Annotated in this window: 51 protein-coding genes, 1 pseudogene and 1 CRISPR repeat array (1 of these 53 running past the window's edge); of the genes and pseudogenes, 27 read left to right on the top strand and 25 right to left on the bottom strand. The window is 36.5% G+C overall.

Translation table 11 applies throughout. The annotated features are described in order from the left end of the window. Positions 1-994: 994 nt before the first annotated feature. Complete coding sequence (gene guaA, locus GYY69_RS03155; protein ID WP_174796377.1) at positions 995-2,578, bottom strand: glutamine-hydrolyzing GMP synthase; 1,584 nt, start codon at positions 2,576-2,578, stop codon at positions 995-997. A 271-nt stretch (positions 2,579-2,849) separates the two neighbouring features. Here guaA and GYY69_RS03150 point away from each other — a divergent pair, with 271 nt between their 5' ends. Together GYY69_RS03150 and GYY69_RS03145 are read left to right on the top strand one after the other, a co-directional pair. Beyond that, a complete protein-coding gene (locus GYY69_RS03150; RefSeq protein ID WP_174796376.1) occupies positions 2,850-3,281 on the top strand; it encodes a hypothetical protein in 432 nt (143 codons plus the stop codon). Between the two features lie 3 nt (positions 3,282-3,284). After that, positions 3,285-3,752, top strand: a complete 468-nt coding sequence (locus GYY69_RS03145) for a MarR family winged helix-turn-helix transcriptional regulator (RefSeq protein ID WP_065567571.1) — start codon at positions 3,285-3,287, stop codon at positions 3,750-3,752. A 224-nt stretch (positions 3,753-3,976) separates the two neighbouring features. Here the strand turns inward: GYY69_RS03145 and pta are convergent, their stop codons facing one another. Together pta and GYY69_RS03135 are read right to left on the bottom strand one after the other, a co-directional pair. Continuing rightward, positions 3,977-6,127: a phosphate acetyltransferase gene (pta, locus tag GYY69_RS03140; protein ID WP_085246562.1), complete on the bottom strand. Its 2,151-nt coding sequence runs from the start codon at positions 6,125-6,127 to the stop codon at positions 3,977-3,979. Between the two features lie 66 nt (positions 6,128-6,193). After that, a complete protein-coding gene (locus GYY69_RS03135; RefSeq protein WP_174796375.1) occupies positions 6,194-7,399 on the bottom strand; it encodes an acetate kinase in 1,206 nt (401 codons plus the stop codon). Between the two features lie 194 nt (positions 7,400-7,593). Between GYY69_RS03135 and yfbV the strand changes: the two genes are divergently transcribed. Next, a complete protein-coding gene (yfbV, locus tag GYY69_RS03130) occupies positions 7,594-8,055 on the top strand; it encodes a terminus macrodomain insulation protein YfbV (RefSeq protein ID WP_174796374.1) in 462 nt (153 codons plus the stop codon). A 5-nt stretch (positions 8,056-8,060) separates the two neighbouring features. Then, on the top strand, positions 8,061-8,567 hold the full coding sequence (gene priC / locus GYY69_RS03125) for a primosomal replication protein PriC (protein ID WP_174796373.1): 507 nt from the start codon (positions 8,061-8,063) through the stop codon (positions 8,565-8,567). A gap of 309 nt (positions 8,568-8,876) precedes the next feature. On the opposite strand, the gene GYY69_RS03120 is transcribed toward priC, so the two are convergent. Beyond that, positions 8,877-9,263: a hypothetical protein gene (locus GYY69_RS03120; RefSeq protein WP_174796372.1), complete on the bottom strand. Its 387-nt coding sequence runs from the start codon at positions 9,261-9,263 to the stop codon at positions 8,877-8,879. 107 nt (positions 9,264-9,370) lie between these two features. Next, entirely contained in the window at positions 9,371-9,589 is a 219-nt protein-coding gene (locus tag GYY69_RS03115; RefSeq protein ID WP_174796371.1) for a DUF7710 domain-containing protein, read from the bottom strand. A 594-nt stretch (positions 9,590-10,183) separates the two neighbouring features. Between GYY69_RS03115 and cysK the strand changes: the two genes are divergently transcribed. Continuing rightward, positions 10,184-11,149: a cysteine synthase A gene (gene cysK, locus GYY69_RS03110; protein ID WP_174796370.1), complete on the top strand. Its 966-nt coding sequence runs from the start codon at positions 10,184-10,186 to the stop codon at positions 11,147-11,149. 94 nt (positions 11,150-11,243) lie between these two features. Here cysK and ruvB read toward each other — a convergent pair whose 3' ends face one another. Together ruvB and ruvA are read right to left on the bottom strand one after the other, a co-directional pair. Further along, positions 11,244-12,248, bottom strand: a complete 1,005-nt coding sequence (gene ruvB, locus GYY69_RS03105; RefSeq protein ID WP_174796369.1) for a Holliday junction branch migration DNA helicase RuvB — start codon at positions 12,246-12,248, stop codon at positions 11,244-11,246. A gap of 13 nt (positions 12,249-12,261) precedes the next feature. Continuing rightward, a complete protein-coding gene (gene ruvA, locus GYY69_RS03100) occupies positions 12,262-12,870 on the bottom strand; it encodes a Holliday junction branch migration protein RuvA (protein ID WP_174796368.1) in 609 nt (202 codons plus the stop codon). A gap of 270 nt (positions 12,871-13,140) precedes the next feature. On the opposite strand from ruvA, the gene GYY69_RS03095 reads away from it, so the two are divergent. Next, on the top strand, positions 13,141-13,947 hold the full coding sequence (locus GYY69_RS03095) for a cold-shock protein (protein ID WP_174796367.1): 807 nt from the start codon (positions 13,141-13,143) through the stop codon (positions 13,945-13,947). 65 nt (positions 13,948-14,012) lie between these two features. Here GYY69_RS03095 and GYY69_RS03090 read toward each other — a convergent pair whose 3' ends face one another. The 8 genes from GYY69_RS03090 to nlpD form a co-directional block, all read right to left on the bottom strand. Continuing rightward, positions 14,013-14,351, bottom strand: coding sequence for a YbaB/EbfC family nucleoid-associated protein (locus GYY69_RS03090; RefSeq protein ID WP_160431306.1), 339 nt, complete (start codon positions 14,349-14,351; stop codon positions 14,013-14,015). A 32-nt stretch (positions 14,352-14,383) separates the two neighbouring features. Further along, positions 14,384-16,606, bottom strand: a complete 2,223-nt coding sequence (dnaX, locus tag GYY69_RS03085; RefSeq protein WP_174796366.1) for a DNA polymerase III subunit gamma/tau — start codon at positions 16,604-16,606, stop codon at positions 14,384-14,386. Between the two features lie 430 nt (positions 16,607-17,036). Beyond that, positions 17,037-17,304: a CRISPR direct-repeat array (repeat unit 28 nt; unit sequence TTTCTAAACCGCCTATACGGCGGTGAAC). Positions 17,305-17,594: 290 nt separating this feature from the next. Continuing rightward, complete coding sequence (locus tag GYY69_RS03080; RefSeq protein WP_174796365.1) at positions 17,595-18,059, bottom strand: hypothetical protein; 465 nt, start codon at positions 18,057-18,059, stop codon at positions 17,595-17,597. After that, complete coding sequence (locus tag GYY69_RS03075) at positions 18,043-18,651, bottom strand: UbiX family flavin prenyltransferase (RefSeq protein ID WP_174796364.1); 609 nt, start codon at positions 18,649-18,651, stop codon at positions 18,043-18,045. Before GYY69_RS03075 ends, GYY69_RS03080 begins: the two co-directional genes overlap by 17 nt. Before the next feature lie 261 nt (positions 18,652-18,912). Then, a complete protein-coding gene (locus GYY69_RS03070; RefSeq protein ID WP_174796363.1) occupies positions 18,913-20,121 on the bottom strand; it encodes an aldose 1-epimerase family protein in 1,209 nt (402 codons plus the stop codon). 180 nt (positions 20,122-20,301) lie between these two features. Further along, entirely contained in the window at positions 20,302-20,880 is a 579-nt protein-coding gene (locus tag GYY69_RS03065) for a thymidine kinase (protein WP_065637863.1), read from the bottom strand. 115 nt (positions 20,881-20,995) lie between these two features. Beyond that, positions 20,996-21,748 (bottom strand): 2,3-diphosphoglycerate-dependent phosphoglycerate mutase, encoded by a 753-nt coding sequence (gpmA, locus tag GYY69_RS03060; protein ID WP_065637836.1) that lies wholly within the window; start codon positions 21,746-21,748, stop codon positions 20,996-20,998. A gap of 121 nt (positions 21,749-21,869) precedes the next feature. Continuing rightward, positions 21,870-22,940, bottom strand: a complete 1,071-nt coding sequence (gene nlpD, locus GYY69_RS03055; protein WP_202984934.1) for a murein hydrolase activator NlpD — start codon at positions 22,938-22,940, stop codon at positions 21,870-21,872. Between the two features lie 425 nt (positions 22,941-23,365). Between nlpD and rsmI the strand changes: the two genes are divergently transcribed. From rsmI to moeA, 3 genes are all read left to right on the top strand, one after another. Continuing rightward, positions 23,366-24,193: a 16S rRNA (cytidine(1402)-2'-O)-methyltransferase gene (gene rsmI / locus GYY69_RS03050; protein ID WP_174796361.1), complete on the top strand. Its 828-nt coding sequence runs from the start codon at positions 23,366-23,368 to the stop codon at positions 24,191-24,193. An 822-nt stretch (positions 24,194-25,015) separates the two neighbouring features. Then, positions 25,016-26,107 (top strand): redox-regulated ATPase YchF, encoded by a 1,092-nt coding sequence (ychF, locus tag GYY69_RS03045; RefSeq protein WP_160431299.1) that lies wholly within the window; start codon positions 25,016-25,018, stop codon positions 26,105-26,107. A gap of 164 nt (positions 26,108-26,271) precedes the next feature. Then, the gene (gene moeA / locus GYY69_RS03040; protein WP_174796360.1) at positions 26,272-27,498 is read left to right on the top strand and encodes a molybdopterin molybdotransferase MoeA; all 1,227 of its coding nucleotides are present in this window, start codon (positions 26,272-26,274) and stop codon (positions 27,496-27,498) included. Positions 27,499-27,626: 128 nt separating this feature from the next. Here moeA and GYY69_RS03035 read toward each other — a convergent pair whose 3' ends face one another. Beyond that, on the bottom strand, positions 27,627-28,589 hold the full coding sequence (locus tag GYY69_RS03035; RefSeq protein WP_174796359.1) for a hypothetical protein: 963 nt from the start codon (positions 28,587-28,589) through the stop codon (positions 27,627-27,629). 568 nt (positions 28,590-29,157) lie between these two features. Here GYY69_RS03035 and GYY69_RS03030 point away from each other — a divergent pair. Further along, a pseudogene (locus tag GYY69_RS03030) lies at positions 29,158-29,346 on the top strand (IS3 family transposase); the annotation flags it as partial. A 718-nt stretch (positions 29,347-30,064) separates the two neighbouring features. Continuing rightward, on the top strand, positions 30,065-30,217 hold the full coding sequence (locus tag GYY69_RS03020) for an integrase core domain-containing protein (protein WP_194240589.1): 153 nt from the start codon (positions 30,065-30,067) through the stop codon (positions 30,215-30,217). 51 nt (positions 30,218-30,268) lie between these two features. Here GYY69_RS03020 and GYY69_RS03015 read toward each other — a convergent pair whose 3' ends face one another. The 4 genes from GYY69_RS03015 to folB form a co-directional block, all read right to left on the bottom strand. Continuing rightward, the gene (locus GYY69_RS03015; RefSeq protein WP_174796358.1) at positions 30,269-30,697 is read right to left on the bottom strand and encodes an EamA family transporter; all 429 of its coding nucleotides are present in this window, start codon (positions 30,695-30,697) and stop codon (positions 30,269-30,271) included. 1 nt (position 30,698) lies between these two features. Continuing rightward, positions 30,699-30,905: a hypothetical protein gene (locus GYY69_RS03010; RefSeq protein ID WP_174796357.1), complete on the bottom strand. Its 207-nt coding sequence runs from the start codon at positions 30,903-30,905 to the stop codon at positions 30,699-30,701. A gap of 63 nt (positions 30,906-30,968) precedes the next feature. Further along, positions 30,969-31,970 (bottom strand): MBL fold metallo-hydrolase, encoded by a 1,002-nt coding sequence (locus tag GYY69_RS03005; RefSeq protein WP_174796356.1) that lies wholly within the window; start codon positions 31,968-31,970, stop codon positions 30,969-30,971. A 28-nt stretch (positions 31,971-31,998) separates the two neighbouring features. After that, positions 31,999-32,370: a dihydroneopterin aldolase gene (folB, locus tag GYY69_RS03000; protein WP_174796355.1), complete on the bottom strand. Its 372-nt coding sequence runs from the start codon at positions 32,368-32,370 to the stop codon at positions 31,999-32,001. Positions 32,371-32,467: 97 nt separating this feature from the next. Here folB and rsmE point away from each other — a divergent pair, with 97 nt between their 5' ends. From rsmE to GYY69_RS02960, 8 genes are all read left to right on the top strand, one after another. Further along, on the top strand, positions 32,468-33,193 hold the full coding sequence (gene rsmE, locus GYY69_RS02995) for a 16S rRNA (uracil(1498)-N(3))-methyltransferase (RefSeq protein WP_174796354.1): 726 nt from the start codon (positions 32,468-32,470) through the stop codon (positions 33,191-33,193). A gap of 178 nt (positions 33,194-33,371) precedes the next feature. Then, positions 33,372-34,328, top strand: a complete 957-nt coding sequence (gene gshB / locus GYY69_RS02990) for a glutathione synthase (protein ID WP_174796353.1) — start codon at positions 33,372-33,374, stop codon at positions 34,326-34,328. A 3-nt stretch (positions 34,329-34,331) separates the two neighbouring features. Beyond that, positions 34,332-34,784 carry a GNAT family N-acetyltransferase gene (locus tag GYY69_RS02985; protein ID WP_065637849.1) on the top strand — a complete coding sequence of 151 codons (453 nt, stop codon included), beginning with the start codon at positions 34,332-34,334 and terminating at the stop codon, positions 34,782-34,784. Positions 34,785-34,805: 21 nt separating this feature from the next. Then, complete coding sequence (locus tag GYY69_RS02980) at positions 34,806-35,363, top strand: YqgE/AlgH family protein (protein ID WP_174796352.1); 558 nt, start codon at positions 34,806-34,808, stop codon at positions 35,361-35,363. 3 nt (positions 35,364-35,366) lie between these two features. Beyond that, on the top strand, positions 35,367-35,777 hold the full coding sequence (gene ruvX, locus GYY69_RS02975) for a Holliday junction resolvase RuvX (protein ID WP_174796351.1): 411 nt from the start codon (positions 35,367-35,369) through the stop codon (positions 35,775-35,777). Positions 35,778-35,877: 100 nt separating this feature from the next. Beyond that, complete coding sequence (purM, locus tag GYY69_RS02970; protein WP_174796350.1) at positions 35,878-36,915, top strand: phosphoribosylformylglycinamidine cyclo-ligase; 1,038 nt, start codon at positions 35,878-35,880, stop codon at positions 36,913-36,915. A gap of 289 nt (positions 36,916-37,204) precedes the next feature. Continuing rightward, positions 37,205-40,747: a pyruvate:ferredoxin (flavodoxin) oxidoreductase gene (gene nifJ / locus GYY69_RS02965; protein ID WP_174796349.1), complete on the top strand. Its 3,543-nt coding sequence runs from the start codon at positions 37,205-37,207 to the stop codon at positions 40,745-40,747. Between the two features lie 251 nt (positions 40,748-40,998). Then, positions 40,999-42,183 carry a pyridoxal phosphate-dependent aminotransferase gene (locus GYY69_RS02960; protein WP_174796348.1) on the top strand — a complete coding sequence of 395 codons (1,185 nt, stop codon included), beginning with the start codon at positions 40,999-41,001 and terminating at the stop codon, positions 42,181-42,183. A gap of 79 nt (positions 42,184-42,262) precedes the next feature. On the opposite strand, the gene GYY69_RS02955 is transcribed toward GYY69_RS02960, so the two are convergent. The 4 genes from GYY69_RS02955 to zapB form a co-directional block, all read right to left on the bottom strand. Next, on the bottom strand, positions 42,263-42,796 hold the full coding sequence (locus tag GYY69_RS02955) for a C40 family peptidase (protein ID WP_174796347.1): 534 nt from the start codon (positions 42,794-42,796) through the stop codon (positions 42,263-42,265). Then, on the bottom strand, positions 42,744-44,102 hold the full coding sequence (locus GYY69_RS02950) for a DUF3482 domain-containing protein (protein ID WP_174796346.1): 1,359 nt from the start codon (positions 44,100-44,102) through the stop codon (positions 42,744-42,746). Before GYY69_RS02950 ends, GYY69_RS02955 begins: the two co-directional genes overlap by 53 nt. Before the next feature lies 1 nt (position 44,103). Next, a complete protein-coding gene (locus GYY69_RS02945; protein ID WP_174796345.1) occupies positions 44,104-45,411 on the bottom strand; it encodes a DUF2868 domain-containing protein in 1,308 nt (435 codons plus the stop codon). A 77-nt stretch (positions 45,412-45,488) separates the two neighbouring features. Next, complete coding sequence (gene zapB, locus GYY69_RS02940; RefSeq protein WP_160431283.1) at positions 45,489-45,734, bottom strand: cell division protein ZapB; 246 nt, start codon at positions 45,732-45,734, stop codon at positions 45,489-45,491. A 100-nt stretch (positions 45,735-45,834) separates the two neighbouring features. Between zapB and tpiA the strand changes: the two genes are divergently transcribed. Further along, positions 45,835-46,599 carry a triose-phosphate isomerase gene (tpiA, locus tag GYY69_RS02935; protein WP_174796344.1) on the top strand — a complete coding sequence of 255 codons (765 nt, stop codon included), beginning with the start codon at positions 45,835-45,837 and terminating at the stop codon, positions 46,597-46,599. 53 nt (positions 46,600-46,652) lie between these two features. On the opposite strand, the gene GYY69_RS02930 is transcribed toward tpiA, so the two are convergent. Beyond that, positions 46,653-46,889, bottom strand: coding sequence for a helix-turn-helix domain-containing protein (locus GYY69_RS02930; protein WP_065637466.1), 237 nt, complete (start codon positions 46,887-46,889; stop codon positions 46,653-46,655). A 151-nt stretch (positions 46,890-47,040) separates the two neighbouring features. Here GYY69_RS02930 and GYY69_RS02925 point away from each other — a divergent pair, with 151 nt between their 5' ends. The 7 genes from GYY69_RS02925 to GYY69_RS02895 all read left to right on the top strand — a co-directional run. Further along, positions 47,041-47,730, top strand: a complete 690-nt coding sequence (locus GYY69_RS02925) for a LexA family transcriptional regulator (RefSeq protein ID WP_174796343.1) — start codon at positions 47,041-47,043, stop codon at positions 47,728-47,730. 276 nt (positions 47,731-48,006) lie between these two features. After that, a complete protein-coding gene (gene mnmA, locus GYY69_RS02920) occupies positions 48,007-49,125 on the top strand; it encodes a tRNA 2-thiouridine(34) synthase MnmA (protein WP_174796342.1) in 1,119 nt (372 codons plus the stop codon). Position 49,126: 1 nt separating this feature from the next. Then, entirely contained in the window at positions 49,127-49,774 is a 648-nt protein-coding gene (gene hflD, locus GYY69_RS02915) for a high frequency lysogenization protein HflD (RefSeq protein ID WP_174796341.1), read from the top strand. Positions 49,775-49,821: 47 nt separating this feature from the next. Then, the gene (purB, locus tag GYY69_RS02910; RefSeq protein WP_174796340.1) at positions 49,822-51,189 is read left to right on the top strand and encodes an adenylosuccinate lyase; all 1,368 of its coding nucleotides are present in this window, start codon (positions 49,822-49,824) and stop codon (positions 51,187-51,189) included. A gap of 122 nt (positions 51,190-51,311) precedes the next feature. Further along, positions 51,312-52,232, top strand: coding sequence for a hydroxymethylbilane synthase (gene hemC / locus GYY69_RS02905; RefSeq protein WP_174796339.1), 921 nt, complete (start codon positions 51,312-51,314; stop codon positions 52,230-52,232). Next, entirely contained in the window at positions 52,229-52,957 is a 729-nt protein-coding gene (locus GYY69_RS02900) for a uroporphyrinogen-III synthase (RefSeq protein ID WP_174796338.1), read from the top strand. Before hemC ends, GYY69_RS02900 begins: the two co-directional genes overlap by 4 nt. Positions 52,958-53,199: 242 nt before the next feature. Continuing rightward, positions 53,200-53,825 carry the 5' portion of a uroporphyrinogen-III C-methyltransferase gene (locus tag GYY69_RS02895; RefSeq protein ID WP_174796337.1) on the top strand. 844 nt of this gene lie beyond the right edge of the window, so 626 of the gene's 1,470 nt are visible here — the first part of the coding sequence; the start codon lies at positions 53,200-53,202; its stop codon lies beyond the right edge, outside the window.

Below are 53,825 nucleotides of genomic sequence, written 5' to 3'. Positions count from 1 at the left end.
ATTTTAACGCAAAGTTTAACTTTTTTAATCAATATCTTTGTTTAATATGAATAATTTTAGTTAGTTAAAACGGTAAGTGATAGCGGCTTAACGCCTTTGTTGAACAAGGGATTTAAGCAATCTTATTCTTTATCAAAAATAATTTATTAAATGCTTGCATTTAAAATAGTTGCACACTGAAACGGTATAGGATCCTGAATATTTTTAACAAAAATTACGCCTTTTTAATAAAGAAACACCCTGTTTTATTGCTAACTATGTTATAACTATAAGAAATTTAAAGATTAATTGGTAGAATAAAAAAAGCTTAATATTTCCTATTTCATTTTTAATATTAATTTAATAAAAACAATGTGTTATAAAATAATTGTTGTTTTAAGAATAATCAAAAAAGTTGGTAGAAATTTAAACTAAAATATTTTAATTATAAAACAAAATGTTATAATTGGTCTGTTCCCTATACACATAGGGATAAACCGAGATGTTTTTAGGTTATAAAGAGGCTGAACATCTGTTCCCTATACACATAGGGATAAACCGTCATTACGCGTGTCATCGCCAGTTTTTTCTTTCTGTTCCCTATGCACATAGGGATAAACTGCCCGATTTTGAGCTTTTTTAAAAAACACCCCACTGTCCCCTATAAAAATAGTTTTTTGCTTGTCATTACTGAATATGCTTGAATATGCTCAAGAGAATATAAAGGTTGCATGTTTTTTCATTAGGTTAAGTATGCAGTCTTTACTATAACATGGGTATTTCTTGAAACTTTTGACAAAAATCAGTCACTTTTATTGATACAATTTGCATACTTTCTGATTTATTTATATTTAAATACTTTTGATCGTGGCAAATACTCTATTTTTAGTGGTTCTATTTTATAGAAATGGCTCCAACCAACTAGCTTCTCATTTTTGGTATTTATAAAATAAAAAAACAGCCTGTTTTTAGACTGTTTTTTTAAAATTTTTAAACCAGTTTTAGGAACGGTTAGCTATTCCCATTCTATAGTAGCTGGCGGTTTTCCGCTTATATCATATACGACACGAGAAATACCATTGACTTCGTTGATGATTCGATTGGATACTCTCCCTAAAAAGTCATAAGGTAAATGAGCCCAGTGTGCGGTCATAAAATCGATGGTTTCAACAGCACGCAGTGAAACGACCCAGTCGTATTTGCGACCGTCACCCATTACGCCAACCGAACGTACTGGTAAAAATACGGTAAAGGCTTGGCTGACTTTGTGGTATAGATCAGCTTTATAAAGTTCTTCAATAAAAATAGCATCAGCTTGACGTAACAAGTCGCAATATTCTTTTTTAACCTCACCAAGTACTCGCACGCCTAAGCCTGGTCCTGGAAATGGGTGGCGGTAAAGCATGTCATAAGGTAAACCAAGTTCTAAACCCACTTTGCGGACTTCGTCTTTAAATAGTTCTCGCAAAGGTTCGACCAAGCCCATTTTCATATCTTCCGGTAAGCCACCAACATTATGATGTGATTTGATTACATGGGCTTTACCAGTATCAGCAGCGGCCGATTCAATAACATCAGGATAGATAGTGCCTTGAGCCAGCCATTTTACATCTTTTAATTTTGCTGCTTCTTCATCAAATACAGCAACAAATTCACGTCCAATAATTTTGCGTTTAGCTTCGGGATCAGCTTCACCTTTTAGTGCAGCTAAAAAGCGATCTTCGGCATTTACGGCAATAATGTTTAAGCCAAATTTATTACCAAACATGTCCATAACCTGTTGCGCTTCGTTCAAGCGTAATAAGCCATGATCAACAAATACACAAGTTAATTGATCGCCAATCGCTTGGTGCAATAACAATGCTGTAACAGAAGAATCCACTCCACCCGATAAACCGAGTAAGACTTTGTCATTGCCAACCTGTTCTTTAATTCGAGCAATAGCATCGGTAATAATTGAAGATGGCGTCCAAAGTTTTTCGCAGTGACAGATATCAATCACAAAACGTTGCAATAACTCGAAACCTTTAACAGTGTGAGTCACTTCTGGGTGGAATTGGACACCATAAAATTGTTTTTCGTCATTAGCCATAATAGCAAATGGACAAGTTTCAGTACGACCAATTAGTGTAAAACAATCAGGCAAGGTTGTTACTTTGTCACCGTGGCTCATCCAGACATCAAGTTGATTAATGCCTTGTTCGCTTGTACTATCCAAAATACCATCAGTTAATTTTGACGATCCAATAAGATCCACTTTAGCATAACCAAATTCACGTTGGTTAGAGCCAGTGACTTGACCGCCCTTACCAACTTGAATTGCCATAGTCTGCATGCCATAACAGATCCCAAGCACGGGTACGCCAGCATTAAAGACATATTCTGGAGCTCGTGGGCTATTAGCTTCTGTGGTACTTTCTGGACCACCTGATAGAATAATACCTTTAGGATTAAATTGTTTAATTTTTTCTTCTGATACATCCCACGGCCAAAGTTCACAATACACACCAATTTCACGAATTCTGCGAGCAATTAATTGGGTAACTTGCGAACCAAAATCAAGAATTAAAATACGCTGCTGGTGGATGTCTTTTTTCATCAATTTTATTCCTAAACTATGAACTAATACAAAATTAGGCTGATATTGTACCATTTACCAATTAAATTGAGAGCATTAATTAAAAACAATTATAAATATTTTATATTATTAATAATTTTGAAATCATCTTATTACAAAGTCCAATATCTAGTCATCAAATTAACCTTGTAATAAGTCAACAAATCAAAAACTTGAATTTTCTTTACTTAATTAATAAGTAAACTTATAATAAGCAAACTTATAACAAGTTAATTTATCAAAAGGAGACACTATGAATACCATTTCAATTTCTTTCATATTACCAACCAAAGCTAAACCAACTCAAATTTGGCAATACTATACTGATCTTAATTTAAGAAAATTATGGGAAACTGATCTTGAAGACTTTCGTATATTTGGTGACTTAAAAACAGGGTCTAAAGGTATTTTCAAATTACAAAATATACCGGAAATGGAAGTGACTTTATCAAAGATTATTGATGAGCAAGAATTTACAGAACAATTTGATATGCCTGAAATAGGTTTACTGTTTTTCTCACATCAAATTATTGAAATATCGCATAATCAATATGCATTAAAATCAGAAATTTCTCTAAAACCGGATCCAAAAATGGAGACTAAAGCATCCTATGATTTTATAAAACAGATTTCAGATGATATTATAGATAAAACTTACAAATTAAATGGCTTAGTTGAAGGGTAAATTATGACAAAGGACAATAAGTTTTTGACTCAATTCCAAACTGATTCTGAATCTATTGGTTTTATTTTTATGAAAACTTATTCGTCCTGGCATACGAATATCAAAAATTGCTTGAAAAAACAGTCTATCACTCATCCTCAATTTATAGTGCTTGCAACGCTTGCTTATCTATCACAGCAACCAGACGAAATAACACAAGTTATTTTATCAAATAAAACAAATATCGATGTGATGACAATTTCCCAAATATTAGAGAATTTAGAAAAAAAGGATTATATAAAACGCTCTTGCTCAATTAAAGATAGTCGAGCAAAATCCATTCAATTAACACAAAAAGGATTGAATAAAGCAAATGAAACTGTACCTTTGGTTGAACAAATAGATAAAGATTTTTTTTCAACATTACAAGGTGATAAAGAACAATTTATGGAAATGTTATTAACACTATTAAAAACCAACATGAAGGGATAACATCATTTATAAATTTTTATTATTTATTGTTTTTATCAACTTTGAATGCTTGGACTTGACTTAAAATAAGTTTTTGAAGACCTTGTCTCAAATTTCTAGAACAAAATACTCTAAAACTGAATCGTTATAACTCAACCTTTTAAAGCTCATTACTTGACTAAATTTAATTAAAAAAAGGTGATATTACATCACCTTTTATCTATAGTTAGAACGTTTTGCTAAACTTATTTTGCAGCGTTTTGTTCCTGTGCTGATTGAATTGCGGTTAATGCAATGGTGTAGACAATATCGTCAACTAATGCACCACGAGACAAATCATTAACAGGTTTACGCATACCTTGTAGCATTGGACCAATCGAAACAAGATCTGCTGAACGTTGTACTGCTTTATAAGTAGTATTACCTGTATTAAGGTCAGGGAAGATAAATACTGTTGCTTTACCTGCTACTTGTGAATTTGGCGCTTTCGATTTTGCTACATCTGGCATTACCGCGGCATCATATTGCAATGGACCATCGATCATAAGATCTGGACGTTTTTCTTGAGCAATGCGAGTTGCTTCTTTCACTTTTTCAACATCAGCACCTTGACCCGAGCTACCTGTTGAGTAAGAGATCATCGCAACGCGTGGTTCAATACCAAAGGCAATTGCTGTATCAGCTGATTGAATCGCAATTTCGGCTAACTCTTGTGCATTTGGATCTGGATTAATTGCGCAGTCACCATAAATATACACTTGATCAGGCATTAACATAAAGAATACTGATGAAACAAGTGAACTACCCGGGGCAGTTTTAATTAATTGTAATGGTGGACGGATAGTATTAGCAGTTGTATGCACAGCACCTGACACTAAACCATCAACTTCATTTGCTTCAAGCATCATTGTACCAAGTACTACATTATCAGCTAATTGCTCACGAGCAATTACTTCTGTCATACCTTTATTTTTACGTAATTCAACTAAACGAGGTACATACTTTTCACGAATTAATTCAGGATCAACAATTTCAACACCTTGACCTAAACTCACACCTTGAGAAGCGGCAACTTTACGCACTTCGTCCGGATTACCAATTAATACGCATTTAGCGATATTTCGCTCAGCACAAATTGCGGCTGCTTTAACTGTTCTTGGTTCATCACCTTCTGGTAATACCACTACTTTTTTCGCATTACGCGCAAGTTCAGTTAATTGGTAACGGAATGCAGGAGGAGACAGACGACGTGCAGAATTTACCACTTCATTTAATGATTTAACCCATTTAGCATCGATATGGTCAGCCACATAATTTTGGGTGTTTTCCATACGTTCTTTATCATCAACAGGGATTTCTAAATTGAATTGTTGTAAATTAATCGACGTTTGGAAAGTGTTAGTTTTAACTGTAAATACAGGTAACCCCGTATCAAAAGCAGGTTGGCATAATTTTGCGATTTTTTCGTCGATTTCATAACCACCAGTTAAAAGTACACCACCAATAGCCACACCATTCATAGCAGCTAGACTAATCGTCACTAATACATCAGCACGATCGGCAGAAGTCACTAACAGTGCATTTGGTTGTAGATGACTGATAATGTTAGGCACACTACGTGAGCAGAAAGATATATGTTTAATGCGACGGTTTTTGATATCACCTTCATTAATAATTTTTGCGTCAAAATGTTTAGCGATATCAATAGAACGACAAGCACTTAAATCCATATTCCAAGGAATACATCCAAGTACTGGCAATGGGCTATGTGCATTTAAATCATCGATAGTGATTTTTTTATCATCAAATTTAGGAGTGTGATAAATTTCAGCAACATCAGGACGAGCAAGGCTTTGTTCTTCAACTGGCGCATTAACTTTATTAACAATCACACCAACGATTTTTTCGTTTTTAATGCCACCAAAGTTAGATCGAGCAATTTCAATGCGATCTCTAAGTTGCTCTGGCGTATCTTTGCCCATATTGACCACAAAAATAATTTCGGCACCAAGCGTTTTAGCGATATTATTATTGAGTTCATTAGCAAAAGGATAATCAGACGTGGGTACAATACCTTCAACCAAAACAACATCAGCACCTTTCGTATTTTCGGCATAAAGGGCTACGATTTCTTCCATTAACACATCTTGTTGATTTAAACCTAATAGGTTTTCAACATGGCTCATTTTAAGCGGTTTTAGTGTTGGGATTGAAGTGTTATGACTAACTAACGTTGTGGTATTGTCTGGCGCATCGCCCCCCGCTCTAGGTTGTGCTACTGGTTTGAACACGTTTAAGTTAATACCTTGACGCTCCATAGCTCGAATAACACCAAGACTCACGCCCGTTAATCCAACATTGGTACCAGTAGGAATGAGCATAATAGTACGAGACATAATTGTTACCTCTTAATTCTTTTTATATAAAAAACAAACCGCCATTTAGGCGGTTTTAAATATTTATTACGCAGTTAGGCGCGCAGCATCTTGAGCAATAACAAGCTCTTCATTAGTTGGGATTACCATCGCAATAGCTGAACCATCTTTGGTGATTTTGCCACCTTTACCAAAACGTGCAGCTAAGTTACGCTCTTGATCAAGTTCAAAACCAAGAATAGTTAATTTTTGTAATGCCATACGACGCACTTCTTCAGCGTTTTCACCGATACCACCAGTAAAGATGATAGCATCTAAACGACCGTCTAAAAGCATTGCATAACCACCAATATATTTAACTAAACGGTGAACAAACACATCTAAAGCGTTTTTAGCGTTTTCATCTGTTTCGTAATTATCGGTAACATAACGACAGTCGCTACTTACACCAGTCAAACCTAATAAACCTGATTTTTTGTTTAAAAGATTATTAATATCAGCAACCGACATTTTTAAATTGTCGTGTAAGAAGAACATAATAGCTGGATCGATGTCACCACTTCGTGTCCCCATGACTAAACCTTCAAGTGGCGTTAAGCCCATTGAAGTTTCGACACATTTACCGTTTTTAACAGCAGTGATTGATGCACCATTGCCTAAGTGACAAGTGATCACATTTGTTTCTTCAACTGGTTTATTTAATAATTTGGCTGCTTGTTGGCTTACATAATAGTGACTTGTACCATGTGCGCCATAACGACGGATACCGTGTTCTGTGTATAATTCGTTCGGAATCGCGTATAAATAAGCTTCTTTTGGCATTGTAGTATGGAAAGCTGTATCAAAAACAGCCACATTTTTATTTTTTAAATGTGGAAAAGCAGCAAATGCTTCACGAATACCAATTAAATGCGCAGGGTTATGTAATGGAGCAAAAGCAGCGGCATCTTCAATACCTTTTAAGACTGAATCATCAATCACAACTGACTTTGTATATTTTTCACCACCATGAACAATTCGATGACCAATAGACTTAATGCTGTCTAATAATTCTGGTTTTTGTGGGAAAATACTATTAACAATAAATTTAATGGCTTCACTATGTGCAGCGCCTGCACCTAAAGATGCTTCACCTTTAACGCCATCAAGTTTCCACTTAATACGTGCATCAGGCAGGTTAAAACATTCGGCTAATCCAGAAAGAAATTCATCACCGTTTTCAGGGTTTATAATAGCAAATTTTAATGATGAACTTCCGCAATTAAGAACAAGAGCGTTATTACTTGATGACATAGTAATTCCTATAGATTGAATAAAAAGATATATACCAATCAAAATTGGTAACTAAGCACATGATTTAAAATCAATGTGACTACGCTAAGGTGACTTCTGATATCTTACTTTTTGAGATAGAATAGAGAGAGTCCCCAATTTGAATGGTACTATTTTAAGATAATAAGAAGTGAATGTCGAGGAGTCACAAAAATATGAATCTAATAAACACATTTAAAGCTGGGCAAAGGTATATGAAGCTTTGCCCAACTGACAAACAACTAGCGCATTCATTTCCTGAATTAAAAATCATTAACCTCATAAAAATCGCAACTCAATACGTACCCCCTATCGTTATTGGTTTGCTGGTTTGGCAATATTACATGCCAGCACAAATTGCGGTCACGGCAATAACAATACTATTTACCTTAAGCCTGCCACTACAGGGGATTTTTTGGTTAGGAAAACGTGCGTTATCGCCCCTACCCCTTAACTTAATTGACTGTTATAACCAGTTAAAAACAAAATTAATAGCTAAAAAAATCATCACTGAAAACAGTATACAAAATAACAAATTGACATTTGAAGCATTTATGAAACTTATCAATCTAGCCAAATTGTATTTAGGCGATTATTTTGGCCAAGATGATGATACTCCACCTTATAACGAAGACTAACTGCAATGGCAAATTTACTCACTACACTACAAAAACAAATTGACCAATTAGAACAACAAGTTCATTTGGCTAACGAACAGAAATTTAAAGAGCCTTATTTTGACGAACAACTTTTTCATACCAATAAAATTGTCACAGATAAAACGTTTTACCTTGAAAAAATCAAACAAACGTATCAAGCATTAGTCGCAAATATCGAATCAGAAAAAATCGAGCAAATTACTTTTTTATCAGAAACATTAGTCAACCAAATGGCTGCCCTAACGCGCGAACTTGCCACCCATAACTTGCGCCAAAAAGAACCCAAAGCCATTATTGAAGAAACCCTAGCCCAAAAACACGTGCGCCATTTAGATTATTTGCGCCGATTACAAGAAATGAAATACGAGCTAGAACTATCACAAGACGTCATCAACCAAAGCAAAATAGCCGCACTTGATAACCGAATTTACCGTTGTGAACAGGCGATTAAGAAGATTGAATTAGAAATTGAAAATGATATTGATGGATAAATTTAAGATAAATTTATATTAAACTTGATGATAAAATACAGCTAAGCACCACCTATAAGCGTATATTAGTATATAGCCAAATCAGATCGACAAAAACCTGTTACAAAATCCATTAACTCTAAAATCACCTCTTCATTATTCGTATATCTTAATTTTTGCAAACATGCATACATGCAATCTTTTGATATACCTTTATTTTTGAAATAGACCAGTGTTTTTCTAATGTCTAATAGGTTGTGATTTTCAGATATTTGTTGTGCGATACAATCCATAAATATTTGTTGATAAAGCATGTTATCATTCAGGTTTTTATCCACTAATGATTACCTTTACCGAACTGTTTAAAAAAATGTTGTTAATATATGTTATTAACAACGTTTTATCAATTTCACTAAATTCAATAATCATTTTTTTAGCCCGTACTTGTTCGGTGTTATGCTTATTTATCTCTATGGTAAGTATGTTTGCTTTCAAAACAATACGTTTAATTGCTTTAGCCACTTCCATCCCAGTTAGATGCGTTTGAATACCGATTGATTCATCTACATCATCCTCATCATATCGAGATAAGATTAAGTAATGGTTGGGGGATATTGGATCGTCACTGATGCCAATAATAAACACTCCATTTTCGGTATAACAGTTGGTGGTATTTGCTAAAAATTTTATTTCACTATTCGTTATATTTTCTTTCATATCGTGTTTCTTGATAACATTTACATCAATGCTTGTAATTATATGCTCTTAACATTATCCAAAATAAAATGATTTAAACAACCTTAGCCTAGTTATTTATTATAATTTTATCTAATACCTTTTTGGTAATGATAGTGTTCAAGCATTTGCTCATTATTTTGTATACACCAATCATAACCACCAATATCTATTGGCATTTTAGTTAAAACGCCAGTTAACTTATTAAGCTTTACCCAGTTATCTGCATTTTCAAGAGACGAAAATACCGCAGACACCATTGAAATGTCATCTCGCTTAAAAACCCACACCCAACGATATTCTTTCATACTATTTCACCTAATAACTCATCTATTCATTTTCCAACTTAGTAAAGATAACCTTCCAAATAGTCGCACATAATTTTATATACAAATTTGTCTTTATGCTAATAAACCGTCTTGGGTTGAATCTTTTTCAATAATCTACTTATATATACTCTTTTATTTAAAAGCATCTTGATTGATACTCCCCATAAAGAAAATTTTTAATAAAATCGCTGCTAGTTTTCATTCACTGTAAATATTCGAACTAAATACCGTCTTATTCCTAATGCAATCTCGTATAAATAGATTGCATTGCTTTATTCTACAACATGTAAACGGTATGTTTTTTATATTCAAAGTAACAATTGATTTTATTTAAAAGCAAGTTAATTGTTTAAGCTAAAAACGATCATTCTCACTCATCACTTCTACTTATATTATAACCAATAGCAACTTTACTTAACTATTGATATTCAAAAATAGACATTATTCTTATACCCAAAATGAATATTGTTATAATGATTAATTAGTACCATCTTTTTTCGTTCTATTTATAATAAGTGTTATTAGCAAAACAACGCCATGCTATTTCCTATAGCAATTAACAAGGATTCTAATATGAGTAAAATATTTGATGATAATTCACAAACCATTGGTCATACTCCGCTGGTTCGTTTAAAACACTTTGGTCATGGCAATATATTAGCTAAAGTTGAATCGCGCAACCCCAGCTTTAGTGTTAAATGTCGCATTGCATCTAACATGATTTGGGATGCCGAAAAACGTGGTTTATTAACCTCTGATGTTGAATTAATCGAACCAACAAGCGGTAATACAGGTATTGCGCTAGCGGCAGTTGCTGCTGCTCGTGGCTATAAATTAACTTTAACCATGCCTGAAAGCATGAGCATTGAACGTCGAAAACTGCTAAAAGCCTTAGGTGCGAATTTAATTTTAACTGAAGCAGCTAAAGGGATGAAAGGCGCAATCGAAAAAGCCGAAGAAATCGTGGCAAGTGATCCTAAAAAGAACCTCATGCTACAACAATTTAGTAATCCTGCTAACCCAGAAATCCACGAAAAAACAACAGGACCGGAAATATGGCAAGATACCAATGGTCAAATCGATATTTTTATTGCTGGTGTCGGAACGGGCGGCACATTCACTGGCGTAACGCGTTACATCAAAAAAACACAAGGCAAAAATATTACTGCGGTTGCCGTTGAACCCACCAATTCACCCGTCATTAGCCAAGCACTAGCAGGCGAAACTATTAAGCCTGGACCGCATAAAATTCAGGGCATTGGAGCTGGTTTTATTCCTACAAATCTTGATTTAAGTTTAATTGATATAGTTGAAAAAGTATCAAACGAAGACGCTATCGAAACAGCTCGCGAATTGATGGAAAAAGAAGGTATATTAGCTGGGATATCATCGGGTGCTGCCGTTTTTGCTGCGGATCGCTTAGCAAAATTACCTGAATATGCCAACAAAACCATTGTGGTGATTTTGCCATCTTCTGGAGAGCGTTATTTAAGTACCGATTTATTTAGTGGTATTTTTACTGAAAAAGAACTCGGTTAAGTAAAAATTAGTAATATAAAATTAGTAATAAAAAAAACGTGATTTATCCAATAATCACGTTTTTTATTAACATTAAATCGCTCTCAACCTTAACCTAATTATCCTGAATAATGCCAAAATGGCGATACGCATGTGGTGTTGCGATTCTGCCACGCGGTGTTCGTTGTATATAACCTTGTTGAATTAAAAACGGTTCGAGCACATCTTCTATCGTTTCGCGCTCTTCACCAATTGCAGCGGCAATATTATCTAATCCAACTGGACCGCCCATGAATTTTTCGATAATAGCTAGCAACAATTTGCGATCCATATAATCAAAACCCTCATTATCAACATCAAGCATATCTAGCGCTTGAGTTGCGATTTTTTTGTCGATAATCCCTTTTGATTTTACATCAGCATAATCGCGTACACGGCGCAAAAGACGATTGGCAATTCGCGGGGTACCACGAGAACGTTTAGCAATTAAATGTGCACCTTCATCTGACAAATCCATACCTAAAAATTTAGCGCTACGGCTAACAATATATTCTAAATCCTCAACTCGATAAAACTCAAGGCGCTGCACAATACCAAAGCGATCTCGCAGTGGCGAAGTTAACGAACCGGCGCGAGTTGTTGCACCAATTAATGTAAAAGGAGGAAGATCGATTTTGATTGAACGCGCTGCAGGTCCTTCGCCAATCATAATATCTAATTGGTAGTCTTCCATTGCGGGGTATAAAATTTCTTCAACTACAGGGGAAAGTCGGTGGATTTCGTCAATAAACAGCACATCATTAGGTTCTAAATTGGTCAGCATGGCGGCTAAATCGCCGGCCTTTTCTAATACAGGGCCTGATGTAGTGCGTAAATTAACATTCATTTCGTTGGCCACTATATTGGCTAACGTTGTTTTACCAAGTCCTGGAGGGCCAAATATAAGCACATGGTCGAGCGCATCATGACGCTGTTTAGCGGCTTGAATAAAGATTTTCATCTGCTCGCGAACTTGCGGTTGACCTATGTATTCGTCCAAATATTTAGGACGAATTGCACGATCTAATGATTCTTCTTCTTTTTGCACTTGTGGGGCAATTAAACGATCCGCTTCAATCATAATCAATCCCTATTTATAATGCTGATTTTAAGGCTTCACGAATCAGCGTTTCGCAATCCATGTCAGGAATAATCACTTTATTAATAATACGGCTAGCTTCTTGTGGTTTGTAACCTAATGCAATTAAAGCCGAAACCGCCTCACTTTCAATTTGATTAGCCGTTTTTTGAATGCTACCTATTTCAACAGTCGAGCTAGGACTTGACGATTGTTCACCAAAATGTTTAATGCGATCTTTCATTTCAACAATTAACCGCTGTGCAGTTTTATTGCCCACGCCCGGCAGTTTAACTAAGGTTTTAATTTCACCTTGTTCAACAGCACTAATAAATTGCGACGCTGACATGCCTGATAAAATGGCTAATGCCAATTTAGGCCCCACGCCATTAACTTTAATGAGTTCACGAAACAATTCACGCTCTTGTTCTTGATTAAAACCATACAACACTTGCGCATCCTCACGCACGGCAAAATGGGTTAACACAATGACTTCTTGCCCGTTTTCGGGCAATTCATAAAAACAGGTCATCGGCATAAACACGTCATAACCAACGCCAGCGACTTCAATCAGCACTTTAGGGGGTTGCTTTTCAATAATGGTGCCACGTAAACGACCAATCACAATATATCCTTAATAATAAAGCGTAACAAATAAGCAAATAATAAGGTGTAGTTTACCTGATAGCAAAAAAATAATAAAGAAAAACTGTATAAATAGACAGTTAAATCAAATATTAATTACAGCAAATATCATTTAACTAAATGATATATGGAACAAATTTATATATAATACTGGTAAAAATGGCCGATTTGTTTATAGCGTTGTAATTATTCAATAATCAAAAATGATGTTTTAAAGTCATAATTTATTCCATTAAGGAGCGTTAGATATATGATTAGTCAGATAAAAAAACTTTGTAAAGATAAAAATAATGAAGATGCCTATTATGGATTTATAAGAGCTTTGGATGAAGGAAAGGATTATTATTTTGCTAAAAAGGATTTTGATAATTTACCTATAGAAGAAATAGAAATAGGCCTACGAGTGGCATTTACTGCAAATGAAAAAGATTCAGGTCAACGATTTGCAACAAATATCAAAATTATCAAAGATCAAGCAACAGAAAACAATGAACAGAGTTTGTCTGATAATAAATCTTTGGCAAATAAAATTGATGCCAAAGGCTATCAAACACTTTTAATAAATTCAGTCCAACAGATCAAATACATTGATGATCCACTAGCGTTTGAAGACTCAGTCTTCAATTTATTAAAAGTGATTGGTTTAAACAAAATATTTCAATTTGATCGTGATAATCAAGCGGGTAAGGCCGATGGTTTTTTTATTATCGAAAATTTAGCTGTAATGTATGACTGTACGCTACAAAAAAACTTTGAATCATTTAAAGAAGAACAAATAGAAAACTACATCAATAAACTGAACCAAAAAGCACAATTAACCTTCAACATTAAAAAAAATGACGGCGGAATCACCCCTAAAACGATTCCATTAACGGGCAAAAATAAACAAGTTTGGATCATTACCAAAGGAGAAAGCAAGGAGATAAGCGATTTTGATAATGTAAAAGTCAAAGAAATTTCGATATATGATTTGTGTGAAATTTACAAAAAGCGGTTAAGCGATATTACTTATGATAATGAAAAATTAGTAAACGATTTTATTTTTATTGGAAAATAATTTTAGCGAAAAAAGCGGAAAGGAAATATGATTGCCTTTCCGCCTACTGTCAAAATAATCTACGCTTAAAACGGCATTTTAAAACCTGGTGGTAATTGCATTCCACCAGTAACTTGTGCCATTCTTTCTTTTTGTGCATCATCTAAACGACGAGCCGCATCGTTATAAGCCGCAGCAATAAGATCTTCTAACATCTCTTTATCATCTTCAGTCATAAGTGACGGATCGATTTCAACACGTTTGCAATTATGTGTACCATTAACCGTTACTTTAACTAAACCTGCACCCGATTCGCCTGTCACTTCTAATTTAGCGATCTCTTCTTGGGCTTGTTGCATTTTTGCTTGCATTTGTTGGGCTTGTTTCATTAAATTACCCAAACCACCTTTTCCACCTGAAAACATAATAATTCCTCGTTAAAAAAATATCGCCATGATTATACAGGACGAACACTTGATTCATCAATCTTGGCATCAAAATATCGACAAATTGTTGCCACTTTTGGATCTTCGGCAATAGTTATCTTTGCTTGCGCTAGTTTTTGTTGATATAACGCTTCACGCATTTCAATGGGCGTTTTATAGTCTTGATTATCATCAACAATAATCTTTACATTAAGCTCTTGCTTGCGATGTTCACAAAGTGCTTTTTGCACTTTAGCCACATTATTGGCCGAATTAATCAAATGTTTAACGGCTGAACGCAGATGTAACACAATAGTGTTATTGTCGCTCTGTTCAAACCCAGAGTTGACCGCAATTTGCTTAATCAAAGGTGACAAATCTAATTGCTCAATTTCGGCACACCACGCATCTTTTTGTGCCATTTCGTCAATCAATTTTTTTGCCATTTCGGGGGTTTTATCACCGTTAAGTGATTCACGAAAAGCTTTGGTATTCACCACGAGCTCTTCTTTCATGGCAATCAAACCACTGGCTTGCCATTGATAGTTTTCGGCGGTGATTTCTTCTTTGTCATCATCGCCACCACTATCGTGGCTATCAGCATTGGCATCACCTACGATCGCGACGTTCTGTTTAATTCTTGTGAGTGATTCACGCATGACCGAACTTTTTGGTTGAATCTTATCAACCGATTCAGACTTTTTTGAATTTTGTTCCCCTTTCATCAACTGCATACGCATTTCTAAAACACTTTTAGTTATCGACGAAACTTCATCGGGAATCGCTAGCTCATCCGTTGCAGTTTTGCCATCAGCTACTTGTTCCATTGTTGATGGCGCAACGGGTGCCAAATTATTTGTGTCTTGGGGCTGGCTTTTCACCTTGGATGTTAACGATGAACTAGCCACAACTTGTTGTGATATAGCTGATTTATGGGTATTAACCGGCTGGTTCACAGTTGAACTTGTAGCGCGAATGGGCTGAGATTGTTGAATATGAGGTTGATTTTCAACCTGATGATTAACTTCTACTTGCTTTGGAATATTTGTATGCTCAACGGCTTGAACTTGCGATTGCCGTTCGGGCTGTGCTTTGGTTTGGGATTGCACCTGTTGCGACCTATTGCCTTGGACAGACGCCGAACTAACCACAGCCGGCACCGCATCAACCGCCTTTGGCATAAAAGCCAAAGCGCGTAAAAAGCTCATTTCGACGCCAATTTTTTTATCGGGCGAAAAAGCAAGTTCTTTACGCCCCATTAACAAAATTTGATAAAACAACTGCACATCGTTAGGTGCCATATATTGCGCCAAAAAACGAATTCGCTCTTCGTTATCGGTATAATCCCCCAATGCGGTTGGCACCACTTGCAATAACGCAATTTGATGCAATAAAGTAATGGTTTCGGCTAACAAATTATCCCAATCAACACCTTGCACAGCGGCTGCTTCAATTTGTTGCATTAGGGCATTACCCTCACCATTATGCAATGCTTCAACAATAGCAAACGGAATCGACTTATCAAGCGTGCCAAGCATAACCGCCACCGATTCGACATCGACCTTACCATTACCAAGGGCAATGGCTTGATCGGTTAAACTTAGCGCATCACGCATACTGCCATTTGCAGCTTTAGCTAATAACGCAATGGCTTTAGCATCGCTGTTGATTTGTTCTAATTGCAAAATATGCTCAAGTTGCTGTCCAATTAATGCGGTATCAAGCACATTTAAATGCAAATGCAAACAGCGTGACAATATTGTTATAGGTAATTTTTGCGGATCAGTAGTCGCCAATAAAAACTTAACATGCTCAGGGGGCTCTTCTAGGGTTTTAAGAAGTGCATTAAAGCTACTGCGCGATAGCATATGTACTTCGTCAATCAAATAAACCTTAAAGCGCCCCTTGCTTGGTAAATATTGAATGTTATCAAGGATTTCACGCGTATCTTCAACCTTGGTGCGCGAGGCCGCATCAATTTCGAGCAGATCAACAAATCGCCCTTGCTCAATATCGCGACAATTATCACAAACTCCACACGGCGTTGCGGTAATGCCCGTTTCGCAATTTAACCCTTTTGCTAACAAACGGGCAATCGAGGTTTTACCCACACCTCGCGTGCCCGAAAACAGATAAGCATGATGAACCCGCCCAAGCGAAAGCGCATTAGACAGAATTTTTAGGACGTGCTGCTGCCCTACAACTTCAGAAAATGATTTTGGTCGCCATTTGCGTGCTAAAACTTGATAACTCATCATCACCATAACTTATTGCCATTGAATTTGGCACTAATCATACCATAAACAGGCAAAATAGTCTTTATACGGTCAATAATCGATGCAATATTAAACAACACAAATCAACTTACAAGAGTCTTAGTTCGGTTATACAGCACAACTAGAATTTATTTCTGACAAATATAACCCAGCGCCCCTTATTTGACGTGCTAACCTTACTCAATTGTCGGCTCACTCTGACACCGATTAATGGCAATATTAACCTCTGGCTGTTATAAAAGCGGTATCTTCCCCCCCTCTCTATAGAATTGTTTATACAGGGCACTGATTTTGTTTGTTTTTTATTGTTATATAAATCAATAAGTTATATCATGATTTCTGCTTTTTTGAGACTTACCGCCTATACGGCGGTGAACCTGGTAATAATGGTCAATACGTTTTAGGGAAATTTCTAAACCGCCTACACGGCGGTGAACAAATAAAGATAGAAAAAGTGACTTATTGAGCTTTCTAAACCGCCTATACGGCGGTGAACAGTTAGCATTCATTGAAACAGTTGCTTCCGCTTTTCTAAACCGCCTATACGGCGGTGAACTTTATAGTTATCACTAAGCTGTGTACGGATAATTTTCTAAACCGCCTATACGGCGGTGAACACAGAAGCGCAAAGCCTTGCTTACGGAAATATTTTCTAAACCGCCTATACGGCGGTGAACTAGAAGCCGATATACTATAAACCTTGTTTGGCAAAAGGCAAATAGGATTTTTGTTTTCAAAAACCCTTTTTTATAAGGCATTTTTAATTTATTGTTTTTATTGATTTTAATTTTTTGATTAAAAAAAGGGTTGGCTGGATTTTGGCTGTTTCGATAATGTGTCAATTTAGCCATTAAAAGATATTCAGATATCGCATTGATTTAAATTAACTTTGATCTTGTTGTTTTTAAGGCAAGATAGTCCCTTATATCCCCCCAAAAAACCACACCATAACTAACAGGAGAGTACACTAAAAATTATTCTCGCCTTTTAGCCAATGAATTTTCCTACCAAACCCCAATAAATTACTTGTCATCTTTATATGTTGCAACTGCAATGACCAAATTGGTGCTTTTATCACCCTTGCAAAGGGAAATGCCTGATAATATAACCTATAAGCATGTACGGCTTGCTCTTTTTGTAAAAGCGTTGCTGTGGCTTGAAATTGGATACCTTGGATTTGTGCAACTGTTTTAGGGATTATGTTAATCGTACCTGCAACCTGCGGATGCTTTAACATGGCTTTGGCATGATCGGTTTTTAATTCCGAAAGTAAATACAAATTCATTAACTTTTCATCAAACACATAAAAGGTATTACATGCCCAGAGATTGTCGTCAGGCAAGATAACGCTAAGCGATAATACATGCTGCTTTTTGATAAATTTGATGATTTTAGGATCGACTTGCATGATATCTTTAGGCTCTACTGGCATTATTCGGTTTAGTGTTCAGGTGCAAATCTTCGCCCCAACGTGGCAGGGACGGGATATCAATGCCAAATAAATCAAGTGCTCTGGCGACACTGTGGGTAATAATATCATCAATGCTAGCAATATGCTGATATAGTGCTGGCACCGGTGGGCAAATTACACCGCCCATAAGTGTAACTGTTTCCATATTTTTTAGATGAGCTAAATTTAGGGGTGACTCACGAACCATTAATACCAAGCGGCGGCGCTCTTTTAAAACAACATCAGCAGCACGGGTGAGTAAATTATCTGATAATCCCTGTGCAATAGAAGCAAGCGTTCGCATTGAACAAGGTGTAATTAGCATACCTATGGTTTTAAACGATCCACTTGCTATGGCTGCGCCAATATTGTTGACAGGATAGACTTTGTCAGCCAGTGATTCAATTTGCGCTAAGCTGGTGTTGGGCACTTCGTAAGCGCGCGTTATTTGTGCCGCTTTTGATATAACTAAATGTGTTTGAATATCAAGCGGTTTTAAAAGCTCTAACGCTTTTATCCCATAAGCAAAACCCGTTGCCCCACTAATGCCAATAATTATTCGCTGCGTTGCCATGTCTATCTCTATATCAAATTACAATAAAAATCATTAATCATTATGTTAAGCAGTCGCCAAATGAAACCTTATTTTAATAATAAGCCATATGAAAGCTAGCTATTAAAGTAGACGACTATACCTATCTATTGGTAGCGAATCAAGTAGCTGATGGCTACTTGCATGCCTATTACATTAATAATAAGTAAATTAAGGAATGATGGATTAGCATATTTGATTATGTTTATGGCTATCAATAGATTGATAGCCATTTGTAATGGTTTACTCTTTAGCCATAGGTTCATTAACTACTTTGGTTTCTTGGTTACCTTGAATAGCTTTGATTTTTTGCTCATATTTTGACACAGCATCTTTGCTAGACAATAAACTATAAGTTAAGGTAAATTCTGTACTTTGCCCTGGCTCTAATTGACGAACACGTTTTTGCTCACGTTCGATAGTTACTGGATAAGCAAAACTGGTGCCTGGCTCTAAGCCTGTAACATAGCCTTGTTTAAGGGTATCAGTGTTTTTCCATAATGATAGTACGGGTAACTGTTTAGTATTAAAGGCAATACCTGCGGCCTTATCACCCAATTTATTGGTTACCATCACCTGTGTTTGACCATTTTCATCAGCAAACGGATAGACATTAAATACCATTTCGTCAAAGCCTTTTGTTGGACCTAGATAAGTTTGCCATGTATTAATCCCCCCTTTCGCATAGTCGTTAAATGGTGAGATTTCCTTAACTGGAGCAACAAACCTTGCGCCTTCTTCAAGAATCGGCGTACCAAAATTACTATGATAGATGATCTGATAATCGCGGGTATAATCACTCTTATTGGTGACAACATCATGAACCGTAAATTCTTGACTTCCTGGTACATAACTTAGTGATGCCCAAGTTTCGAGATTGCTTTTTTTGAAAGTATTTTCTTTAATTAACCCCTTAACCGTTATGGTGTAGGGTGCCTTGTCAGATACATTCACAATGAGTTTAGAGACTGGCGTATTTTGAGCTCGACCGTGTAAGGTATACATCATACCATCAGCTTGCGCTGCATGACCTGTCCATTCAAAACCACAGCGAACCATCATTTCGTTAAAGCCATCTAGCCATCCAATCCCGCCACGACTTTCTAAGTTGATATATTTAGGATTGACAACTTCATTTACCGGTGAGTCCCATCCCATACGGATACCATCACCAACAACAGACAAGATACCTAATCCTCGTGTTGGAATTAATTTAATCGTGAAATTATCACTAGAAATCGTTAGAAGTTCGGTTCCATCTTGTTTACCGCCTTTAAGTACGGTATTTTGAATAGTGAATTTTTGACCGTTAACACCTAAATCTTGGCTCGAAACCGACCAATTACCTTTAGCGATATCTTTTTCGTTATCAGTTAATACAAATTCTTTAGCATTGGCGTTATAACTAACCAAACTAAGTATTACAGCTAATGAAACAATTTTGATTTTCATGGTGATCCCTCATGGTTAACAAAATAGCACTGAATCGTTTCAGTTAATATGACATAAAATAAAAAGAATCAATAAAAGAAAATCGTAAAAATGAGAGATCATTCACACTTTTTCGATATTATAGCATCACATGCATAAATGTGATTTATAGACCAAAATAAGTGTGAAATATTTAGATGATCAGTCTTTAGGTCTTATTTGTCCAGCCTTCCAATGTTTTCGACAAACCGAGTGATATTCACTGTCACCAAGATGGATGGAGTTACCAAATTTAACAATTTGACCATCTTGCCCTTCTAATAAGATCATAGTCGCTTTTTTGCCACACCAACAGACGGTTTTGAGTTCTCTAAAATTATCGGCAATTTCAAGTAGCGTTTTAGATCCTTCAAACAGGTGTCCCATATAATCGGTTTTAATGCCAAAGAACATGATTGGCACGCCATATTCGTCGCACACATCTGATAACTTCCAGATAGTATTGCGCGATAAAAACTGGCTTTCGTCGATGAGTATACAAGCATAGTTGCTTTGTTTGATGTGATCAATAATATCATCAACCGTTGTATCATCAAGCTGTAACGCCTTTTTACGTAATCCTAAACGAGAGACGATTTCGACAGCCGAATCGCGCGTGTCGACCGATGATTTGAGCAGTAACGTTTGCATATTATTACTTAAGTAGTTGTGATCAATTTGCAACAGTTCGGTGGATTTTCCGGCATTCATTACGCCATAGATATAATAGATTTTAGACAAAATAACGCTCTCAAAATGAAAATAAATCAATAAAATTGAATGAATAAAAAGCCATAATGTAGACAATAAAAAAGGTAAGTTAAATAACCTACCTTTTTATTTGTTTAGGGAATAATTATTTTGCTTTGCCTTGGTTTGCAACAGCTGCTTGTTTGGCAGCGATTTCGTCAGCATTACCTAAATAGTAGTGTTTAATGACTTTCATGTTGTCGTCAAATTCATACACTAATGGTACACCCGTTGGGATATTAAGTTCGATAATATCATCATCGCTGATGTTATCTAAATGTTTTACAAGCGCGCGTAGTGAGTTACCATGAGCGGCAATAATAACACGTTCACCTTTAGCAACGCGTGGCGCAATGGTTGACTCCCAATAAGGTAATACGCGTTTAATCGTTAATGCTAAACTTTCAGTTAACGGTAATTCTGATTCAGGTAATTTGCTGTAACGTGAATCGTGCCCCGGAAAACGCTCATCTGATTTTTCAAGCGCTGGAGGTGTGATTGCAAAACCACGACGCCATAATTTTACTTGATCATCACCATATTTTGCTGCCGTTTCAGCTTTGTTTAAGCCTTGTAATGCACCATAGTGACGTTCGTTTAGTTTCCAGCTTTTTTCAACCGGTAACCATGCTTGATCGACTTCATCTAAAACGTGCCATAATGTGTGAATGGCGCGTTTTAATACTGAAGTGTAAGCATAATCAAATGTGAAACCTTCTTTTTTTAGTAATTTACCTGCTTCAGCAGCTTCTTTATTGCCTTTGTCAGATAAATCAACATCAGTCCAACCACAAAAACGGTTTTCTTGGTTCCAAACACTCTCTCCATGCCGAATTAGCACTAATTTTTTAACAGCCATGAATATCACTCCTTTATTACGTAAATTTAATTTTAGTGTATTTTGTTTATAGACATGCACTGTGATTGCCGTGCATGTCATCTGTTTTGGGTTAACCTTTTCTATTAACCCAAAACGTCTATTATTTTGATAAATATTTTAATGGATCAACGGATTGTGCTTTGTAGCGAATTTCAAAGTGCAATCTGACCGACGAAGTGCCTGTTGCTCCCATTGTGGCAATTTGTTCACCCGCGCGCACGAACTGCTGTTCCTTTACTAATATAGATTGGTTGTGCGCATACGCCGTTAAATAGTCATCATTATGTTTAACGATAATTAAATTGCCATAACCCGGTAACGCATTGCCTGAATACACAACCCGCCCATCAGCTGCGGCCATGACTTTATCGCCAACTGAGCCTGATATATCAATACCTTTGCTTGCATTTGAGAATCTTTCAATAATCTTACCGCGTGCAGGCCATCGCCATGCAATATTAGAAACTTTTGATTTTGATGTGCTTACTGCAGCTGCACTACTAGAGGAATCATCTAAAGGTTCAATGATGGTTTCAGTTGTTTGAGTTGTAGTCGGTTTTTGATTTTTACCCGTTGTGGTAATCGAAGTAGTTGTTGTTTTGGTTATTGTTGGTTTGGTTTTAGCTTGCCCAATTGCAATAGCTGAGTTATTGCTATTTGTTTTATTTGCTGGTGTATGGTTTGTTGTGGTTTGTTTGGTTACCACAACAGTTCCACCACTCACATCTAATACTTGTCCAACATTAACGGCAAAAGGTTCTTTGATATTATTTTTAGCTGCTAATGAACGGTAATCATTGCCAGTTACCCACGCAATATAAAATAAAGTATCGCCACGCTTAACTGTATAGGTGTCACCTTGATATCCACCTTTTGGAATGTCATCATAATTACGGTTATAAACAATACGCTCATTACTAATTACCGTACCAGTACTGCTAGTGCTGTTAGCGGTATGAGAATTTGACGCTGTTGACTGTCTTGATGATGGTGGATTATAAGTCGTAGGAGCAGATCGACCACTCGTTGAAATATTTGCTGGTGGTTTGGTATAAACAGAAGACGTCGACGCCCCTCCTGCGCCAGAAATATCTTCGATTTCAGCCTGTTCTGTTTGTGTACACGCAACAATCAATAAACTTAAGCAACTTAATGTAAGTATTTTTTTCAAAGCAACACCTTTCATTCGTGAATATTGTTTTTTCCGCTATTTTTAGTGTTAAATAGCGTTTTTATATATACCGTTTTATTAGCACATTTTAGCGGTTTTATAGCAAAAAGCTATTATATTGATGACTTATAGCTTAAATCAATAAATTCATCCAAAATTTGGTGATTTATAACCGCTGGCATTCAATTTATGTTAGCATAATGCCACTATTTGTTAATCTATGTTAATCCATTGTTAATCAAAATATAAGCTAAATCTGTACATGAGCAATTTTGCTACAAGCGAGCTATTTTTTGCAGCTATTGATTAACTATTTATTTGGCTTTGTCGGATTTATTTTGAAAGTAGTGAGTATATACAATAAAATAGGCTGTCGTACAGTATCTTTACCGTATTTCTATAAAAATTTAATGTGATTTAAAATAATGACTTTATATATTGTTGCCACCCCCATTGGAAACTTAGATGATATCACGCTCAGAGCCATCAATACACTTAAAAGTGTCGATCTGATTGCGGCTGAAGATACTCGCCACAGCGGATTACTTTTACAACATCTTGGCATTAAAGCAAAGTTATTTGCCTTGCATGACCATAATGAACAAGACAAAGCCAATTTTTTGATCGAAAAACTTAAATCAGGCTTATCAATTGCTTTGATTTCAGATGCCGGTACGCCGTTAATTAATGATCCGGGATATCATCTAGTTAAAGCCTGTCGAGACAATGGAATAAACGTTGTCCCTGTCCCTGGTGCCTGCGCTGCAATAGCTGCTTTATCAGTTGCTGGACTCCCCTCAGATAAGTTTACTTATGAAGGATTTTTGCCGGCTAAAAGTAAAGCCCGCCAAGATTGCCTTATAAAATTACTAGACGAACCACGAACAATGATTTTTTATGAATCAACACACCGTCTGCTAGACGCGCTTAGTGATATGCAAACTATTTTTGGCGCTAATAAACACATTGTATTAGCTAAAGAACTGACCAAAACGTGGGAGACCATTGTCAGTTTTACCGTTAGCCAGTTAATTGAATGGTTAAATGAAGATACTAACAGACAAAAAGGTGAATTTGTGCTGATCGTTGAAGGCCATGCAAAAACAGAGAATGATATCGATCAAAAGGTAATTAGTACGCTTAAATTATTACAAAAAGAGCTACCACTCAAAAAAGCAGCCGCTATCACTGCTGAGATCTATGGACTGAAAAAAAACCAACTTTACCAAATTGGTTTAGATGCAGAGCAATAATGAAACCGCTAAACAGTGCTTATAAAAAACATTTATAACCAAAATTTTTAACAACGATTTATGGCAAGCCATAACTGAGTACAAGTAAGATGATTATTGCCAATCTGTTTAATGTGTAGCAAAACGACTAGCTGTTACACTTCATGATTAACATAATCATCTAAAAACGCATAAGGCGTTTTGCAAAAATCGCTCAAACTTTTGCTTTCTTTCGTTTGAACCGCTAACAATTTGCTGATTATGCCACATCATCATTAAAGTCGGTATTGCGCTTACCACTTACCCATTCATTTGAAAGATAATAGATTTTGTAAATTTTTAATTGATACGAGGTGAGCATACATTTTAACAAATGAAAAACCGCAAATGCTCAATTAAGTACCAAACGGTATAGAATCCTGAATATTTTTTACAAAAAATATAACTTAAAAAATGAACAGTTATGTAACTACCCCATCGTGAGCACACAAATCACCTAAAAAATAACGCCACCTGCTTTCGTGTTTTATATGCAATGGGCGTCTTGTTATTTAATGTCTTATAAGGTCTTTCATGCGATAAATGGTTGGATGCCTAACCATAAAACGTTTAGCCAAATCGGTGACAATTATTTTCTTTATAATTTAAACAATTTATCTTTTGTCTGGGATACTGTTTTATGGATATTCATTACAGTCGTTTCTCAAATTACTGTAAATAACGTGAGTAATTCTGACATTTATTGGTTGATCTATCGATAAGAATATTGGCACAAATAGCACAATTTAGTATATAATCGCCCCTTATTTTTAAGACATTTTATGACAAAAGGTAACAAACAGTATGGGATTTAAATGTGGGATTGTCGGACTACCCAATGTAGGGAAGTCAACGCTTTTTAACGCACTAACCAAAGCAGGTATTGAGGCAGCTAACTTTCCATTTTGTACTATCGAGCCAAACACTGGGGTTGTACCAATGCCCGATCCACGTTTAGATGAACTGGCTAAAATTGTCAAACCTCAGCGCACGTTGCCAACCACCATGGAATTTGTTGATATTGCTGGTTTAGTTAAAGGCGCATCAAAAGGTGAAGGTTTAGGAAATCAATTTTTGGCTAACATTCGCGAAACCGAAGCGATCGGTCATGTTGTGCGTTGCTTTGAAAACGACAATATTATTCACGTCGCAGGCAAAATAGATCCTGCTGAAGATATCGAAATTATTAACACCGAACTTGCCCTATCCGACCTTGAAGCTTGCGAACGTGCAATAACACGCCTGCAAAAACGCGCTAAAGGTGGCGATAAAGACGCTAAATTTGAGTTAGAAATCCTTGAAAAGTGTTTACCACACTTAGAACAAGGTAAAAAGTTATTGTTACTAAATTTAAGTAAAGAAGAACTTGATGCAATTAAATACTTGAGCTTTTTAACTTTAAAACCGACCATGTATATCGCTAATGTGAATGAAGATGGTTTTGAAAACAATCCTTATTTAGATAAAGTCAAAGCGATAGCTGAACAAGAAAAAGCTGTGGTAGTCCCTGTTTGTGCGGCAATTGAAGCAGAACTTGCCGAACTGGATGATGCCGATCGTGATGAATTTATGCAAGATTTAGGCTTAACCGAACCTGGCTTAAATCGAGTGATTCGCGCAGGATACAGCTTACTTAACCTGCAAACTTATTTCACCGCAGGTGTTAAAGAAGTTCGTGCGTGGACAATTTCGGTTGGCGATACCGCACCACAAGCAGCAGGAAAAATTCATACCGATTTCGAAAAAGGCTTTATTCGTGCTCAAACCATTGCTTTTGATGATTTTATTAAATACGGTGGCGAACAAGGCGCTAAAGAAGCAGGCAAAATGCGCGCTGAAGGTAAAGATTATATCGTGCAAGATGGCGATATTATGAACTTCTTATTTAATGTATAGCTGATTATTTTACGTCGCCTTTTGGCGACGTTGTTATATTGATGTTCATAATCACTAATTAATATTGATATAAAATTTATTTTTTACTTAAACGTAGTGTTACCTGAAACTTCTTGTCAACTGATCCAATAATAGATTGGTAAATATAAGGACAGCCCACTGTTATGTTACTCACTTTTCAACAAGCCAAACAGCAAGTACTACAAAGCGTATCAACCGTAAAATCACTCACTAGCGAAAAAGTCGGACTATTTGATGCGCTAGATCGAATCACTGCTGAGAATGTGATTTCACCGATTAATGTGCCACGGTTTGATAATTCTGCGATGGATGGTTATGCGATTCGATTAGCGGATCTTAAACAATCAACGTTGTTACCACAAGCAGGGGCGATTTTTGCGGGCGATGATATAAGCAATCTTAATTGGCCAAAAGGTACTTGTTTGCGTATTATGACAGGTGCGCCTGTGCCTAATGATGCTGATACCGTTGTTATGCAAGAGCAGACTGAAAAATCTGATTTGGGGATTGCCTTTTTAGGTAATATAAAAGCTGGCGATAATATTCGTCGTATAGGTGAAGATGTTAAAAAAGGTGCGATCACAGTCAACAAAGGGACTAAATTAACGATACCAACACTATCGACACTTGCAACATTCGGTATTAGTGATCTTGTTGTCTTTAAAAAATTAAAAGTTGCTATCTTATCAACTGGTGATGAGTTAACGCCAATTGGTCAGCCATTATCTGGCAATGGCGCTATTTATGACAGCAACCGCTTCACACTAAAATTATTATTAACCAAACTTAACTGTGAAATCGTTGATCTCGGCATTATTCCTGATGACCCAACCCAAATAAAACAAGCGCTAATAACCGCATCTAACCAAGCGGATTTAGTGATAACCAGTGGTGGTGTTTCGGTGGGGGACGCCGATTATACCAAAACAGCACTTGAAACATTAGGACAAATTAATTTTTGGAAGATTGCAATGAAACCAGGCAAGCCTTTCGCCTTTGGCAAAATTGGCAATGCGCTATTTTGTGGTTTACCTGGTAATCCAGTTTCAACTTTAGTGACTTTTTATCAATTGGTACAACCACTAATTTTAGTGCTTTCAGGACAACAACTCACATCAATCGATTTATCTTTCAAAGTAAAAATTGCAACTAGCGTCAAAAAAAGAATCGGGCGATTAGATTTTCAAAGAGGAATACTACAAATTAATGAACAAGGTGAGTTAGAAGTAACAACAACCGGTCAACAAGGTTCACATATTACGCAGTCATTTAACCAAGCTAACTGTTTTATTGTGCTTGAACAAGATCGTGGTCATGTCAACAAAGGCGAAATGGTGACAGTTGAGCTGTTTAATCAGTTACTTCATTAAGTTGTGGTGTAAACTATAGCTAACTATTATGTGTCTAATAGTTAGCTATAGGAATTTAATAACTTATCCTTAATTAGCACCATAAACCCAACCGCGACCTTAAGAGTTAAGAAGTAAATGCTAAAAAACTAAGGAGTAGTGCAAATAGCAAGCTCTAAGGAATAATCCGCGCGGCCGTAATTTATGTAACCGTTTGGACCTACCGTATATTGGAGTCGATTTCCCCATGTCGTAGTGTCGCTCGTCCAGAAGCCGGTATAGCCGAAGTTTGCGCTGCGGTAAGCGTTCATATCTCCCCATTCCGAAAAGAATCCTGCTCCTATCCAATGCAAGCTAAAATTACCAGTTGAGGGCGGCGTGGCTCCAATAGCCCCTTCACAGCTATGAAAATCGCAGACTGCGTTAGTCAACTCTTTCACCTGTGGCACTCGATAACCTAACCCTCCACACCAAGCAACAGCCTCAGAATAATCACGAATATATGAGGCTTCTCCGCGCCATTCTCGGTGCACAAACCACTTTTGTAGAACAAATCCATATTTTACTACCTCTTCACCATTACTATCTTTACCCACTAACTCGAAAGTTTGCGGTAACCTTGGCACTGGAATTCGACTTGGATGGGGATTACCCCATTGAGCGTTTGCATCAGGGCCTGTTAGCGTCACGCGCGCGTATGAAAATGGATTTTTGTTTAAAATCCAATCCCGATTGTGAACCCAACTCTCCATTCTTGTTATCGGTTTTACTGTCGCGGTAATTCCTTCATGCGTCACGGGCATCCATGTCAATCCATCAACATCACCATAGCCGTATATGATTAAATCAAAATACAATCTATTTGCCCCCGTAGTCGGGAAATTAAGCGCGTATGATGCGGGATTGATGTCTTTAACGATGTATCCAAAATCATCGTCCCATATGTCAGTGATGTATCGGTTTGGAAATCCTACTTTCAACGTTGGAGTAACGAACCTGACAGTTGCTGGGGGGCTCGACGGCGGGAATATTATAGCATCACTACGATTATTCCCTCGACCATTTGGACCCGCTAATGCTGGCAAATGCCATAAACATGACAATAATAACACCGCCAACGCCAACGGTTTTTTTCGAGATAATTTTGAGAGTAATTTGAGAAATAACTTCGAGAATATAAACGAGGCAAGAGGAAAAACGCACCTGATGCGTCTATTTGATAAATTTAAGACATTGGTTTGCCAGTGCTGGTGTCTGGTGTCTGGTGTCTAAAATGATAATGCATTACACTTCACCTGTCAAGTAAATTTATGTTTTATTTAGATTTTTTATATCTATTTGCTTATTAAATAAGCTGAATATTGAAATCGGTGAAAGTATAACCGTTTTAAAAAAGCTTGGCTAGTTTTTTTGGGGGATTTTTTGGTGAAAATTATTTAGGAGTGACTTTGATTAAGTTTTATGAAATGCTTTAATAGATTGAAATATTATTAATAAACAAAAAATAAAATGAAATCAATATATTTCCTGACAATTTTTTGCCTAATATTGAGGCTTTTGTTTAGGTTGGTGGAATGGATTGGGTATTTCGGGCATGTGCAGCTTAGATGTTCAAAATAGCTATAGTGACCAGTCCGAGTTAGGGAATTATAGCAAATTCTCTAACATGACAATGCGGTAGCAGAAGCGACATTTAAAACAATTAAAACCGAGTTTGTAAAAGGCCAACGTTTCAACTCAACAGCTGAGTTACAACGCGATTTTTCGGCTTATGCCTATTGGTATAATCAGAAACGATTACATTCTTCGTTAGGCTACTTGCCTCCCGTCGAATTAAAAAAACATTTACCCCCTTCATTTTTTGTTTGAAAATGTGTTGCCATTCCATTCTTTATACTCTAAATATTTATCCCAAAGAAGTTGTCTCAACATCATCCATGCGGTGTATCCCTATGTGTATAGGGAACAGTTTTGATTTAGATTGAAAAGAAAATCCGTATTCGGTTTATCCCTATGTGCATAGGGAACAGTTCGTCAATTAACAACGTGCCCATCGGTGGTGCGGTTTATCCCTATGTGCATAGGGAACAGACCAATTATAACATTTTGTTTTATAATTAAAATATTTTAGTTTAAATTTCTACCAACTTTTTTAATTGCTCTTAAAATAACAATGATTTTATAAAACATTGTTTTTATTAAATTAATATTAAAAATAAGATAGAGAATATGGCGCTTTTTTTATTCTACCAATTAATCTTTAAATTTCTTATAGTTATAACATAGTTAGCAATAAAACAAGGTATTTCTTTATTAAAAAGGCGCAATTTTTGTTAAAAATATTCAGGATTCTATACCGTTTCAGCATGAAATTATTTTGAATTTAATGAGTTAATAAATTTTATTGATAAAGAATAATATACCATTTAATGTATTTATTCCGATAATGGACGTGAATATCAAGGCACAAGTGAACACCTATTTGTTAAAATAGGTAATTATCATCGCATCAATCAAAAATTTACCAAACCAACTTACCCACAAACGAATGGCAAAGTGGAAAGAGTGATACGAACTTTGAATTGCGATGTGGCATAATCAGCAAATATTCAGCGAAAAAGATAGGCAACAAAAATTTAAGCGATTTATTAACTTTTATAATACCGTTAAACCGCATAAGGCGATTTCAGGGAAAACGCCTTATGCGTTTTTAGAGGATTATTTTAGCCATGAAGTGTAAACAACTTGGCATTTTCCTACAATTTAGCTATAGCAACAAATTGGCGCATGATTAAAATAACGCCACTAATATCGCACCAACTGCAATCATAGCGACACCAACGCCAGCTAACAACGAGATCTTTTCACCAAATAAAACAGCGGCAAACACAACGGCAAAAACCACACTTAACTTGTCGATTGGTGCAACTTGCGACACCTTGCCTTCTTTGATCGCCATAAAATAAAATAGCCAAGATAGCGCGCCAGCAATACCGCTCAATACAATAATGAGTAATGCCTTTTTATCATTAAAAAAGGTATTGATAAGGTTAAGTTTACCTTGAATAGCAACCACACCAACTAAAAAAATAGCCATCACAATAGCGCGGATGGCTGTTGCCGTGTTGGCATCAAGATGCTGTAAGCCAATTTTTCCTAAAATAGCAACACATGCCGCAGTAATAGCGGAAAGCAAAGCATAAATAAGCCATGCGCTCATATTAGTATTTATCGATTTTAAATAGATATTGTTGATTGTTTGAATTAGCTTCACATTGTTGTGATTTATTCATAACGCCACGACAATCTTCTAAAACTCCGTGAGCTTTTGACCAATGGTAGGTTTTGCCTTTGTCGTTTTTTCCTCCACATCCGACTAACGTTAAGCTAAACATTAAACAAGATAATCCAATAACTACCGCTTTCATTTCTTTCTCCTTTTTTGGCAAACGTATAAAAAATTAACCGTATTACGTTTGTTTTTATTTAGATTATTTTAATCTAGAATTGATGCGATTGATAGCTAAAGAACCGCCTATTTTTACAAGATGAAAAGTGCGCGCTTCTCGAAGTTCACTTAATAATTCAGGGGGTTCATCTAACGATTCGTCTGCAAGTTCAAATGCCCCCCAATGGATAGCAACAGCTGAAAGGCATTGTAATTCATCATACAATTGCACAGCTTGTTTTGGATCGATATGCTGTGATTGCATATACCAACGTGGCGCATAAGCACCAATGGGAATTAATGCCAAATCAATTGAAGGGAAACGCTGAGCAATTGCTTTTAGTTCAGAAGAATAACATGTATCCCCCATAAAATAGACTGTTGTTAATTGATTTTGATTATCACTATTAGATTGAATCATCCAACCACACCACAATGCCTTATTTACATCCAATAACCCACGATTGCTCCAGTGTATAGCAGGTGTTGCCGAAAAACTAAGCCCATCAACAGTTACCCGCTCCCACCAATCTAGTTCATTAACACACTTGGCACCCCATCTTAATAATGTTCGTTTTAAACCAAGAGGAACCATCATCACAATATGAGGAAAACGCACAAGTAATTGGCGTATACTGTGATAATCAAGGTGATCATAATGATTATGTGAAATCACGATAAAATCTATTTGTGGTAGTTGATCGATGTTTAGCGCTGGCGGTGTTCGGCGTTTGGGCCCAATTAATTGTGAGGGTGAAGCCCGTTTAGAAAAGATAGGATCGGTCAATATCATTTTGCCACCTAAACGAATTAAGGTTGTTGAATGACCAATCCACCAAACCCTATCGCCTGATAAGCTAAAGTCTATTGGTTCAAACCATGTCTGATTAAAGGTTTGATAACCTACTTTAGGCGGTAACACTTTACGCGCTAAACGCCAACGCAAAAACTCACCTATTTTAATTTTAAAAGATCCATGGTGCCGAACTCCTTTAGCTGTATGATGCATTTTTTTAGGCGTTAAATCTTGCTTTTGTTTTGTCATCGTTACAATCTTTTTTACAACGAGTAGTTTAACAATTGGCCGTCCGTTCAATGACTACGGCAACATTTTGAGCATTAACTATCGCATTTGGTTTAGATACTTTAACTTTAAGCCAATTAACAGAAAATTGTTTAATAATCATTTTAGCAACTTTTTCTGCTACACATTCAATAAGTTCAAATGTCGAGGATTCAATAAATTGTGTGATGCTTTGACTAACTTTAAAATAATCTAAACAAAGAGAAACATTATCACTTTCTCCAGCTGGTTGGTTATCCCATGCCATTTCAAGATCAAGAATTAACTTTTGCTTAATGGTCTTTTCCCAATCATATACACCAATGGTGGTTAAAACCGTTAATCCTTCAATTAATACTCTATCTTTGCTATATGTGTTCATACCTGATTCCAAAAGCCTAGTTACAGTAAATAGAGATTACCGAATCTTGATAAATTACGCTATAATTTATTTCAAATAATATAATATATATGTAATTATGACTCGAATTTTTCAGCCTTTTACTATTGAACAAAATAGCGTTATTACTTTAGATGATAATGCATTTAACCATCTTATTCGCGTATTACGCATGAAAGTAGGTGAAAATATTATTCTATTTGATGGTTCAAACCATATTATTCCTGCTGTTATACAGGAAATCAATAAAAAATCAGTTACGGTAAAAACAGCAACAAGAATTTTGGATAATCGTGAATCGCCATTAGAAATTCATTTAGGGCAAGTTATTTCTCGTGGTGAAAAAATGGAATTTACTATTCAAAAATCGGTTGAATTGGGTGTCAGTAGTATTACTCCCCTACTTTCTGAACGTTGTGGTGTCAAGCTTGATGAAAGCAGGCTAGAAAAAAAAGTTCAACAATGGCAAAAAATCGTTATTTCTGCCTGTGAACAGTGTGGTCGCAACATAATCCCTGAAATTAAACCTGTCATGAAATTAGAAAGTTGGTGTGCTAACTTAACTACTGGATTAAAGCTTAATTTACATCCTAAAGCAAAACATGGTATAAAACAGCTCTGCAATGAACATACGCAAATCCATTTGCTGATTGGACCAGAAGGCGGGTTGTCCGCTAATGAAATTAGCATGACACATAATTATCAGTTTACCGATATTTTGCTCGGCCCACGCGTTTTGCGTACCGAAACGGCAGCACTAACAGCAATAACGGCTTTGCAAGTGCATTTAGGTGATCTTGGATAAATACATCAAAATACAGATGATAAGTAATGATTACTTTGCAACTGCGCTTGTAGCGAGTATGATATCACAAAGCACCGCGTTGAGTATGACCATAAAACATCTGTTAAGAAGTTTCAGAAAATATCAACGTTTTAGTATAAAATCCAATTAAACAAGATAACATCAGTAAGGAGTCATCATGATAAAACTGGGCATTGTAATGGATCCCATTAGTCATATCAAAATTAAAAAAGATTCCAGTTTTGCCATGCTACATGAAGCACAAAAACGTGGATATCAACTTTTTTATATGGAGATGAATGATCTCTTCTTACGAAATGGCGAAGCTTATGCAACAACACGCACATTAACAGTTTATAACGATAATCATCATTGGTTTGATGTAAGCGAAGAACAGAGCATACCATTAACTGACCTTGATGTTATTTTAATGCGTAAAGATCCCCCTTTTGATACTGAATATATTTATGCTACTTATATTTTAGAGCGTGCAGAAGCCAAAGGTGTATTAGTAGTGAATAAGCCACAAAGTTTGCGCGATTGTAACGAAAAGCTCTTTACTGCATGGTTTGCCGAGTTTACCCCTGAGACACTGGTTACTCGTCAAACTCAGCATATTAAAGCATTCCACCAAACACATCATGATATCATTTTAAAACCTCTTGACGGTATGGGTGGCTCATCTATATTTAGAATCAAACAAGACGATCCTAATGTTTCAGTGATTATTGAAACCTTAACCGAACATAACACTCGTTATTGCATGGCTCAAAACTTTATTCCTGCGATTAAAGACGGCGATAAACGTGTTTTAGTCGTCGATGGCGAGCCTGTACCTTATTGCTTAGCACGAATCCCACAGAAAGGTGAAACTCGCGGCAATCTTGCAGCAGGAGGGCATGGTGAAGTGAGGGCATTAAGCGAAAGTGATTGGCACATTGCTAAAAGCATCGCGCCAGTTTTAAAAGAAAAAGGTCTACTATTTGTAGGACTTGATATTATTGGTGATAAGTTAACTGAAATTAACGTTACCAGCCCAACTTGCATTCGCGAAATTGAAGCCGCCAATCCCGACCTGTCAATCACCGGTATGTTAATGGACGCAATTGAACATCGATTAAATAAAAAGAGTTAAGCAATGATTAGAGAATATAAGCCCGAAGATTTAAACAGCGTAATGGCAATATGGTTGCAAGGTAATTTGCAAGCTCATGAATTTATCAATCCAGAATTTTTTAAACAAAATTACGATTTAGTAAAAATGCTGATTCCAATGTCCACTTTATACGTGCAAGATCTTAACGGCGTACAAGGATTTATTGGTTTAACCGAAAACTATATTTCAGGACTGTTTGTTGATCAAGATCACCGTCGGCAAGGAATCGGTCACGCATTAGTTAACAAGGCAAAACAACGCCACAACGAATTATTAGTGCATGTTTATAAAAAAAATAGTGCAGCGATTGATTTTTATCTTGCTCAGAATTTTGATATTGTTTCAGAATCGATCAATGAAGAAACCAATGAACCTGAATTATTAATGCGCTGTCATGTTGAACACAACGTAAAAATTGGCAAATGTGCTTTATAAAATTTACCGAAACGTGAACCTATGAATTTAAAAGATCATTTTATTATTGCTATGCCAACACTTGATGACTCGTTGTTTAGCCATTCGGTTATTTATATTTGTGAACATAATCGCGATGGCGCCATGGGCATTATAATAAATAAACCAATTATGGAACTTAACGTAGCAACCGTCCTTACACGATTAGAAATTACTTCGCCAACAAGTTGTGCTGAATTAGAGTATCCTGTATTTTGTGGTGGACCAATTGCCGAAGAGCAAGGATTTATTTTACATACACCCCAGCAAGGATTTGCTTCAAGCATTCAGATTTCGGATGATGTGATGATTAGCACTTCGATTGATGCGCTTAAATCAATTGGTTCTCCCCAGCAACCTCAAGATATCTTTTTAGCATTAGGTTATTCAAGTTGGCAATCATTGCAACTAGAAGACGAAATTGCCCGTAATGATTGGTTAGTTGCCGATGCTGCTCCCCAAATTATCTATGAAGTCGCTATTGAGGAGCGTTGGCAAAAAGCCGCTGAATCGCTTGGCGTCAATATGAACACTATCTCACACCAAATGGGTAATGCATAACCTATGGCAACCATTATTGCATTTGATTTTGGCACGGCAAGTATTGGCGCTGCTATTGGTCAAGATATCACTAAAACCGCCAATCCTTTATGCTCGTTTAAAGCTCGCGATGGTATTCCTAATTGGCAAGCTATCGAAAAAGTTTTAAATGAGTGGAAACCTGACTTTTTAGTAGTGGGATTACCGTTAAATATGGATGGCAGCGAACAACCGCTGACAGCAAGAGCGCGTAAATTTGCCAATCGTTTACATGGCATGTTTGGTTATCAAGTTCATTTACAAGATGAACGATTATCAACCGTTGAAGCAAAATCCCACATTTTTGCTTCTCGTGGTTATCGTGCATTAGAAAAAGGTCATGTAGATGCAACTTCAGCCATCATTATTTTAGAAAGTTGGTTTGAAAATAATTAGCGATTTTTAATAAATTAGTTATTTTATCAATAATTAATCGCCATTAAATTTCATCCTTGCTAAAATAATCATCTACTTTCTATTGTAAGGATTGCTTGCTGTGTCAAATAATAAATCTCTCAGTTACAAAGATGCTGGTGTCGATATTGATGCTGGCAATGAACTTGTTGATCGCATCAAATCTGTCGTTAAAGAAACTACACGACCAGAGGTTATGGGTGGACTAGGCGGCTTTGGTGCACTATGTGCTATTCCTCAAAAATACAAAGAGCCGATATTAGTATCTGGCACTGATGGTGTAGGGACTAAATTACGCCTTGCAATGGATTTAAACCGTCATGAATCAATTGGTATTGATTTAGTAGCCATGTGTGTTAACGATTTGATTGTGCAAGGTGCCGAACCTTTATTTTTCCTTGATTATTATGCTACAGGCAAACTTAATGTTGATGTTGCAACGACTGTAGTTACTGGCATTGCCGAGGGATGTAAACAATCAGGGTGCGCTTTAGTGGGTGGTGAAACGGCCGAAATGCCGGGTATGTACCATAATAATGATTATGATTTAGCTGGATTTTGCGTTGGCGTCGTTGAAAAATCTAAAATGATTGATGGCAGTAAAGTGCAAAACGGTGACGCATTAATTGCATTAGCTTCAAGTGGCGCTCATTCTAATGGCTATTCATTAGTGCGTAAAATTATCGAAGTCAGTGGTGTAAACCCAATAACCGAACAATTAGACGGCATACCACTTGCTGATCACCTACTTGCACCCACTAAGATCTATGTCAAGTCTGTCCTTGATCTTATCGCTCAAGTTGAGGTGCACGCCATTGCCCATATTACCGGTGGTGGATTTTGGGAAAACATTCCGCGTGTTTTACCTGACAATACTCAAGCAGTCATCAATGAATCAAGTTGGCAATGGCCAGCCATATTTGATTGGCTACAACAAGCTGGCAATGTTAGTCGTCACGAAATGTACCGAACTTTTAACTGTGGTGTCGGTTTAATTATCGCATTACCTAAACAATCAGCCGATAAAGCAATTAACTTACTAAATAACCATGGTGAAAAAGCGTGGTTATTAGGTGAAATTAAGCACGCTACATCAAGTGAACGTGTTATTATTAAGTAGTGAGTATTCTATTTGAGATATTATTCAACTTTAAACAAGTTGAATAATATCTATTTAGACTATTTCAAGTTTTATCGATTTAAATAATGCCCCATAATTTAATTACCGATATATCATTGTTTTATTTTTTATATCTTTATCATTCGTCTATCCTTTAGCTTACAATTCCAACGATTTTACTCAAAAATTTAATATAAAAATAGCTCAAAGCAATCTGACTTTTTGGTACAATAGCAGAAAATATTATAACAAAGTGATGTCGTAATACTTTAAAATAAAAGGTTTTTTAATGATCATATCAGACGCTAACAGCGCGGTGTCATCCGTCGCTTATCGTGCAAACGAAGTTATTGCTATTTACCCAATTACTCCAAGTTCAACAATGGCCGAACAGGCAGGGACGTGGGCTGAATTTAACAGGCCAAATGTATTTGGTGATACACCAAGAGTGATTGAAATGCAGTCCGAAGCTGGTGCAATTGCGACTGTTCATGGTGCATTAATGACAGGTGGACTAGCAACTTCGTTTACTTCGTCACAAGGTTTACTTTTAATGATCCCATCGCTGTATAAAATAGCCGGTGAACTGACTCCTTTTGTTTTGCATGTTGCTGCTCGTACCGTTGCAACGCATGCCCTTTCAATTTTTGGTGATCATTCTGATGTTATGGCAATTAGGCAAACGGGGTTTGCTATGCTTTGTTCAAGTTCTGTGCAAGAGGCGCAGGATTTTGCCCTAATTTCGCAAATGGCCAGCTTTAATAGTCGCGTACCTTTTATTCACTTTTTTGATGGATTTAGAACGTCACACGAAGTTAATAAAATCTATCCAATTAGCGATGACCAAATCCGTAACTTATTACCACACGAAGCCATTAAAGCCTATCGCTCGCGTGCTTTAACACCTGATAACCCAGTAACACGCGGTACATCAGCTAATCCAGATACCTACTTTCAATGTCGTGAAGCAATAAATACCTATTATGATAATGTCTATCAACATGTTGTTGATGCTATGGACGCTTTTGCAATAGAAACTGGCAGAAAGTATCAACCTTTTGAATATTATGGTGCGAGTGATGCCGAGCGCATTATTGTGGTGATGGGATCGGGGGCAAGCACCACCAAAGAAGTGGTTGATGTATTACTTAAACAAAACGAAAAAGTCGGTGTGGTAACAGTTAGATTATTCCGCCCTTTTTCTGCCAATCATTTGCTAGAGATTATTCCAAGTACTGTGAATAAAATTGCTGTTCTTGATAGAACCAAAGAGCCTGGATCTCAAGCTGAACCACTTTATTTAGATATTATAACTGCATTTGCTGAAAGCTTATCGCGCGGCGAACGTACCAGCATGCCGATCATTGTAGGTGGGCGTTATGGGCTATCGTCTAAAGAGTTTGATCCTCGTTGTGTACTTGCCATTTTTAACGAACTGGGATTAGATAAACCTAAATCACGATTTACCGTTGGTATTTATGATGATATAACTGGGCTCTCTTTACCGCTACCCGAACAATCTATTCCACAAAAATCCGCTCTTGAAGCCCTATTTTATGGACTTGGTAGTGATGGCACAGTATCGGCAACCAAAAATAATATTAAAATTATCGGTGATAGTTCGCCTTTTTATGTACAAGGGTATTTTGTTTATGACTCTAAAAAAGCAGGTGGTTTGACTACTTCGCACTTACGAGTTAGCCTAGAGCCAATTGATTCCCCTTATTTAATTACCAGTGCCCATTTTATTGGCTGCCACCAAGACCAGTTTATCGATAAATATCAAATTGTTGATAAATTAAAAGACGATGGTATCTTTTTGCTTAACACACCGTACAGCAAAGATGAAATTTGGCACCGCCTTCCTAAAGAAGTCCAAGTGCAATTAATTCAAAAACGAGCACATTTTTATATCATTAATGCAGCAAAAATTGCTCGTGAATGTAATTTGGGGGCAAGAATTAATACCGTTATGCAGGCGGCGTTTTTTCACCTAGCTGGAATTTTTAAAAATGATTTTAATATTACCCAATTAAAAGAAGTCATTGCAAAAAGTTATAGCAGTAAAGGACAAGATTTAGTTGAAAATAACTGGAAAGCACTTGATTTGGCTATTGCTTCGCTTGAGCAAATTCCACTTAGTTGTGTTGACCAAAGTAGTGCCATGATGCCTCCAATTGTGCCAGCTAACGCGCCTAATTTTGTTAAAACAGTCACTGCTGCTATGTTAGCTGGTTTGGGGGATAGCTTACCAGTATCAGCATTACCACCCGATGGTACATGGCCAATAGGCACAACCAAATGGGAAAAACGTAACATTGCTGAAGAAATTCCTATTTGGCAACCCGAACTATGTACTCAGTGTAATCACTGTGCAGTTGCTTGCCCACATGCTGCCATTCGTGCAAAAGTTGTTGCGCCCGATGATATGGCTAATGCACCAGACTCATTAAGCTCGCTTGAAGTCAAAGCCCGTGATATGAAAGGTCAACGCTATGTGTTGCAAGTTGCACCAGAAGATTGTACAGGCTGTAATTTGTGTGTCGAAGTTTGCCCTGCTCGTGATCGCAATAATTTTGCAATTAAAGCAATTAACATGCAATCGCGTATCGACAACCTTGATACTCAGCGCACCAATTTTGACTACTTTATGGCATTGCCAGATCGCGATATTAATACGCTTGAACGCATTGATGTGCGTACATCGCAATTACTTACACCGCTATTTGAATATTCAGGTGCTTGTGCTGGTTGTGGTGAAACACCATATATTAAATTGTTAACACAACTTTATGGCGATCATTTAGCAATTGCGAATGCCACAGGCTGTTCATCAATTTATGGTGGTAATCTTCCATCGTCACCTTACACAACTGATCGAGATGGTCGTGGACCGGCTTGGGCAAATTCGTTATTTGAAGATAATGCTGAATTTGCTTTAGGGTATCGCATTACTTATGATCAACATAAAAAACGTGCATTGCGCTTACTTGATTCTGTTGCTGGTGACATTTCGCCCGAGATTGTCATAGCATTAAAATCATCAGAGACATCTATCGCTGAAAAACGCCAACAAATCGAGTTATTACGTGAACAGCTTGCTCACCTAGACTCAGCTCAAGCACAAGAGTTGATCCAAGATGCAAACTACTTGGTTGATAAATCAGTTTGGGCTATTGGCGGTGATGGTTGGGCTTACGATATTGGATTTGGTGGGCTTGATCATGTCATGAGCTTAACTGATAACGTAAATGTATTGGTGCTAGACACCCAGTGTTATTCTAATACAGGAGGTCAACAATCAAAAGCCACCCCAATGGGCGCGGTATCAAAATTTGCTGATTTAGGCAAGCATAAAGCCCGTAAAGATCTTGGTGTGAGTGTAATGATGTACGGACATGTATATGTGGCACAAATTGCGTTAGGTTCGCAACTAAATCAAACGCTTAAAGCCTTACAAGAAGCTGAAGCATATGATGGACCATCGCTCATTATTGCTTATAGTCCTTGTGAAGAACATGGCTATGATCTTGCTAAATCACATGAGCAGATGAAAGATTTAGTTAAATCAGGATTCTGGCCTTTATATCGTTACGACCCACGCCGTATGGCAGAAGGCAAGCCAGCTTTGGTGTTAGATTCAAAAGCGCCAAACAGCGAGTCATTAACTGGTATATTATTAAAAGAACAGCGTTTCCGCCGTTTAGAAACACTTGAACCTGTAATTGCTAATACCTTGCATGAGCGTTCAACCAAAATGGTGGATTCTAAATATCAGTTTTTGCAGATGCTGGCAACCTTTTCAGATATCGAAACACCAGCGGATAGCTAACAGTAATTGACAAAAACCTCCAAAGGACTGTTATTTATAACGGTCCTTTTTATACACTTTCTTGAGCAATAAAGCACCAATATTGTGCATATTCAAATCAACATATACTGATAGCAACAACATCATCTCTCATTTTTCGTCGTTATTACCACATAAATCAAGCTCTCTATTGAACATTAAAAACTTGGTATTATTTTTGCTTAATTAATAATTGACCCAATAAGGATCAATTAAACATGAGGTGAATCATGATGTCTAACTTAAATATCAGTAGAAGAAAATTAATCACATTTTCAAGTGCAGCAATAGCTGGATTATCGGTTAATCAACTGCTAGCAAAAGCGTATGCACAAAATGTACAAAAAACAATCTCATTCTCACTACCCATGGTGAATAAAGTTGTCACGCCAGATGCTACTAATCCTGTTCGACTTAACTTTAACGAAAATACACTAGGCATGTCACCAAGTGCTAAGCAAGCTGCCATTGATGCTGTTCCTAAAGCTAATAGATATGCAAAAGCTGAAATGCCGCTATTAAATAAAGCATTGGCGCAACATCACCATGTTAGTGAAAAGCAAATCCTTTTAACAGCGGGATCATCAGAAGGTATCCGTAGTACTATTTCTGCTTTTATCAAACCTAATACGCAATTAGTTATACCGGAACTTACCTATGGTGATGGCGAGCATTTTGCTAAAATTTTTAATTTAAAAATAACCAAAGTTCCATGTTTATCCGATTGGAAAATTGATATCACAGGCTTAAAAAAAGCGGTTGAAGACTATCAAGGATTTTCTATTGTTTATTTAGTTAATCCAAATAATCCAACTTCGACTGTGTTTGGCATTAATGAGATCGAATCATGGATATCAAGTAAACCTAAAAACACAATCTTTATTTTCGACGAAGCATATGCTGAATTTGTTAATGATCCTAATTTTGAATCAGCAGACAAATTTATTACACAAGGATATAAAAACATTGTATTACTTAAAACATTTTCTAAAATTCATGCTATGGCTGGCTTACGTGTAGGCTACGTTGTAAGTACTGATGAAAACATTGAAAATATAGCGCAGTATGTAGCAGGTGAAAAACTCAACTATTGTGGTGTTTGTGCTGCGTTAGCATCGATAAATGATACTCAATATTTGACCTACTCCAAAAAAGTGGTTGATGTGTCACGCGAGATTATGGAAAAAGTATTGTCAGAGTTGGGACTACATTATCTTAAATCAGAAACTAATTTTATGTTTCATAAAGTACCTATCAAGTTAAATGATTATCGTGAATTAATGAAACATAAATTTATATTAGTCGGTCGAGATTTTCCCCCTGCGACCAATTGGTGTCGTATATCACTCGGCACACCGGGCGAAATGCTTTATGTCGCAAATGTAATGCGTGAATTAAGAGATAAAGCGATAATTTGAATCATAAACTAATAATTAAAGCGCTCTAAATCGATTAAATTAAGAACGCTTTAATTTAAATACTAGATAAATCTCAATGTTAGCTACCAGTTAAACGGCGTGTCATCCAGTAATGTTTCTTCCAGTAGCTTTCATTTAAGTTAGAATAGGTAACCCCTTTCGACGTTGAAGCATGCAAAAATTTACCATCTGCATAGTAAATACCTACATGTAAACCACTACGGCTACGACCGGTTTTAAAGAACACCAAATCGCCTGCTTTAGGCTTCTTCACCTTGACACCTAATTTAGCTTGCTCTGCAGCACTTCTCGGTAAAGTTTTTGAAAGTTTATTTTTGAAAAAGTTCATTACCAAAGCAGAACAGTCACTACCCGCTAAAGTTGTACCTCCATAACGATATGGCGTATTTTGCCATTTTTTATAGTGAGATTCTATTTTAGCTAACATAGTTGGGCTAGGTTTACTGCTCTTAACAGCAACTTGACCTTGGCTAGTACTACAACCAAATAACATAAGGATAGAAAAGATCAACGTAGTTATTAAAAAAAGTTGCTGTAAATTAATGCAATTGCTCAGCAACGTCCCTAATAGTCGATTGTCTTTTTTTGTCATTTCTTTTTATTCCTTTATTTAAAGTCGACCAATGCGAATAACGTCTTGCTACCTTTAAGCTTTTAGGTAATATTCCCTTTTCCCATTCACTTTTATCTAATTTAGATAATTTAACAGGACTCATGTCCGCATGGCTGCGATGATTTAGACTTTCTTTTAGGCGAATTAATCGCAAAGAAAGAAAACAAATAATAACATCATCAACACTTAATTTACTATAACCAGAAAGCTGATACCGCATTCTAGCACCATAATGTTTTGCAGTTTGCATTAAACTACCCACAGCTGCGCCAATTAACGCAGCCGAGCCTAGCGAAATTCCTCCGGTTGCTAAGTCAATACTTGCACCTATCGTTGCGCCAGACACAAAGCCTTTAGTCAAATGGATACCCATCGTTTTTAATGCATCAACATTAAAAAGGTCAGCATTATAACGGCCTTTGATTAAAGGCAAATTTTCTTCACTCTCTTGAGTTGAATCGAATTGATACAACTTTAGTAATTCGTTGATCGCTATTTGTTCTCGCTTTCTGACTTTATTTTGCATATCAGTAATTGCTTGATTGTCATTTAATTTAGCCATTTCGTAAAAGGCCGTGACATCAACAAGAGTTTCAGCAATAATTTGATTTGCGGTTTGATTGCGAGATTCGCGAATTTGTGCGATTTTATCTAGCCAATTATCTAATATTTCTTTAGCTGGCTCAACCAGTAAAGCAAGGCTATGATATAAACGCTCCTCACCATCTAGGGGAGGAAATATAGCATCGAAGCGTATGATAGCATGAATCCCAATGCGTGACAGTAACTTTTTCCATTCCTTTTCATTCTGATCGCTATCAGAGATAAAATTTAAAACGGCTAATATGGGTTTATCACTATTGGCTAAAATAGCTAATTCATCGTGATACTTGGCCAATACTGGCTCGCGTGCATCAATGACATAAATGGCTGCATCGCTATTTAACAATTGCCTGATAACTTTAGCTTCTTGATTAAATACGTTTTCGGATTCTGGACTTTGTAAAAAATATGTTAATTTATCAATACCATCAAGTTTTGAATTAGCGGGAACAAGTTGGTTAATATAATCATAAAGCGCTAAACTGTCTTCTAACCCCGGGGTATCATAAAAAACAATCGATTTATTATGTTCAAGTGGCAATGTTATTGATTCAACATGTCTTGTAGTACCGGGGCTATCAGACACATGACCAAAATGACTGTTACGAATCAAAGTACGAAGTAACGACGTTTTGCCAACATTAGCATGACCCACCACTGCTAATTTTAACGTTGATAACATATTAAAGGTCCTCGCTTAGCCAATCAGGTTGAGCTAACTGAAAAGATAGCAATTGCCAATTATGATACTGTTTGCCTTGATTAATAAACCAAATACGAGTTTGCTGTGATTTATTAATCAACTGATGAATAAAATTCAATAATCCCCGATCGGGCGATCTATCGGTATCAATCGCTATTAACAGTTTTTTAGCTGGTGTCAATTGTAAATAATCTAAAATCTTACTACGCTGCTCACGAGTATTTAAAAAACCTAAAAATGAAACAGATTCTGGATAATGCCAACTTTCTTGCACATCTATGGCAATCAAAAATGCACCCTCGCCGTTTTCAATTGAATGTATTGGTAAATACCATTGATTGCTGGTACTACCAAATTTATCTGCATCCTCAATCTTAACAAACAGTGGCTGTAATTGATTTGCTAATATCTGATAATCAGGGTGTGCAGTATTTAGCGTAATTTGGCGGCAACTAACCAACCAATTAACACCACAAAATACCATACATAAAAATCGTACCACCAAGCCATAGACAATAAACACGCCAAGCAACCAAACAGCCCATGATGAACGTACTTCACCAGCGCTTAGCGCATGTTCGCTTAGCTTTATGACTTCGTCCTTAGGAATTTCAAAACCAAATAATGACGGAAAGTAACCTAAATAGTGAGTTAAAGCAATCACAGTATCAGAACTAAGCAGCGTTGTTTGCCATTCAAAGCTATAATGCTTGGTTGAAAATAGCACAACTAACACCAATAACGAACTACTTAAGATCACAGTCCAAAACAGATTAAGCACAAAACCGATAAGCCAACGAATGTGCGTTCCAAACAGCTCAACAAACGCAGGTATAAGTTGCTGGACTGTCTTTTTTTGAGAGAGTTTTTTAGCTAACCATAACCAACAGTGAATCAATAAACTGCCACCAAAATTAGCAAAAAATAAGAACGAACCAAACCAAATAGATAATGTAATTAGATGCACACCTAATAAGCTAAAAAGTGCCCAATACAAATTGATTGGATTTTGGCTTAACGCCCCCAATGCTAAAGAGCTCCCCAAAAACACTGATAATAACAACAATAGCACAAAAGAGAATTTAACAGATCGCAGCAGTACTTTTTGCGCCGAATATAGCCCATTTTGTTTAGACAACATGGTTGCTCGCATCACAATTCGATCTGTAAGCGATATTTGTTCTGCTCTTACTTGTCGGTTAATGTCTTGGTCGGCAAATCGTCCAGACTCAGTTTCAATTAAATGGATGGTTTCGGTCAGCCAGAGTGATTTTAGCTTTTGTCGCATTAGATTTAATCTTCGCCATTATGATGAATATAATATAAAAGAAACGCGACCTAAGTCGCGTTAAAAAATCGAATCAATTACTGTGTTATTTCACCAATCTTGCTTAGTAAAGTTTGAATACGTTGTTGCCATACTTGCTGATCTTGTTTTAGTTTTTCGTTTTCGTCGCGTAACACTTTCATTTCATCAGAACTATCATTAATTAGTTGCTCCAACTCTTGATTACCTTGCTTTAAAGTAGCAATCTCTTGTTGTAATGTAGTGATAGTATTAATTGTATGTTGGATTCGACTTTCTAATTGATTTAATATTTCTAATGACATATTTTTCCTCAAGCTCAATTTATTTGATGTATAATAGATAGTATTATAACCAATTCATTCTGAAATCAACACCTTTTTAAATCTTAAGTTGGAGAAAATTATGCGAAAACCTCTCGTTATGGGTAACTGGAAACTCAATGGTAGTATTGAAATGTCAAAAAACTTAGTGGCAGAGCTAAAAAATGAGCTATCAACCAATACTCAATGCGATGTAGCCATCGCCCCACCAGTTGTTTATTTAGACTTTGTCAAACATCAATTAGATAAGTCTAATATTATTTTAGGTGCACAAGATGTAGGAGTTAACTTATCGGGTGCTTTTACTGGTGAAGTATCAGTCAATATGCTCAAAGAAGTTGGCGTAACTCACATTATCATTGGTCATTCTGAACGTCGCACTTATCACAAAGAATCTGATGAATTTATTGCTAAAAAGTTTGGTGTAATTAAAGAGGCGGGTTTAGTGCCTGTATTATGTATTGGTGAAACCGAAGCCGAAAACGAAGCAGGTCAAACACAAGCAGTTTGCGCACGTCAAATTGATGCAGTTATTAAAGCGCTTGGCGTTCAAGCATTTAACGGTGCTATTATTGCTTATGAACCAGTTTGGGCTATTGGAACTGGTAAATCTGCAACCCCAGCACAGGCGCAAGCAGTCCACAAATTTATTCGCGATCATATTGCCAAACAAGATGCAAAGGTAGCACAACAAGTGATCATTCAATATGGTGGTTCTGTTAATGATAAAAATGCAGCCGAACTATTTACTCAGCCAGATATTGATGGCGCATTAGTTGGTGGAGCATCATTAAAAGCCGATGCTTTTGCCGCAATCGTTAAAGCTGCTGAACAAGCTAAAAAATAAATCACAAACATAGCCAATAATAAAAAGACGCTTATTAGCGTCTTTTCATTTTCCTAGTTAATTTCAATTTTAGCTTTTGGCTGATAGCGTGATGGCCAAATTTTCTCAGCAGGAACTTGCAAATAATCAGAAATTATTCGCTCATACTTAGGGCAATGTCGATACAATGCGTTTCTCAACGTATCCGCCTGCAAGCCGCTGGCTCTCGATAATGCCCTTAAATTTCCGCCTCTGATTTTAATTTCACCTACGACTCTAGATGGAGTCCAGTCTTGATCTTGTTCTCTCATTATGAGATCCTCTATTAGTTAAACTCTTGCTATTGTAAAGATTATCGGTATTACAATACTTAAAATATAAGAAATCACTAGCAAAGGATATCACATAAAAAAACGAATTAAAATAACAAAAGCAAAAAGAATACAAGTAACGGAATAAAAAATGACTAAAAACAATGTAAAAAAACAAGATGAATTTGAAAAAACGCGCATATTAACCGAGACAGGGGTAATTCATTTTAGGGATAGATTAAACTTAGTATTAGAAGGTGCATCAGGAAATGCTTTCGCCAAAAAAGTCGGAATGTCAGAAGCGGTAATACGTGATTACTTATCTGGCAAAACCTATCCGGCCTTAAATAGACTGGCCATTATTGCCCAAAAATGTGATGTACCTATTGAGTGGTTAGTGACAGGCAAAGGAGAATGCCGCTTATTATCTGAATCTGGAGGCCGGAATTCAGTTTATATTCCATTTCATCAATTGAACGAAACAAGTAAATCTTATTCCCAAATAGAATCCATTCCGTTCGAAATTACCTTAATAAAACATCTAGGTTGCAATCACGAAGACTTAACTGCGGTTTGGGCAAAAGGCGACAGCATGGAACCCACGATATCAAATCATGATATCCTAATTATCAATAAAGCCCATCACAAACCGATTGATGGCTATTTGTATGCTGTTGAATATGAAGATCAAATCTGTATTAAACGAATTCAAAATCAAGGTGTTAATTTGGTATTACTTTGTGATAATCCTAAGTACCCAGCTATTATTGGTGAGAAGAATGAATCACAAAACTTTAAAATTATTGGACTTGTTATTTATCTTTTAAAAGATCTTAACTAAGCCCCATTTCACCTTTAATAATAACAGCTTTATCAGTTTTGACTGATAAAGCTGTTTTAACTTGCGAAAATTCGTTTTTTTACACGAAAATCAAAACTAAAAAAATGTAAAAAAGTTTCAGGAAACTATGCGTTTTAGTATAAATTTAATGTAAAGTTAATTTAAATAAAAAATCAATACAGCGATCGCTATCCGCATAACTTTATGCTTTTTTCCGTAGTTATGCTAAAATTAACTCCAAATTTTTTATTAATTTTACCTATTAATACAATCATTATGCCAAATATAAAAACTCAAAAAAAAGTCGTTGTCGGTATGTCTGGTGGCGTGGATTCTTCTGTCTCGGCTTATTTATTACAACAACAAGGATATGAAGTTGTTGGATTATTTATGAAAAATTGGGAAGAAGACGACACAGAAGAATATTGTTCAGCCGCTATAGACTTAGCGGATGCGCAAGCAGTGTGTGATAAATTGAATATTAAATTACATACTATAAATTTTGCAGCTGAATATTGGGATAATGTATTTGAACATTTTCTATCTGAATATAAAGCAGGTCGAACGCCAAACCCTGATATTTTATGTAATAAAGAAATTAAATTTAAAGCTTTTTTAGAATATGCAGCAGAAGATCTTGCAGCTGACTTTATTGCCACAGGGCATTATGTCCGTAAACGTCAAATAGGCGACAAGGTTGAATTATTACGTGGCATCGATACTAACAAAGATCAGAGTTACTTTCTTTATACCTTAAGTGAAGCACAAGTGAGTCAAAGCTTGTTTCCGGTTGGTGAACTAGAAAAACCAGAGGTGCGTAGAATTGCACAACAGCTTGGCTTAGCTACCGCAGCTAAAAAAGACTCAACGGGCATCTGTTTTATTGGTGAACGTAAATTTAGTGACTTTTTAGCGCGATATTTACCAGCGCAATCAGGCAATATTCGCACTGTTGATGGCAAAGTCATCGGTCAACATCAAGGTCTGATGTATCACACATTAGGGCAACGTAAAGGGCTAGGTATTGGTGGCTTAAAACAAGCCGATGACACACCATGGTACGTAGTTGACAAAGATCTTACCAATAACGAACTGATTGTGGCACAAGGTCATGATCATCCCGCGCTATTTTCTGATGGATTGATTGCTCAGCAACTCCATTGGGTTGACCGTAAAGTAGTGACCAAACCATTTAGTTGTACCGTAAAAACGCGCTATCGCCAACAAGATATCGCTTGCCAAGTTATCCCATTAGGCGATGACAAAATCAAAGTTATGTTTGATAATTCTGTTGCAGCTGTTACACCTGGCCAATCTGCTGTCTTTTATAAGGATGAAGTCTGCCTTGGTGGTGGTATTATAGAAGAAAGAATTAAAAGCAATAAGGAGTACTAAAGTGAATAATAAATATCATCATATTGCTATCGCTCTTGCTGGTGTTGCACAAAGTGCCATATTAGTGCCCCAACTAGCTAACACAGGCGCTTGCAGTACCATGCTTTATGAACAAACAATAAAAAGTGTATTTAAAACCTCGCCAACAACAACGGCCGATGTCTATGATGGTATTGAAAATATCAAAACAGGATTACAAACGCTAATACAACTATTATCGTCTGGTCAAAAAGAACAAATGCAAATAATTCGTTACCTGTTTGGCACGCTTAGTATTACAAGCAAATTATTAAAAAATAATGACGCATTAGATAAGATAGACCAGCGATTAAAACGCATCGCAGGACTTTATTTAGAGATGAATGATGAAACTGTCAGCGCTCATGTTAATGATCTATCTTACTCATTAGCGGGAATTTATTCAGATATTATCAGCCCAATATCAACGAAAATCAAAGTTATTGGCAAAGTCGAATTTTTACAAAACTCGACAGTACAAGCTGAAGTAAGAACGGCACTTTTGGGGTGTGTTCGATCGGCCATTTTATGGTATCAAGTTGGCGGTAGTCGCTTTCAGTTTATTTTTTGCCGTAAACGTATTTGTAATGCTGCACAGCAACTATTAGACCAAATTAATCGCGCAAACTAATTTACACTTTATAATTGATATTTCAAAATAGCAACGGAGTTAAACCGATGGAATTATCTGCACTTACTGCCCTTTCACCAATTGATGGACGTTATGGCGACAAAACAACAGAGTTACGCTCTATTTTTAGCGAATATGGTTTATTAAAATACCGCGTCCAGGTCGAGGTTTGTTGGTTACAAAAGTTAGCCTCACAAGCAGATATTTTAGAAGTTCCAGCGTTAAGTCAATCAGCCATCAATCATCTTAATCAAATTGTAGATCAATTTAATGAGCAAGATGCAAATCGCATTAAAGAAATTGAAAGAACTACGAATCACGATGTCAAAGCAGTGGAATATTTTTTAAAAGAAAAAGTTAGCACAAATAAAGAATTACACACCATTAATGAATTTATCCATTTTGCCTGCACATCAGAAGATATTAACAACTTATCTTATGCGTTAATGCTAAAAACAGCCAGAGATACCGTTTTACTGCCCTATTGGAATAAACTGATTGACAAAATCACCTCACAAGCCAAAGCCTATCGTGATTTACCGCTGCTTTCAAGAACACATGGTCAACCTGCTACGCCATCAACTATTGGTAAAGAGTTTGCCAATGTCGCTTATCGCCTAAAACGCCAATTAAAGCAACTACAATCGGTTGATATACTGGGTAAAATTAATGGCGCAACTGGAAATTACAACGCGCATATGGTGGCTTATCCACAAGTAAATTGGCATCAACTGAGTGAGGAGTTTGTCAGTTCATTAGGGTTAAAATGGAATCCTTATACCACACAAATTGAACCCCATGATTATATTGCCGAATTTTTTGATTGTGTGGCGCGATTTAATACCATTGTTATCGATTTTGATCGAGATATCTGGGGATATATTTCATTAAATCACTTTAAACAAAAAACTGTTGCTGGTGAAATAGGATCTTCAACCATGCCACACAAAGTTAACCCAATTGATTTTGAAAATTCTGAAGGCAACTTAGGGATTGCCAATGCAATCATGAATCATTTAGGCAGCAAATTACCGATTTCCCGCTGGCAACGCGATTTGACCGACTCTACTGTTTTACGAAATCTGGGCGTGGGTATCGGTTATGCCATTATTGCTTATCAATCAACTTTAAAAGGATTAAACAAGCTTGAAGTCAACGAAGCCTATTTACTTGAAGAACTTGAACGCAACTGGGAAGTATTAGCCGAACCAATCCAAACCGTCATGCGCCGTTACAGTATTGAAAAGCCATACGAAAAATTGAAAGAATTAACACGTGGCAAACGTGTTGATGCAGAGGGAATGAAACAATTTATTGACTCACTAGATTTACCAGAAGATGAAAAATCACGATTAAAGCAATTAACACCAGCTAACTATATTGGTTATGCAGCCCATTTTGTTGATAAACTATAATACTGACTTAAATCTCATAGTTAGCCTGAACTTGATTACAGCTAATCTTTCAGGCGACGATGATAAGCACATTTATCCAACTCAATAAAAGTGCATTATTTGTATAAAATAGGAAAATATAATTGAAGATCCGCATTGCAACTCGAAAAAGCCCCTTAGCATTATGGCAAGCTAATTTTGTTAAACAAAACCTATTACTGGCACACAAAAATTTAACTGTAGAACTAATACCGATAGTTACACAAGGCGATATATTACTTGATAGCCCACTATCAAAAATTGGTGGAAAAGGTCTTTTTGTTAAACAACTAGAACAAGCCATATTAAATAGTGAAGCGGATATTGCGGTCCACTCAATAAAAGACATTCCAGCAGAGTTTCCTGAAGGGCTAACACTTGCGACAATTTGTAAGCGAGATGATGTACGTGATGCATTTATTTCAAACAAGTATTCAAATCTAGATGAACTACCAAATGGAGCGGTAATTGGCACATCAAGTTTACGACGTCAATGTCAGTTACGAGCAAAATACCCCCATTTACAAATTAAAGATCTTCGAGGCAATGTTGGTACTCGCTTAGCTAAGCTTGATAATAACGAATATGATGCCATCATTTTAGCCTCAGTTGGTTTAAAACGTCTAGCATTAGAAGACAGAATCAAACAGTATATTGAGACCAGCTTAATTTTACCGGCTGTCGGACAAGGTGCAATTGGTATAGAAACTCGAACAGATGACAAGCAAATATTAAATATTCTTTCAGTGCTTGATGACAAAAATAGCCGAGTTTGTATCCAAGCAGAAAGAGCAATGAATAAAACATTACAGGGCGGTTGCCAAGTGCCTATTGCTTGTTATAGCCAATTAAATAATGATATCTTATCATTACAAGGTCTTGTTGGGCGCATTGATGGTTCTAAAATAATCAAAGCCGCATTAACAGGTGATATATCAGAGGCCGAAAAGTTAGGGCAAGAACTAGCAAAACGCTTATTAGAACAAGGTGCAAAAGCAATATTACAGGAATTGAATGGCGGATGATTTATGTCACTAGGCCCTCTCCTGAGGGTGAAAAGCTTACCCAACTATTTAATCAAACAAACCTGTCAGCACAACATCTGCCATTATTTAATATTTCTCAAGGTGATGATCTGCTCAATTTACAAGAGCAACTGAATCAACTTTTACCCAACGACATTGTCATCGTTGTTTCACCACAAGTAACACATGTTATTAACACTTACCTTTCCAATCTAATATTACCGACTAGCCTGCGTTATTATGCGATAGGTAAAAAGTCAGCACAATTATTTAACCAATTTACCACTGCTAAAGTCAATTATCCCAATATAGAAAATAGCGAAGGCTTATTAGCTGAACTCCAACAAGAATCTGTACAACACCACACTATTTTGATTTTATGCGGTAATGCAGGTCGGCAATTACTCACGCAAAAACTAACTAGTCGAGCAGCCAAGGTTAAATCAATAACCTGTTACCGCCGTAAACCCATCCACTACTCACTAAATATACTATCCAGCAATGTTGAAAAGCAAATCATCATTATTACTAGCCTAGAACACTTAATCCAACTTGAATTATATAGCAATCTTGAACATAAAACACAGGCTAATCTTGTTGTAACCAGTCAACGAATCTTTGCAAAAGCCAAACAACTCAAATGGCAAAAAATTCTACTGGTCAATAGCGCAAATAATCAAAAACTTTTTGAGGCTGTAACGGTAAACTACGGTATAACCGAATAATTTAAATAGGTTCGGAAAGTAAATTATTGGTCAGTATTGAAAGAAAATGATGTTCAAGGCTAAGCATATGATAGAAATTAAAAACTGATGGGTGAATTTACTTAAATTGATAGTAATAACCGACCTAAGAGTAGTCTATGATACTTGCTTATTAAGACAATCATTAAAATTTATTTAAAACAATATTAACTCTATGTCATAATGCCTATATAAATTTCAAATAAATCTAAATGAGGTCATTTATGCCACCAAGATATTATGGTGCTAATGCAACACTGTCAACAATAAGCACAACTTCATTTAGTCAACCAGTAGCCATTCAAAATGAAGCGAATAAGACTATGAAAGAAGACACAAAAAATAAAGAAAATACACAATCTAGTCCAGCAGTGGAATCTAAAGCTCGTCCACAAGCCAATAATAGCAACCACGCCGATAATACAAGCAAAGCGCCTATTTCAAAACTCTCTATTATAGCTATAGCATTAACCGCTTGTTTAGGTGGCTTTGGTTTTTATTATGGTCACAAGCAAGTTGAGGCACAAAAAAAGACCATCTCAACTTTGCAAACTGAACTGGCCAATTTAAAACAGACAACTAAGCAAAGTATAACAACTGATTTACAAAATAGCATTACCGACGCTGTTAATAAACAAAATCAGCAATTCAATTTGTTAGAACAACGCGTTGATCGTGAGCTTAGTGATCAGCAAAAAATACAACAACAATTAAGTAATCAAATAAATGATACTTCAAAACTTACCGAACACAGTCTACAAAGCATTAACGAACGTTTATCTGCCATGTCAACGACTGATCACCATGTCTGGCTAATTTCACAAGCAAATTATTTAGTACATTTAGCAGG

Source organism: Gilliamella sp. ESL0250, from assembly GCF_013345045.1.
GTDB lineage: Bacteria > Pseudomonadota > Gammaproteobacteria > Enterobacterales > Orbaceae > Gilliamella > Gilliamella apicola_H.
Note: the sequence above shows the minus strand (reverse complement) of the source record. Positions and strands in the feature narration are given on the sequence as shown.

What these genes read in the sequence shown, in the direction of transcription:
- guaA (WP_174796377.1), bottom strand. Translation starts at nt 2,578, where the DNA reads ATGAAAAAAGACATCCACCAGCAGCGTATTTTAATTCTTGATTTTGGT.
- GYY69_RS03150 (WP_174796376.1), top strand. Translation starts at nt 2,850, where the DNA reads ATGAATACCATTTCAATTTCTTTCATATTACCAACCAAAGCTAAACCA.
- GYY69_RS03145 (WP_065567571.1), top strand. Translation starts at nt 3,285, where the DNA reads ATGACAAAGGACAATAAGTTTTTGACTCAATTCCAAACTGATTCTGAA.
- pta (WP_085246562.1), bottom strand. Translation starts at nt 6,127, where the DNA reads ATGTCTCGTACTATTATGCTCATTCCTACTGGTACCAATGTTGGATTA.
- GYY69_RS03135 (WP_174796375.1), bottom strand. Translation starts at nt 7,399, where the DNA reads ATGTCATCAAGTAATAACGCTCTTGTTCTTAATTGCGGAAGTTCATCA.
- yfbV (WP_174796374.1), top strand. Translation starts at nt 7,594, where the DNA reads ATGAATCTAATAAACACATTTAAAGCTGGGCAAAGGTATATGAAGCTT.
- priC (WP_174796373.1), top strand. Translation starts at nt 8,061, where the DNA reads ATGGCAAATTTACTCACTACACTACAAAAACAAATTGACCAATTAGAA.
- GYY69_RS03120 (WP_174796372.1), bottom strand. Translation starts at nt 9,263, where the DNA reads ATGAAAGAAAATATAACGAATAGTGAAATAAAATTTTTAGCAAATACC.
- GYY69_RS03115 (WP_174796371.1), bottom strand. Translation starts at nt 9,589, where the DNA reads ATGAAAGAATATCGTTGGGTGTGGGTTTTTAAGCGAGATGACATTTCA.
- cysK (WP_174796370.1), top strand. Translation starts at nt 10,184, where the DNA reads ATGAGTAAAATATTTGATGATAATTCACAAACCATTGGTCATACTCCG.
- ruvB (WP_174796369.1), bottom strand. Translation starts at nt 12,248, where the DNA reads ATGATTGAAGCGGATCGTTTAATTGCCCCACAAGTGCAAAAAGAAGAA.
- GYY69_RS03095 (WP_174796367.1), top strand. Translation starts at nt 13,141, where the DNA reads ATGATTAGTCAGATAAAAAAACTTTGTAAAGATAAAAATAATGAAGAT.
- GYY69_RS03090 (WP_160431306.1), bottom strand. Translation starts at nt 14,351, where the DNA reads ATGTTTTCAGGTGGAAAAGGTGGTTTGGGTAATTTAATGAAACAAGCC.
- dnaX (WP_174796366.1), bottom strand. Translation starts at nt 16,606, where the DNA reads ATGAGTTATCAAGTTTTAGCACGCAAATGGCGACCAAAATCATTTTCT.
- GYY69_RS03080 (WP_174796365.1), bottom strand. Translation starts at nt 18,059, where the DNA reads ATGCCAGTAGAGCCTAAAGATATCATGCAAGTCGATCCTAAAATCATC.
- GYY69_RS03075 (WP_174796364.1), bottom strand. Translation starts at nt 18,651, where the DNA reads ATGGCAACGCAGCGAATAATTATTGGCATTAGTGGGGCAACGGGTTTT.
- GYY69_RS03070 (WP_174796363.1), bottom strand. Translation starts at nt 20,121, where the DNA reads ATGAAAATCAAAATTGTTTCATTAGCTGTAATACTTAGTTTGGTTAGT.
- gpmA (WP_065637836.1), bottom strand. Translation starts at nt 21,748, where the DNA reads ATGGCTGTTAAAAAATTAGTGCTAATTCGGCATGGAGAGAGTGTTTGG.
- rsmI (WP_174796361.1), top strand. Translation starts at nt 23,366, where the DNA reads ATGACTTTATATATTGTTGCCACCCCCATTGGAAACTTAGATGATATC.
- ychF (WP_160431299.1), top strand. Translation starts at nt 25,016, where the DNA reads ATGGGATTTAAATGTGGGATTGTCGGACTACCCAATGTAGGGAAGTCA.
- moeA (WP_174796360.1), top strand. Translation starts at nt 26,272, where the DNA reads ATGTTACTCACTTTTCAACAAGCCAAACAGCAAGTACTACAAAGCGTA.
- GYY69_RS03020 (WP_194240589.1), top strand. Translation starts at nt 30,065, where the DNA reads ATGTGGCATAATCAGCAAATATTCAGCGAAAAAGATAGGCAACAAAAA.
- GYY69_RS03015 (WP_174796358.1), bottom strand. Translation starts at nt 30,697, where the DNA reads ATGAGCGCATGGCTTATTTATGCTTTGCTTTCCGCTATTACTGCGGCA.
- GYY69_RS03010 (WP_174796357.1), bottom strand. Translation starts at nt 30,905, where the DNA reads ATGAAAGCGGTAGTTATTGGATTATCTTGTTTAATGTTTAGCTTAACG.
- GYY69_RS03005 (WP_174796356.1), bottom strand. Translation starts at nt 31,970, where the DNA reads ATGACAAAACAAAAGCAAGATTTAACGCCTAAAAAAATGCATCATACA.
- folB (WP_174796355.1), bottom strand. Translation starts at nt 32,370, where the DNA reads ATGAACACATATAGCAAAGATAGAGTATTAATTGAAGGATTAACGGTT.
- rsmE (WP_174796354.1), top strand. Translation starts at nt 32,468, where the DNA reads ATGACTCGAATTTTTCAGCCTTTTACTATTGAACAAAATAGCGTTATT.
- gshB (WP_174796353.1), top strand. Translation starts at nt 33,372, where the DNA reads ATGATAAAACTGGGCATTGTAATGGATCCCATTAGTCATATCAAAATT.
- GYY69_RS02985 (WP_065637849.1), top strand. Translation starts at nt 34,332, where the DNA reads ATGATTAGAGAATATAAGCCCGAAGATTTAAACAGCGTAATGGCAATA.
- GYY69_RS02980 (WP_174796352.1), top strand. Translation starts at nt 34,806, where the DNA reads ATGAATTTAAAAGATCATTTTATTATTGCTATGCCAACACTTGATGAC.
- ruvX (WP_174796351.1), top strand. Translation starts at nt 35,367, where the DNA reads ATGGCAACCATTATTGCATTTGATTTTGGCACGGCAAGTATTGGCGCT.
- nifJ (WP_174796349.1), top strand. Translation starts at nt 37,205, where the DNA reads ATGATCATATCAGACGCTAACAGCGCGGTGTCATCCGTCGCTTATCGT.
- GYY69_RS02960 (WP_174796348.1), top strand. Translation starts at nt 40,999, where the DNA reads ATGTCTAACTTAAATATCAGTAGAAGAAAATTAATCACATTTTCAAGT.
- GYY69_RS02955 (WP_174796347.1), bottom strand. Translation starts at nt 42,796, where the DNA reads ATGACAAAAAAAGACAATCGACTATTAGGGACGTTGCTGAGCAATTGC.
- GYY69_RS02950 (WP_174796346.1), bottom strand. Translation starts at nt 44,102, where the DNA reads ATGTTATCAACGTTAAAATTAGCAGTGGTGGGTCATGCTAATGTTGGC.
- GYY69_RS02945 (WP_174796345.1), bottom strand. Translation starts at nt 45,411, where the DNA reads ATGCGACAAAAGCTAAAATCACTCTGGCTGACCGAAACCATCCATTTA.
- zapB (WP_160431283.1), bottom strand. Translation starts at nt 45,734, where the DNA reads ATGTCATTAGAAATATTAAATCAATTAGAAAGTCGAATCCAACATACA.
- tpiA (WP_174796344.1), top strand. Translation starts at nt 45,835, where the DNA reads ATGCGAAAACCTCTCGTTATGGGTAACTGGAAACTCAATGGTAGTATT.
- GYY69_RS02930 (WP_065637466.1), bottom strand. Translation starts at nt 46,889, where the DNA reads ATGAGAGAACAAGATCAAGACTGGACTCCATCTAGAGTCGTAGGTGAA.
- GYY69_RS02925 (WP_174796343.1), top strand. Translation starts at nt 47,041, where the DNA reads ATGACTAAAAACAATGTAAAAAAACAAGATGAATTTGAAAAAACGCGC.
- mnmA (WP_174796342.1), top strand. Translation starts at nt 48,007, where the DNA reads ATGCCAAATATAAAAACTCAAAAAAAAGTCGTTGTCGGTATGTCTGGT.
- purB (WP_174796340.1), top strand. Translation starts at nt 49,822, where the DNA reads ATGGAATTATCTGCACTTACTGCCCTTTCACCAATTGATGGACGTTAT.
- GYY69_RS02900 (WP_174796338.1), top strand. Translation starts at nt 52,229, where the DNA reads ATGATTTATGTCACTAGGCCCTCTCCTGAGGGTGAAAAGCTTACCCAA.